At 57.2% G+C, this 57,671-nt stretch carries 50 protein-coding genes and 1 tRNA gene (2 of these 51 running past the window's edge); 26 read left to right on the top strand and 25 right to left on the bottom strand.

The window, feature by feature from the left end:
* A protein-coding gene (locus tag ACR0LY_RS07925) for an Lrp/AsnC family transcriptional regulator (RefSeq protein ID WP_170347805.1) crosses the window boundary here: on the top strand, window positions 1–145 show its final stretch. It extends 317 nt beyond the left edge of the window; 145 of the gene's 462 nt are visible here — the last part of the coding sequence; its start codon lies off the left edge, out of view; its stop codon occupies window positions 143–145.
* 124 nt (window positions 146–269) lie between these two features.
* On the opposite strand, the gene rpsD is transcribed toward ACR0LY_RS07925, so the two are convergent.
* From rpsD to ACR0LY_RS07940, 3 genes are all read right to left on the bottom strand, one after another.
* Window positions 270–890, bottom strand: a complete 621-nt coding sequence (gene rpsD, locus ACR0LY_RS07930) for a 30S ribosomal protein S4 (RefSeq protein ID WP_170347804.1) — start codon at window positions 888–890, stop codon at window positions 270–272.
* Between the two features lie 203 nt (window positions 891–1,093).
* Window positions 1,094–1,456, bottom strand: coding sequence for a hypothetical protein (locus ACR0LY_RS07935; RefSeq protein ID WP_480640720.1), 363 nt, complete (start codon window positions 1,454–1,456; stop codon window positions 1,094–1,096).
* Between the two features lie 330 nt (window positions 1,457–1,786).
* The gene (locus tag ACR0LY_RS07940; protein ID WP_170347802.1) at window positions 1,787–4,069 is read right to left on the bottom strand and encodes an adenosylcobalamin-dependent ribonucleoside-diphosphate reductase; all 2,283 of its coding nucleotides are present in this window, start codon (window positions 4,067–4,069) and stop codon (window positions 1,787–1,789) included.
* Window positions 4,070–4,198: 129 nt separating this feature from the next.
* On the opposite strand from ACR0LY_RS07940, the gene ACR0LY_RS07945 reads away from it, so the two are divergent.
* Entirely contained in the window at window positions 4,199–4,630 is a 432-nt protein-coding gene (locus tag ACR0LY_RS07945; RefSeq protein WP_170347801.1) for a DUF1489 family protein, read from the top strand.
* Here ACR0LY_RS07945 and hisG read toward each other — a convergent pair whose 3' ends face one another.
* From hisG to hisS, 3 genes are read right to left on the bottom strand one after another with little or no spacing between them, the layout of a single operon-like run.
* Window positions 4,631–5,320: an ATP phosphoribosyltransferase gene (gene hisG, locus ACR0LY_RS07950; protein ID WP_170347800.1), complete on the bottom strand. Its 690-nt coding sequence runs from the start codon at window positions 5,318–5,320 to the stop codon at window positions 4,631–4,633.
* Window positions 5,317–6,405, bottom strand: a complete 1,089-nt coding sequence (locus ACR0LY_RS07955) for an ATP phosphoribosyltransferase regulatory subunit (protein WP_170347799.1) — start codon at window positions 6,403–6,405, stop codon at window positions 5,317–5,319. The genes hisG and ACR0LY_RS07955 overlap by 4 nt, the downstream gene beginning before the upstream one ends.
* A gap of 3 nt (window positions 6,406–6,408) precedes the next feature.
* On the bottom strand, window positions 6,409–7,896 hold the full coding sequence (hisS, locus tag ACR0LY_RS07960) for a histidine--tRNA ligase (RefSeq protein WP_170347798.1): 1,488 nt from the start codon (window positions 7,894–7,896) through the stop codon (window positions 6,409–6,411).
* Between the two features lie 126 nt (window positions 7,897–8,022).
* Between hisS and ACR0LY_RS07965 the strand changes: the two genes are divergently transcribed.
* Together ACR0LY_RS07965 and ACR0LY_RS07970 are read left to right on the top strand one after the other, a co-directional pair.
* The gene (locus ACR0LY_RS07965; protein ID WP_170347797.1) at window positions 8,023–8,217 is read left to right on the top strand and encodes a SlyX family protein; all 195 of its coding nucleotides are present in this window, start codon (window positions 8,023–8,025) and stop codon (window positions 8,215–8,217) included.
* A gap of 105 nt (window positions 8,218–8,322) precedes the next feature.
* A complete protein-coding gene (locus ACR0LY_RS07970) occupies window positions 8,323–9,081 on the top strand; it encodes an SDR family NAD(P)-dependent oxidoreductase (RefSeq protein ID WP_170347796.1) in 759 nt (252 codons plus the stop codon).
* 44 nt (window positions 9,082–9,125) lie between these two features.
* Here the strand turns inward: ACR0LY_RS07970 and ACR0LY_RS07975 are convergent, their stop codons facing one another.
* The 3 genes from ACR0LY_RS07975 to dnaE all read right to left on the bottom strand — a co-directional run bounded on the left by ACR0LY_RS07975 (window position 9,126) and on the right by dnaE (window position 13,307).
* Complete coding sequence (locus ACR0LY_RS07975; RefSeq protein ID WP_480640723.1) at window positions 9,126–9,473, bottom strand: hypothetical protein; 348 nt, start codon at window positions 9,471–9,473, stop codon at window positions 9,126–9,128.
* A gap of 26 nt (window positions 9,474–9,499) precedes the next feature.
* Window positions 9,500–9,721 (bottom strand): YMGG-like glycine zipper-containing protein, encoded by a 222-nt coding sequence (locus ACR0LY_RS07980; RefSeq protein ID WP_170347795.1) that lies wholly within the window; start codon window positions 9,719–9,721, stop codon window positions 9,500–9,502.
* An 85-nt stretch (window positions 9,722–9,806) separates the two neighbouring features.
* Window positions 9,807–13,307 (bottom strand): DNA polymerase III subunit alpha, encoded by a 3,501-nt coding sequence (gene dnaE, locus ACR0LY_RS07985; RefSeq protein WP_170347794.1) that lies wholly within the window; start codon window positions 13,305–13,307, stop codon window positions 9,807–9,809.
* Between the two features lie 343 nt (window positions 13,308–13,650).
* Here dnaE and xdhA point away from each other — a divergent pair, with 343 nt between their 5' ends.
* The 9 genes from xdhA to ACR0LY_RS08030 all read left to right on the top strand — a co-directional run bounded on the left by xdhA (window position 13,651) and on the right by ACR0LY_RS08030 (window position 24,828).
* The gene (xdhA, locus tag ACR0LY_RS07990) at window positions 13,651–15,012 is read left to right on the top strand and encodes a xanthine dehydrogenase small subunit (protein WP_170347793.1); all 1,362 of its coding nucleotides are present in this window, start codon (window positions 13,651–13,653) and stop codon (window positions 15,010–15,012) included.
* Window positions 15,009–17,423, top strand: a complete 2,415-nt coding sequence (gene xdhB / locus ACR0LY_RS07995; protein WP_170347792.1) for a xanthine dehydrogenase molybdopterin binding subunit — start codon at window positions 15,009–15,011, stop codon at window positions 17,421–17,423. The genes xdhA and xdhB overlap by 4 nt, the downstream gene beginning before the upstream one ends.
* Entirely contained in the window at window positions 17,423–18,358 is a 936-nt protein-coding gene (xdhC, locus tag ACR0LY_RS08000) for a xanthine dehydrogenase accessory protein XdhC (RefSeq protein WP_170347791.1), read from the top strand. The genes xdhB and xdhC overlap by 1 nt, the downstream gene beginning before the upstream one ends.
* A complete protein-coding gene (locus tag ACR0LY_RS08005) occupies window positions 18,355–19,872 on the top strand; it encodes an ABC transporter ATP-binding protein (protein WP_170347790.1) in 1,518 nt (505 codons plus the stop codon). Before xdhC ends, ACR0LY_RS08005 begins: the two co-directional genes overlap by 4 nt.
* A 36-nt stretch (window positions 19,873–19,908) precedes the next feature.
* Window positions 19,909–20,994, top strand: a complete 1,086-nt coding sequence (locus ACR0LY_RS08010) for an ABC transporter permease (RefSeq protein ID WP_170347789.1) — start codon at window positions 19,909–19,911, stop codon at window positions 20,992–20,994.
* Entirely contained in the window at window positions 20,991–21,302 is a 312-nt protein-coding gene (locus ACR0LY_RS08015; protein WP_170347788.1) for a hypothetical protein, read from the top strand. The genes ACR0LY_RS08010 and ACR0LY_RS08015 overlap by 4 nt, the downstream gene beginning before the upstream one ends.
* Before the next feature lie 3 nt (window positions 21,303–21,305).
* On the top strand, window positions 21,306–22,226 hold the full coding sequence (locus tag ACR0LY_RS08020; RefSeq protein WP_170347787.1) for an ABC transporter permease: 921 nt from the start codon (window positions 21,306–21,308) through the stop codon (window positions 22,224–22,226).
* A 31-nt stretch (window positions 22,227–22,257) separates the two neighbouring features.
* Window positions 22,258–23,331: a BMP family ABC transporter substrate-binding protein gene (locus ACR0LY_RS08025; protein WP_170347786.1), complete on the top strand. Its 1,074-nt coding sequence runs from the start codon at window positions 22,258–22,260 to the stop codon at window positions 23,329–23,331.
* A 63-nt stretch (window positions 23,332–23,394) separates the two neighbouring features.
* Complete coding sequence (locus ACR0LY_RS08030) at window positions 23,395–24,828, top strand: MFS transporter (RefSeq protein WP_170347785.1); 1,434 nt, start codon at window positions 23,395–23,397, stop codon at window positions 24,826–24,828.
* A gap of 19 nt (window positions 24,829–24,847) precedes the next feature.
* Here the strand turns inward: ACR0LY_RS08030 and ACR0LY_RS08035 are convergent, their stop codons facing one another.
* Both ACR0LY_RS08035 and ACR0LY_RS08040 read right to left on the bottom strand, forming a co-directional pair.
* Window positions 24,848–26,080 (bottom strand): HlyD family secretion protein, encoded by a 1,233-nt coding sequence (locus tag ACR0LY_RS08035; protein WP_170347784.1) that lies wholly within the window; start codon window positions 26,078–26,080, stop codon window positions 24,848–24,850.
* Between the two features lie 3 nt (window positions 26,081–26,083).
* Entirely contained in the window at window positions 26,084–26,464 is a 381-nt protein-coding gene (locus tag ACR0LY_RS08040) for a hypothetical protein (RefSeq protein WP_170349334.1), read from the bottom strand.
* A 152-nt stretch (window positions 26,465–26,616) separates the two neighbouring features.
* Between ACR0LY_RS08040 and ACR0LY_RS08045 the strand changes: the two genes are divergently transcribed.
* Complete coding sequence (locus tag ACR0LY_RS08045; protein WP_170347783.1) at window positions 26,617–27,690, top strand: NAD(P)/FAD-dependent oxidoreductase; 1,074 nt, start codon at window positions 26,617–26,619, stop codon at window positions 27,688–27,690.
* Entirely contained in the window at window positions 27,687–28,340 is a 654-nt protein-coding gene (locus tag ACR0LY_RS08050) for a DUF938 domain-containing protein (protein ID WP_170347782.1), read from the top strand. Before ACR0LY_RS08045 ends, ACR0LY_RS08050 begins: the two co-directional genes overlap by 4 nt.
* 42 nt (window positions 28,341–28,382) lie before the next feature.
* Here the strand turns inward: ACR0LY_RS08050 and ACR0LY_RS08055 are convergent, their stop codons facing one another.
* From ACR0LY_RS08055 to ACR0LY_RS08075, 5 genes are all read right to left on the bottom strand, one after another.
* Complete coding sequence (locus ACR0LY_RS08055) at window positions 28,383–30,890, bottom strand: GcvT family protein (RefSeq protein ID WP_170347781.1); 2,508 nt, start codon at window positions 30,888–30,890, stop codon at window positions 28,383–28,385.
* 136 nt (window positions 30,891–31,026) lie between these two features.
* The gene (locus ACR0LY_RS08060; protein WP_170349332.1) at window positions 31,027–32,283 is read right to left on the bottom strand and encodes a hypothetical protein; all 1,257 of its coding nucleotides are present in this window, start codon (window positions 32,281–32,283) and stop codon (window positions 31,027–31,029) included.
* Window positions 32,284–32,367: 84 nt separating this feature from the next.
* Window positions 32,368–33,789 carry an FAD-binding oxidoreductase gene (locus tag ACR0LY_RS08065; RefSeq protein ID WP_170347780.1) on the bottom strand — a complete coding sequence of 474 codons (1,422 nt, stop codon included), beginning with the start codon at window positions 33,787–33,789 and terminating at the stop codon, window positions 32,368–32,370.
* A gap of 12 nt (window positions 33,790–33,801) precedes the next feature.
* Window positions 33,802–35,595 (bottom strand): gamma-glutamyltransferase, encoded by a 1,794-nt coding sequence (gene ggt / locus ACR0LY_RS08070; protein ID WP_170347779.1) that lies wholly within the window; start codon window positions 35,593–35,595, stop codon window positions 33,802–33,804.
* A gap of 39 nt (window positions 35,596–35,634) precedes the next feature.
* Window positions 35,635–36,621: a 2-hydroxyacid dehydrogenase gene (locus ACR0LY_RS08075; RefSeq protein WP_170349330.1), complete on the bottom strand. Its 987-nt coding sequence runs from the start codon at window positions 36,619–36,621 to the stop codon at window positions 35,635–35,637.
* Between the two features lie 170 nt (window positions 36,622–36,791).
* Between ACR0LY_RS08075 and ACR0LY_RS08080 the strand changes: the two genes are divergently transcribed.
* Window positions 36,792–37,280 (top strand): SH3 domain-containing protein, encoded by a 489-nt coding sequence (locus tag ACR0LY_RS08080; RefSeq protein ID WP_425081164.1) that lies wholly within the window; start codon window positions 36,792–36,794, stop codon window positions 37,278–37,280.
* A 27-nt stretch (window positions 37,281–37,307) separates the two neighbouring features.
* Here the strand turns inward: ACR0LY_RS08080 and ACR0LY_RS08085 are convergent, their stop codons facing one another.
* Window positions 37,308–37,814 (bottom strand): ferritin, encoded by a 507-nt coding sequence (locus tag ACR0LY_RS08085; protein WP_170347778.1) that lies wholly within the window; start codon window positions 37,812–37,814, stop codon window positions 37,308–37,310.
* A 430-nt stretch (window positions 37,815–38,244) separates the two neighbouring features.
* Here ACR0LY_RS08085 and ACR0LY_RS08090 point away from each other — a divergent pair.
* A tRNA-Gln gene (locus tag ACR0LY_RS08090) sits at window positions 38,245–38,319 on the top strand.
* Between the two features lie 148 nt (window positions 38,320–38,467).
* Here the strand turns inward: ACR0LY_RS08090 and ACR0LY_RS08095 are convergent.
* A complete protein-coding gene (locus ACR0LY_RS08095) occupies window positions 38,468–40,180 on the bottom strand; it encodes an adenylate/guanylate cyclase domain-containing protein (protein ID WP_170347777.1) in 1,713 nt (570 codons plus the stop codon).
* Window positions 40,181–41,119: 939 nt separating this feature from the next.
* Between ACR0LY_RS08095 and ACR0LY_RS08100 the strand changes: the two genes are divergently transcribed.
* On the top strand, window positions 41,120–43,618 hold the full coding sequence (locus ACR0LY_RS08100; RefSeq protein ID WP_170347776.1) for an arylsulfatase: 2,499 nt from the start codon (window positions 41,120–41,122) through the stop codon (window positions 43,616–43,618).
* Window positions 43,619–43,803: 185 nt separating this feature from the next.
* On the opposite strand, the gene ACR0LY_RS08105 is transcribed toward ACR0LY_RS08100, so the two are convergent.
* From ACR0LY_RS08105 to ACR0LY_RS08125, 5 genes are read right to left on the bottom strand one after another with little or no spacing between them, the layout of a single operon-like run.
* Complete coding sequence (locus ACR0LY_RS08105; protein ID WP_170347775.1) at window positions 43,804–43,977, bottom strand: hypothetical protein; 174 nt, start codon at window positions 43,975–43,977, stop codon at window positions 43,804–43,806.
* On the bottom strand, window positions 43,974–44,867 hold the full coding sequence (locus tag ACR0LY_RS08110; RefSeq protein ID WP_254440160.1) for an integrase: 894 nt from the start codon (window positions 44,865–44,867) through the stop codon (window positions 43,974–43,976). Before ACR0LY_RS08110 ends, ACR0LY_RS08105 begins: the two co-directional genes overlap by 4 nt.
* The gene (locus tag ACR0LY_RS08115) at window positions 44,864–45,277 is read right to left on the bottom strand and encodes a DUF6538 domain-containing protein (RefSeq protein ID WP_254440159.1); all 414 of its coding nucleotides are present in this window, start codon (window positions 45,275–45,277) and stop codon (window positions 44,864–44,866) included. The genes ACR0LY_RS08110 and ACR0LY_RS08115 overlap by 4 nt, the downstream gene beginning before the upstream one ends.
* Before the next feature lie 36 nt (window positions 45,278–45,313).
* On the bottom strand, window positions 45,314–45,505 hold the full coding sequence (locus ACR0LY_RS08120; RefSeq protein ID WP_170347774.1) for a hypothetical protein: 192 nt from the start codon (window positions 45,503–45,505) through the stop codon (window positions 45,314–45,316).
* Window positions 45,498–45,671: a hypothetical protein gene (locus ACR0LY_RS08125; protein ID WP_170347773.1), complete on the bottom strand. Its 174-nt coding sequence runs from the start codon at window positions 45,669–45,671 to the stop codon at window positions 45,498–45,500. Before ACR0LY_RS08125 ends, ACR0LY_RS08120 begins: the two co-directional genes overlap by 8 nt.
* A 257-nt stretch (window positions 45,672–45,928) precedes the next feature.
* Between ACR0LY_RS08125 and ACR0LY_RS08130 the strand changes: the two genes are divergently transcribed.
* The 4 genes from ACR0LY_RS08130 (at window position 45,929) to ACR0LY_RS08145 (ending at window position 51,428) form a co-directional block, all read left to right on the top strand.
* On the top strand, window positions 45,929–47,311 hold the full coding sequence (locus ACR0LY_RS08130) for an amidase family protein (RefSeq protein ID WP_170347772.1): 1,383 nt from the start codon (window positions 45,929–45,931) through the stop codon (window positions 47,309–47,311).
* A 249-nt stretch (window positions 47,312–47,560) separates the two neighbouring features.
* Window positions 47,561–49,471 (top strand): DUF3604 domain-containing protein, encoded by a 1,911-nt coding sequence (locus ACR0LY_RS08135; protein ID WP_480640731.1) that lies wholly within the window; start codon window positions 47,561–47,563, stop codon window positions 49,469–49,471.
* A gap of 677 nt (window positions 49,472–50,148) precedes the next feature.
* Entirely contained in the window at window positions 50,149–50,796 is a 648-nt protein-coding gene (locus ACR0LY_RS08140) for a hypothetical protein (RefSeq protein ID WP_170347770.1), read from the top strand.
* A gap of 47 nt (window positions 50,797–50,843) precedes the next feature.
* A complete protein-coding gene (locus ACR0LY_RS08145; RefSeq protein ID WP_170347769.1) occupies window positions 50,844–51,428 on the top strand; it encodes a site-specific integrase in 585 nt (194 codons plus the stop codon).
* Window positions 51,429–51,594: 166 nt separating this feature from the next.
* Here the strand turns inward: ACR0LY_RS08145 and ACR0LY_RS08150 are convergent, their stop codons facing one another.
* Both ACR0LY_RS08150 and ACR0LY_RS08155 read right to left on the bottom strand, forming a co-directional pair.
* Window positions 51,595–51,969 carry a hypothetical protein gene (locus ACR0LY_RS08150; protein WP_170347768.1) on the bottom strand — a complete coding sequence of 125 codons (375 nt, stop codon included), beginning with the start codon at window positions 51,967–51,969 and terminating at the stop codon, window positions 51,595–51,597.
* 544 nt (window positions 51,970–52,513) lie between these two features.
* A complete protein-coding gene (locus tag ACR0LY_RS08155) occupies window positions 52,514–53,116 on the bottom strand; it encodes a helix-turn-helix domain-containing protein (RefSeq protein WP_170347767.1) in 603 nt (200 codons plus the stop codon).
* 146 nt (window positions 53,117–53,262) lie between these two features.
* Here ACR0LY_RS08155 and glyA point away from each other — a divergent pair, with 146 nt between their 5' ends.
* The 4 genes in view from glyA to ACR0LY_RS08175 are tightly spaced (at most 25 nt apart) and all read left to right on the top strand, a layout consistent with a single transcriptional unit that may run on beyond the window.
* The gene (gene glyA, locus ACR0LY_RS08160; RefSeq protein WP_170347766.1) at window positions 53,263–54,516 is read left to right on the top strand and encodes a serine hydroxymethyltransferase; all 1,254 of its coding nucleotides are present in this window, start codon (window positions 53,263–53,265) and stop codon (window positions 54,514–54,516) included.
* A gap of 11 nt (window positions 54,517–54,527) precedes the next feature.
* A complete protein-coding gene (gene lpdA, locus ACR0LY_RS08165; RefSeq protein WP_170347765.1) occupies window positions 54,528–55,907 on the top strand; it encodes a dihydrolipoyl dehydrogenase in 1,380 nt (459 codons plus the stop codon).
* A gap of 14 nt (window positions 55,908–55,921) precedes the next feature.
* The gene (gene lipA, locus ACR0LY_RS08170; protein ID WP_170347764.1) at window positions 55,922–56,866 is read left to right on the top strand and encodes a lipoyl synthase; all 945 of its coding nucleotides are present in this window, start codon (window positions 55,922–55,924) and stop codon (window positions 56,864–56,866) included.
* A 25-nt stretch (window positions 56,867–56,891) separates the two neighbouring features.
* Window positions 56,892–57,671, top strand: the 5' portion of a protein-coding gene (locus ACR0LY_RS08175; RefSeq protein WP_170347763.1) for an alanine/glycine:cation symporter family protein. The gene runs 591 nt beyond the window's last position; only the first 780 of its 1,371 coding nucleotides appear in the window; the start codon lies at window positions 56,892–56,894; its stop codon lies off the right edge, out of view.

A 57,671-nucleotide genomic window follows, 5' to 3' on the forward strand; every position in this document is an offset into this window, starting at 1 on the left:
TGACTATCAATTGAAGGTCGTGACCGAGGACATGGCGTCATATGACAAGGTCTATCAACGCCTGATCGAAAAGGTCGAACTGGACAGCGTGACCTCGTATTTCGCGATGGAAGCAATCGCCGAAGGTCGCCCCTTGCCGATCTGATCCGCTTTTTCATCTGGCCAAAAATATCTCGGGGGAGTCGCGCATCGACTGGGGGCAGAGCCCCTACAAACAAAAAAGACCGCGCTGAAAGCGCGGCCCTTTAAATTTTGCGTCTCGGCGAAGATTAGTTCTTCGCGTAGAATTCGACGACCAGGTTCGGCTCCATCATGACCGGGTACGGCACATCGCCCAGACCCGGTGCGCGCACGAAAGTCGCGGTCATTTTCGAGTGGTCCGCGTCGATGTAGTCAGGCACATCACGCTCGGCCAAAGCAACGGCTTCCAGAACAACAGCCAGCTGCTTGGACTTGTCACGTACTTCGATTACGTCGCCTTCTTTGACGCGGTAGCTGGGGATGTTGACCCGCTTGCCGTTCACTTTGACGTGTCCGTGGTTCACGAACTGACGTGCGGCAAACACGGTCGGCACGAACTTGGCGCGGTAAACAACAGCGTCCAGACGGCGCTCCAGCAGACCGATCAGGTTTTCACCAGTATCACCGTTCACACGGACGGCTTCTGCGTAGATGCGGCGGAACTGTTTCTCGGTCAGGTCGCCATAGTAACCTTTCAGCTTCTGCTTGGCACGCAGCTGCAGACCGAAGTCCGACAGTTTACCCTTGCGGCGCTGACCGTGCTGGCCGGGGCCGTATTCGCGGCGGTTGACCGGGGATTTCGGACGACCCCAGATGTTTTCGCCCATCCGGCGGTCGATTTTGTGCTTGGCAGACGTGCGTTTGGTCACGGCTGATCTCCTTCTTAAGGTCGAGGTCCAGACGGACCACTATGAAGGGCGTTGTCCTCTTGAGGTTTCCCCCATGACAGGCATCCCCTCGCGGGGGCCACCAACACCAATGAAGCCGCGCTTATATCCGCGAAACTGGCAGAGTCAACACACCATGCCATGCAACATTGGAATTTCCATTGAAATCGAGGTTTACCTGCGGGTCAGTCAGCTCTGCGTCCGACAGAAACCGCCCTCTGCTGATCTTGATCATCCAGGACCGGAGTGGATCGGGATGGGAACGCTATGACAGTCTCATCCATCCCGGTTGCTTCGTTCCCCTGGCCCGCAGATTCGGCGACTTCACTAATCCAGAAATCCTGATCCCGCTCCGGGCAATCCCCTTCGAAGACCAGCATCGGGGCTGATTCGCCAGCAACTGGGAACAACGCCGCTGTGAAAGTTTGCGCACCGTTGGTCAACACAAGCAGGCCACTCGCTTCCTCTGAAAGGTTTTGAACATGCGCGCAATGGCTCAGCGTCGCTAAGTCGGAACCAATGTCTTCGGCTCCTTCCAGCATCTGCACAGAGGAATTCTTCAAAAATCGTGCCTGTCCGCGCCACGACCAGGCAGCTCCGACGCTCAAAAAGGACAAGGGCGCTGCCTCAAGTCCATCGATTTCCGTCTGCCTCCAAAAAATGGCTATACGACCGCTTTGTCCGGTTCTCATATTACCGCCTGTACCCTTAAACCCATCACTGCGTACTGGGCTACCCTTATCAACGTAAATTAAGGCGGAAAAGAGACGTTAATGTATTGTTAACGAAATTGTGGCCTTTGAGATTCAACTATTGACTTCCGGAGGGGTATTTTCCCGCCAGAATCGATCAACTTTTGTTGATTTATGATTTCCAACTCAGCCACACTTGGAATGCCCGCAACTGCGGCAGGTCATGCAACCTTCGATCATCACCATATCGAATTGACCACAGGACGGACAGGCTTTGCCGCGTGGCGCATCCATATTGACCACCTGCGCCTGAGGGTCGGATTTCAGCCCCATGCCTTCCCCTTCAAGAAAGCCGATATTGATCAGGTGCTGCTCGATCACGCCACCAATCGCGGCCAGGATCGACGGGATGTATTTGCCCTGAACCCAGGCTCCGCCGCGCGGGTCAAACACAGCCTTCAACTCTTCGACCACAAAGGACACATCCCCGCCCCGCCGGAACACGGCCGAGATCATCCGGGTTAGCGCCAGCGTCCAAGCGTAGTGTTCCATGTTCTTCGAGTTGATGAACACCTCGAACGGGCGACGCCGGCCGCCGATGACAATGTCATTGATGGTCAGATAGATCGCGTGCTCGCTATCGGGCCACTTCAGTTTATAGGTCGACCCCTCCAACGCCTGCGGACGATCCAAAGGCTCGGACATGTACACGACTTCGCCTCCATCGACCTCATGCGGCGCAGCGGCGCTTTCGCCCGGCGCAGTGTCGGCACTTTCCGAAACGGTCAGCACCGACCCGGTCACGTCATTCGGTCGATAGGTAGTGCAGCCTTTGCACCCCTGATCCCACGCCTGCATGTAAACATCCTTGAATGCGTCAAAGCTGATGTCCTCAGGGCAGTTGATCGTCTTGGAAATCGAACTGTCGATCCATTTCTGCGCCGCGGCCTGCATCTTGACGTGATCGGACGGTGGTAGCGTCTGCGCATTGACGAAATAGTCGGGCAATTCCGCGTCCCCGAACTTGTCACGCCACATCTGCACGGCATAGTCCACCACCTCTTCCTCGGTGCGCGAGCCGTCTTTCTGCAGAACTTTGCGCGTATAGGCATAAGCAAAGACCGGCTCGATTCCCGATGACACGTTCCCAGCGTAAAGGGAAATCGTCCCTGTGGGCGCAATCGAGGTCAGCAATGCATTGCGGATGCCATGTTCACGGATCGCATCGCGCACATCCTCGTCCATTTGCTGCATTGTGCCGCTGGCCAGGAATTTCTCGGCATCGAACAAGGGGAACGCCCCTTTTTCCTTCGCCAAGTCGACCGACGCCAGATACGCGGCGCGGGCGATCGCGTGCAGCCAGCGCTCGGTCTGACGCGCCGCCTCGTCCGAGCCATAACGCAGGCCCTTCATCAACAATGCATCGGCCAGACCTGTCACACCCAGCCCGATACGGCGTTTGGCTTGCGCTTCTGCCGCCTGCTCCGGCAGCGGGAATTTCGACGCGTCGACCACATTGTCCATCATGCGTACGGCGGTGGCGACCAGATCCTGCAATGCGGCCTCATCCAGGTGTGCTGCATCCTCGAAAGGTTCAGCTACCAATCGCGCAAGGTTGATCGAGCCCAGCAGACACGCGCCATATGGCGGCAGGGGCTGTTCACCACATGGGTTGGTGGCGGCGATGGTTTCCACATAGCTCAGGTTGTTGGCCTGGTTGATGCGGTCGATGAAGATCACGCCCGGCTCGGCATAGTCATAGGTGGCCTGCATGATTTTGTTCCACAGATCGCGCGCCTGAACGGTGTGATAGACCTTGTCGCCAAAGACCAGATCCCACGGGCCGTCGGCTTTGACGGCTTCCATGAAGGGGTCGGTCACCAGCACCGACATATTAAACATGCGCAGGCGGGCCGGGTCGGATTTGGCTGTGATGAACTGTTCGATATCCGGGTGATCGCAGCGCATGGTTGCCATCATCGCCCCACGACGCGAGCCTGCGGACATGATGGTGCGGCACATCGCGTCCCACACATCCATGAACGACAACGGCCCCGAGGCATCGGCGGCAACCCCATGCACATCAGCCCCACGTGGGCGGATGGTCGAGAAATCATAGCCGATCCCCCCACCCTGCTGCATGGTCAACGCAGCCTCTTTCAGCATGTCAAATATACCGCCCATGCTGTCGGGAACGGTTCCCATGACAAAACAGTTGAACAGGGTCACCTGCCGTGCAGTACCTGCGCCCGCAGTGATACGACCTGCGGGCAGGTACTTGAAATCTTCCAGCGCTTCAAAGAACTTATCTTCCCAATGTCCCTGATCTTTTTCCACTCGTGCCAAATCGCGGGCAATGCGCCGCCAGCTGTCTTCGACTGTCTGGTCGATCGGTGTGCCATCCGCCTGTTTGAAGCGGTATTTCATGTCCCAGATCTGCTCGGCGATGGGGGCGGCAAAGCGGCTCATTGGTGATTCCCTGTACTGAAAGAGGTATCCAGACTATCCTAAATCACACGTCCACCACAACACCTTGATGACGCCGGTCATCAGGCTACAATATAAAGGTGGGCCTTGGGACGACTCTGTGGGAAAGCTGTGGATAAGTACGTAAACCTGATAAAACTCTCGGTCGGATCGGAAAGTGTAGACACGCTGATCGCGTGGCAGGACAGCCGTAAACCGCTGTACGAGGATGGTTGCCCGCGCCATGTCACCCGCATGTGGCCCAAGCGCGAGGCCGAGATTTTGAACGGCGGGTCAATTTATTGGGTGATCAAGGGTGTAATCCAATGCCGTCAGCGCATCCTGCGGCTGGATGAGGTGCGCGGTGAGGACGGTATCCGCCGTTGCGCCATCGTGCTTGATCCAGAGGTGCACCGTACGCAAACCGCTCTGAAGCGCCCGTTTCAGGGCTGGCGCTACCTGAAACCCGAAGACACCCCAGCCGACCTGCCACAAGGGCGCGAGCAGGACGACGCCCTGCCCGATGATCTGAACCGCGCGCTGGCCGAAATCGGAGTGCTTTGATCAGGTCAGGTGATCCAGTAACTTGGATAGAACCGCTTTGTCATCGGCTGAATAGTTGGGCACCCTGCTGCGCCACAGCGTCGCCTGCGACCGTAAGATCACTCCGTCCGACAGAATCTTCAGGTGATTTGCCCGCAGGGTTTCACCGGTCGAAGTGATATCCGCAATCGCCTCGGCCGTTTCGTTCATCACCGTGCCCTCGGTCGCACCCTGACTGTCGACCAGGGTGTAATCGGCGACGCCCGCATCGGTCAGAAACTCGCGCACCAGCCGGTGGTACTTTGTGGCAATCCTCAAGCGGTGACCGTGGGTCTTGCGAAAGGCCGCCGCAGCGGCGTCCAGATCATCCAGCGTGTCGACATCCACCCAGCAGGCCGGTGTCGCAATGATCAGGTCAGCCTTACCGAAGCCCAGCTGTGACACCTCTTCCACCTGCTGTTCCCAGCGCGGCAGCTTTTCCTGCACCAGATCAATACCGGTCACGCCCAGATGAATGCGCCCAGCCGCCAGTTCGCGCGGAATTTCCCCTGCAGACAGCAGAATCAGCGATACGCCCTCAATCCCTTCGACCTTGCCGGCATATTCCCGGTCCGAACCACTGCGCGACAGGGTAATGCCGCGCTTTTCAAACCACGAGAAGGTTTTCTCCATCAACCGGCCCTTCGAGGGCACGCCCAGTTTCAGGCTCATTGCGCGCCCTCCTCGATTTCCAGGATCAGGTCAGGGCGCAGCACGCCACCCACAGCAGGGATTTCAGCACCATTGCCCAATTGCCGGGTCAGCGCATCATACCGCCCGCCCGTGGCAACCGGAGGCAGGTCCGGGCGTCCCTCAGCATAGAAGCCAAAGACGAACCCGTCGTAATATTCCATGGAAGTACGGCCATAGGCAGCTTCGAAGTCTAGCCTCTCGACATCGACACCACGCGCCTGCAATGCGGCCACGCGTGTCTCAAGACGGTCCAGCGCCGGGGTAATCTGCGGCAGGTCTACCGCCACATCGCGCAGTTGCTCTAACGCAAAAGGCATGGTTTCGCGCACGTTGAGCAAAGTTTCCAACCCGCCTAGTTCGCTGTCGGAAATCGGCGGGATGTCGCGGTCTTCGCGCAAGGCTTCGATCCGCGCCTCAATCTCGCTTGCGCGGCGTTTGCCGATCATCGGCACATCAATGGCCAGCGGGTCCTGGGAATCCAGCAAGGCATCACGGCCTTCTGGCACCGGCTTGCGCCCTGCAAACCGATCCAGCAGATTGCGGAAACGACGCGGATGCCACAGGTGCCGCATCAGGGCGGCCTTGCGGCGATCCGTGGTGCGCAGGCCCTGAACCGCAGCCATCAGGATACCAATATCGCCGGTCGCCGCACGCAACGGCAGCCCGCGCAGCTGAAGGGCGAACAGCGAAAAAACCTCGGCATCTGCGCCCGAGGGATCATCGCGGTCAAAGACCTCGTACCCCACCTGAATGTATTCGTTTGACCGATCCGGGTCGTGCTCCTGACGGCGGAACACCTCACCGGAATAAGTATAGCGCGCGGGTTCAGCCCCATCGCTCATGTGCATCTGCACGACTGGCAGCGTGAAATCTGGGCGCAGCATCTGTTCGCCGCGCAGCGCATCCGAGGTCACATAGGCGCGGGCACGGATATCTTCGCCATAGAGGTCCAGCAGCGTTTCGGCTGGTTGCAACAGGGGCGGGTCGACGACCTGTGCACCAGCGGCCTCGAACCGGACCCGCATCATCGCGGCGCGGGCTTGTATCTGGGAACGGTTGGCCATGGATCAGTCCTGACTGTCCAGAATTTCGCGCACCTTGGCGACCAGATCGCCACGCGGCACTTCGAACTGGCTTGGGCGTTCTTTCCATTCCTCCAGCGTGGCGCTTTCGGCGATCTTCGCACCCAGGATCAGGTCTTTGATCTGTACGATGCCATTGGCCTTTTCATCGCCGCCTTCAATCACCGCGATCGGAGAGTTCCTCTTATCCGCATATTTCAGCTGATTGCCAAAGTTCTTGGGATTGCCCAGATAGACCTCGGCCCGGATGCCAGCATTGCGCAGCTCGGCCACCATGGTCTGATAGTCGGCCATCCGATCCCGGTCCATGACAGTCACAACGACGGGGCCTGTCGCCTGCGCAGCGATCCGACCCTTTTCGCGCAACGCGGCCAGCAAACGGTCGACGCCGATGGAAATACCGGTCGCAGGCACTTCCTGCCCGGTAAATCGCTTGACCAGATCGTCATAGCGACCACCACCAGAGACCGACCCAAACTGCCGCTTGCGGCCTTTCTCGTCGAAAATCTCAAAGGTCAGTTCGGCCTCATACACCGGCCCGGTATAGTAACCGAGGCCACGCACGACTGAAGGGTCAATCTCGATCCGATCCGCACCGTAGCCGCCCGCATCCAGCAACGCGCCGATCTGTTCCAGTTCGGCAATACCATCGGCACCGATCTTGCTGTCACCGACAGCAGCACGCAGGTTGGCCAATGTCCCAGCGGTGTCTGCGGCTTTCGAAGTCAGGAAAGCAATCACTGGTTCGGCCTGATCGTCGCTGAGGCCCACGCCGTCGATAAACGCCCCCGAGGCATCCAGACGGCCTTTGGTCAGCAACTCGCGCACGCCCTGCTCACCCACCTTGTCGAACTTGTCGATGGTGCGCAGGACATTGTCGCGGGCAGCAGCGTCTTCGCCCAGTCCCATCGCCTCAAGCACGCCGTTCAGAACTTTGCGGTTGTTGACCCGTACCAAGTAGTCGCCGCGCGGGATGCCCACGGTTTCCAGCGTGTCCGACAACATGGCGCAAATCTCGGCATCGGCCGCCATCGAGGCCGTACCCACAGTATCCGCGTCACACTGGTAAAACTGACGATAGCGTCCCGGACCCGGCTTTTCGTTGCGCCAGACCGGGCCCATCGCATAGCGGCGATAAGGTGTCGGTAGATCATTGCGGTGCTGCGCATAGACACGGGCTAGTGGCGCGGTCAGGTCATAGCGCAGGGCCATCCAGTCGCCCTTGTCATTCTCGTCCACTTCCTGCCACGCGAACACACCCTCGTTCGGGCGATCTACGTCGGGAAGGAACTTGCCCAGCGCCTCAACGGTCTCAACCGCGCTGCTCTCTAAGGCATCAAAACCATATCGATGATAGACGTCCGCAATAGCCCGCAGCATCTCGGTGCGCTGCGTGACTTCCTGGCCGAAATAGTCGCGGAACCCTTTTGGCGTTACTGCCTTGGGGCGGGGCTGTTTCTTGGGCTTGGCCATGTGGGGCGTCCTTGGGCGTTTAGTGTTCCGCGCGCGGTCTATCCCATGGTCCGCATCGGGGCAAGGCGCGCTTTCGCTGGCCTTGGGCCTCACGTGTCGCTATGACCGGCAAAGAAGGAGTCTCCCATGCAGCATTTGGAAGAGCAGATCGCCCATCTGACCCGCACGGTCGAAGAACTAAACACGGTTGTCACCCGCCAGCAATCCGAGATCGACCGCCTGACCCGCCGGGTCGAGATGCTGATGCGTCGCGAAGGCGAACGGGCGCAGGAAGGATCAGGTGGTGTTGTGTTCGGAGACGAACGTCCGCCGCATTATTGAGCGCTTTTTGTGTACCGCCTTTATCAAGAGGCTGAAATTCTATTTCTTCAGTCTCATTGGTGAAACGGGTTGCATTCACAGCAACCAAATAACCGGAGAAAATTAATGGTCAAAAAACTCGCTCTGGTTACCGGTGCCGCGCGCGGTATTGGGCTGGCCACCTCAAGACTGTTTCTCCAGGACGGGTGGCACGTGGCGATGGTCGATCGTGATGCGGAAGCATTGACCGAGGCGGCGAGCAATCTTGATGGCACGATGCCGATTGTTGCCGATGTTTCAGATCCAGATCAGGTGGACGATACAATACAGGCCGTTATGTCAAATTTTGGACGAATTGACGCCGTGGTGAACAATGCGGGTATCGCCGAATTTGGACCAATCGAGCAACACGACTTTGCGGTGTGGCGCCGCGTCATGGAAACCAATCTTGACGGTGTGTTTCTGGTTTCACAGGCTTCAATTCCAGCCCTTCGCGAAAGCCGGGGCTCTATTGTCAATATCGCCTCGATCTCGGGACTGCGGGCCAGCACCCTACGTGTTGCGTACGGCACTTCAAAAGCTGGCGTCATCCACCTGACCAAACAGCAAGCCGCAGAATTGGGAGAATACGGGATTCGAGCCAATTGCGTCTGTCCCGGCCCGGTTCGTACCAAGCTGGCGATGGCCGTTCACACACCCGAAATCATCAACGCGTATCATGACGCCATTCCGCTGAACCGTTATGGTTCGGAAGAAGAGATCGCTCAGGTGATCTTATTTCTTTGCTCGGACAAGGCCAGCTATGTAACTGGCCAAGTGATTGCGTCCGATGGCGGGTTCGAGAGCACTGGCGTCGGGCTGCCCGCACTTCGGTCACCCGACTGAATTCTCAATCCAGAAATCTGGTCAGAGATACGGAAAACCGTTGATCACAGACCCAGCGTCGTTTTCACCGCATTGTCGACCACCCCGCCCAAGAGGGCATGCTTATCCGCGGCGCAGCCTTCCGACAGTGCGGCTATGAAAGCTTCACGCAGTTGGGCCTTTTCTTCGTCCGTGGTCGCGTGATCTTCGATATTGATCTGGCGGTTGTAGAGCGATAGGGCCGTCATCTTACCAACAACCTCTACAACAAAGGCTTCATCCCCGTCCGCCTCCTCGGCAATCGAGGCGCAGGTATAGTGCATCACAGGCAATGCGTCCTGGACCATCTGTTCAGCAGTCTCATCGGCCGTCGCCAAACACGGGGCCGCTAGGATCGCGGCGCAAACAAGCATTCTGAATCTAACAAACCGCATCACAATCACTTCCAGTTATGTCCGATAATGGCCCCGGCCACGCCACCGATGGCTGCACCCTTGCCGTCGCCGATCAACGCACCCACGCCCGCTCCGATCAAAGCCCCTTCGATCGTTTGCTTTTTCTTCTTGTCATCCTTGTCATCTGCCAGCGACCCGGACGCCACCGCCAGTGACGCAGCGGCTGCCAATGCAAATGTTCTGAACCCAATAGCTGTAATTGCCATAGCTGTGCCCTCCTGTGACACACCCCGAAACGGGGCATAAGTCCAGCCTAGCGGCGCAAAAACACTGTGGCAACAAAAGGGTGGGTCAGATTTCCTCGACCATGGTGACGCCATCCAAAGATTTAATGGCCCCCTTGATCTGCGGATTGATTGGGAAATCCTGTCCCAGATCCATCTCAACATCCCCCGGCAGACCGGGATCCAGTAGACAGATGTGGATCGGCCCTTTGGCCGCGCGCTTGGCTGCACCAGCCGCGTCTTCTAGAACCTTGGCGACCGTCGGAAGCACCTCGGGGACGTCAACAAATATTCGCAACCCCGTTGCGCCTGCTTCGGCAACTACAGAATCAACCGGCCCAACAGAATTCGCAAGCAACTTGAGCTGATCGGATTCCATTTCGGCTTTGACGGTCAGCACCACTTGCGATCCGGTCTCTAGAAACTCGCGCGATTTCTCCAGTGTTTCCGAAAACAGCGTGACCTCAAACGCCCCACTTGGGTCAGACAATTGCGCAAAGGCAAAGCGGTTGCCCTTGGCCGATTTGCGTTCCTGACGCCCAGACACCACACCGGCCATCTTGGCAATGAACGGGCCCGAGCGCGCCTGTTCCGTCACCTCATCCAATGTCATGACCTTCTTGCGTTTCAGCGCGGGCATATAGTCGTCCAGCGGGTGACCGGACAGATAGAAACCGATGGCTTTGAACTCTTCGCTGAGGCGTTCTGCAGGCAGCCAGTCCGGCGTTTGCGACAAGCGGGGTTCGGGCAAGTCATCGCCTGCTTCGCCAAATAGTGAAACCTGGTTCGAGTTCTTTTGGTCGTGGATCGCCGCCGAGTACTGTACCAGCGGATCAAGGCTTTCGAACACACGGCGGCGGTTTTTATCAAGCTGGTCGAATGCTCCGGCCCGCGCCAGCATTTCAAGCGGGCGTTTGCCGACTTTTTTCAGGTCCACACGGCGGGCAAAGTCGAACAGGTTGACGAATGGCTTATCACCGCGGCCATCAACCACGAGGGTCATGGCCTCGGCGCCCACGTTCTTGAGCGCGCCCAGCGCATAGACCAACTGCCCGTCGACCACATCAAAGGTTGACAGGGATCGGTTCACGCAGGGCGGCACGTAGGGCAGCTCTAACCCCTTGCGAACCTCTTCGAAATACACGGCCAGTTTGTCGGTCAGATGGATATCGCAGTTCATGACACCCGCCATGAACTCGACCGGGTGGTTCGCCTTCAGCCAACCGGTTTGATAGCTGACCACTGCATAAGCGGCAGCGTGAGATTTGTTGAAACCATAGTTGGCGAATTTTTCCAACAGGTCGAAAACCTCAGAGGCTTTCTTGGCATCCACGCCATTCTCACCCGCGCCCTTTTCGAATTTGGGGCGTTCGGCATCCATCGCCTCTTTGATCTTCTTACCCATCGCGCGGCGCAACAGGTCCGCGCCACCAAGGCTGTACCCGGCCATCACCTGCGCGATCTGCATCACTTGTTCCTGATAGACGATGATGCCTTGGGTTTCCTCAAGGATGTGGTCGATCAGAGGATGTACGGATTCAATCTTGCGAAGCCCATTCTTGACCTCGCAGTAGGTGGGGATGTTCTCCATTGGCCCCGGGCGATAGAGCGCCACAAGCGCCACGATATCCTCAATACACGTGGGCTTCATGCGTTTCAGCGCATCCATCATCCCCGACGATTCCACCTGGAACACCGCCACCGTCTTGGCGGCTGAATAGAGCTTATACGTCGCTTCGTCATCCAGCGGGATAGCGTTGATCTGGTTTTCGGCCCCCTCGGCGGGCTCATACAGTTCCGTGCTATCGGCGGCGATGTGCAGGGGTCGCCCGGATTTGAAGATCAGATCCATCGCATTCTGGATTACGGTCAGGGTTTTCAGACCCAAGAAGTCGAACTTGACGAGACCGGCCTGTTCCACCCATTTCATATTGAATTGGGTTGCAGGCATATCCGAACGCGGATCTTGATACAGCGGCACCAGCGCGTCCAGCGGACGGTCCCCAATCACTACCCCCGCCGCGTGGGTCGAGGCGTTCCGCAACAGACCCTCGACCTGCTGGCCATAGGTAAGCAGCCGGTCCACGACCTCTTCACTGCGGGCCTCTTCACGCAGGCGGGGTTCGTCTTTCAACGCTTTTTCGATGGAGACGGGTTTGACACCCTCGACCGGGATCATCTTGGACAGACGATCCACCTGGCCATAGGGCATCTGTAACACTCGCCCGATATCGCGCACGGCGGCCTTGGACAGCAAGGCACCAAAAGTGATGATCTGCCCAACCTTATCGCGGCCGTATTTCTGCTGCACGTAGCGGATCACCTCTTCACGGCGATCCATGCAAAAGTCGATATCGAAGTCGGGCATAGAAACCCGCTCGGGGTTCAGGAACCGTTCGAACAACAGTGAATAACGTAGCGGATCAAGGTCCGTGATGGTCAGAGCATAGGCCACCAGCGAGCCCGCACCCGAACCCCGCCCCGGCCCCACCGGAATGTCTTCGTCTTTCGCCCATTGGATAAAGTCAGCAACGATCAGGAAATAGCCGGGAAACCCCATGCCTTCGATGATGTCCAGTTCGAAATCCAACCGCGCCTGATATTCCTCGGGCGTCACCGCATGCGGGATCACCGCCAGACGTTTTTGCAGACCTTCATTGGCGATGCGGCGCAATTCGGCGACCTCGTCATCGGCGAATTTCGGCAGGATCGGGTCGCGGCGATAGGCCATGAAGGCGCATCGTTTGGCGATTTCCAACGTATTCTCGATCGCCTCGGGCAAATCGGCAAACAATGTCACCATTTCCTGCTGCGACTTGAAGTAATGCTGCGCAGTCAGACGGCGGCGTCCGTCCTGCTGATCGACATACGCCCCTTCGGAAATACAGATCAGTGCATCATGGGCCTCGTACATGTCCGAGGTGGGAAAAAAGACATCATTGGTGGCGACCAGCGGCAGGTTCTTGGCATAGGCCATTTCGACATGCCCCCGCTCGGTCAGGTGTTCGGCCTCGGGCTGACCACTCTCGCCCGGATGGCGTTGCAACTCGATGTAAAGACGATCAGGGAACATGTCCGCCAACCGATCCACCAAAGCCTCAGCCGCCGGGCGTTGACCTTGCTGCAGCAACATACCCACCGGCCCGTCCGGCCCACCTGTCAGGCAGATCAGGCCGTCCGAGTGCTGTGCCAGTTCTTCCAAGGTGACCTGCGGAAGCTGTCCGCCCTTGTCCACGTAAAGACAGGAACTCAGCTTCATCAGGTTCTCATAGCCTACCTCGGACTGCGCCAGCAGCACCAGCGGAGCCGGGTTTTTCGGCTTTTCACCCGGCTGTGCCTGCACATAGGTCAGATCAACCTGGCACCCCATAATCGGTTGTACCCCTGCCCCGCTTGCGGTGACCGAAAACTCCAAAGCCGAGAACATGCTGTTGGTGTCGGTCACGGCGACGGCTGGCATCTCCATTTTTTCGCATAATGCGGGCAGTTTTTTCAGCCGTACGGCGCCTTCCAGCAGGGAATATTCGGTGTGAACGCGGAGGTGAATGAATCGTGTGGTGCTGCTCATACCGCCTACGCTATCCCAGCCAGCGGCGCGGCAAAAGCGGGAACCGATGCTTTTGAAAGCTTAAAAAATCAAAACCGATTGTTCGGTTTTTACAGAAGGTGCTTCGGGCAGAAATTCGTTGGATTGACAGAAAACACTTTAATTTCAGATGCCTGAATATTACAGAAACCCGGTGTTTTTTCGCAAAACGGTCCTAATGGTACATCATATAGGCAGTTTTTCTTGCCAGATAACCTGCCCTGTTTCTAACATCTAATGGCAAGCTTTCCGCCCGCCACTCTTTCTACGTCGCATCGAAGGAGGGCCACAGGGGCGCAACCGGGTAAGGCGACGGGTTTCTCGAATGGATATCACGTTTCTTCTGAACGGAGAGACAGTGGAACTGGCGGATGTCAATCCGACAGCAACCCTGCTGGATTGGCTACGCGAGGATCGGGGCCTGACCGGCACCAAGGAAGGCTGCAACGAAGGTGATTGCGGGGCTTGCACCGTCATGGTCACGGATGAAAGCGGCGCCAAGGCGCTGAATTCCTGCATCCTGTTTTTACCGCAACTGCACGGCAAAGCGGTTCGAACCGTCGAAGGTGCAAGCGGCCCAAATGGCGAAGCCCATCCGGTGCAGCAGGCCATGGTTGATCTGCATGGATCGCAATGCGGCTTTTGCACCCCCGGTTTCGTGATGTCGATGGTGGCCAGCCATTCGAGCGGCGCAAAGGATCATGACACGCAGTTGGCAGGGAACCTTTGTCGCTGCACCGGGTACGCCCCGATCATTCGGGCAGCAAAAGCCGCCGAAGAACACCCCGTGCCCGTCTGGGTCAAGGACAAACCTGTTTCTACACCTGCCACGATGCCCATGCTGCCGGGCTCCTCTGACGAATTGGCCGCGGTCTATGCCGAACACCCAGATGCCACTCTGGTCGCGGGCGCAACCGATGTAGGGCTGTGGGTCACCAAGCAATTGCGCGATCTTGATCCGGTGATCTTCCTGAATCGCTGTGACGATCTGAAAGACATTACAATAGCGGACGATGAAATTCGTTTTGGGGCCATGGTCGATATGAACCGCATGGGCGAGGCGCTGACCGATCTGCACCCCTCGTACGCCGAGATGATCCGCCGTTATGCCAGCGTTCAGGTGCGCCACGCGGCCACCGTCGGCGGCAACATCGCCAATGGCTCCCCAATCGGGGACAACCCGCCCGCGCTGATTGCCCTGAACGCCACCCTGCATCTGCGCAAGGGCAACGACCGCCGTTCGATACCGCTGGAGGAGTTCTTCATCGACTACGGCAAGCAGGACCGCAGCCCCAGCGAGTTTGTTGAGGCCGTCAGCTTCCCCCGTCAGGCGGATCGCCTGAAGGCTTATAAGATCAGCAAACGGTTCGATCAGGATATCTCGGCCGTGTGTGGCTGTTTCAACATCACCGTTTCAAATGGTGTCGTCGACCAGGCGCGCATCGCCTTTGGTGGCATGGCCGGCGTCCCAAAACGCGCCACTCAAGTCGAGGCCGCGTTGAACGGCAATCCATGGACACGTGAAACGGTGCATACTGCGATGCTGGCCTTTGACGATGACTTCACACCAATGACGGATATGCGCGCCTCGGCCACCTATCGGCTTGAGACGGCCAAGGCGCTGCTGGAAAGGTATTACCTTGAAGATCAGGGCCACGTGACCAACGTGCTGGAGGTGTCGGCATGAGCGTGACAAAACCCCTCCCCCACGACGCAGCGCCGCTTCATGTGTCCGGCACCGCCCGCTACGTAGATGACATTCCGACGCCCAAGGGAACGCTGTATCTGGCGTTCGGTATGAGCCCGATTGCCAAGGGCAAGATCACCGCGATGGAATTGTCCGCGGTCAAAGCAGCCGAAGGCGTCGAGATGGTCATGACGGCCGAAGACCTGCCTTTTGCCAACGATGTCTCGCCCTCGATCCATGATGAGCCGCTGCTGTCTGACGGCACCGTTCACTATATCGGCCAACCCGTTTTTCTGGTGGTCGCCAACAGCCATCTGGCCGCCCGCAAGGCCGCACGGCTGGGCAAGATCGACTATGACGAAGAAATCCCAATCCTGACGGTCGAAGAGGCGCTTGCTGCCAATAGCCGGTTCGAGGAAGGCCCGCGCATTTATGCCAAGGGCGACGCGGATGCGGCTATCGCGGGCGCGACCCATGTTATCGACGGGGGCTTTGAGCTCGGCGGGCAGGAACATTTCTATCTGGAAGGTCAGGCCGCCCTGGCCGTGCCGAACGAAGGTGCGGATATGCTGGTGCATTCCTCGACCCAGCACCCGACCGAGATTCAGCACAAGGTTGCTGACGCTTTGGGCGTTCCAATGCACGCCGTACGGGTCGAAACCCGCCGCATGGGCGGAGGGTTCGGCGGCAAGGAAAGCCAGGGCAACGCGCTGGCCGTGGCCTGTGCCATTGCCGCGCGTGTAACCGGCAAGGCCTGCAAGATGCGCTATGACCGCGACGATGACATGGTCATCACCGGCAAGCGCCATGCGTTCCGGATTTCGTATCGCGCAGGCTTTGATGAGCATGGCCATATTCAGGGCGTGTCCTTCCTGCAATACGCCATCTGCGGCTGGGCGCAGGACCTGTCCCTGCCGGTCGCTGACCGTGCCATGCTGCATTCGGATAATGCCTATCTGTTGCCCAATGCGCGGATTGAAAGCCACCGGCTGAAAACCAACACCCAATCCGCCACCGCCTACCGCGGATTTGGCGGCCCGCAGGGCATGATCGCGATTGAACGGGTCATGGACCACGCCGCTTATGAATTGGGTCTGGACCCGGTCGAGCTGCGCCGCCGGAACTATTACGACCCTGCCCATCCGCCAACCATGGAACCTGAACATCTGGCGAAGCGTCCGTTGGAACGCGTCGATCCGCATGAGGATCTGACAAGCCTTGGCGCTGTTGAGCAGGTTGAGACCGCTCCGCCCGTGCGCCCGGTGCCGGAAGGCGGCAATACAACGCCCTACGGCATGGAAGTCACCGATTTCGAACTGCACGGCATGACCGAAGCGCTGCTGAAATCCAGCGACTATGCCGCGCGCAAGACGGCGATCGCGGCGTGGAACGCCGAAAACAGCGTGATCAAGAAAGGCATCGCCTTCTCTCCGGTGAAATTCGGGATTTCCTTCACGCTGACCCACCTGAACCAGGCGGGTGCGCTGGTGCATGTGTATCAGGACGGTTCGGTCCACTTGAACCATGGCGGCACAGAAATGGGCCAGGGCCTGTTCCAGAAAGTCGCGCAGGTTGCGGCCTCGCGCTTTGGCATTCCGCTCGAGTTGGTAAAGATCACCGCCACAGACACGGCCAAGGTGCCGAATACCTCTGCCACGGCCGCGTCTTCGGGCAGTGACTTGAACGGCATGGCGGTGAAGGCCGCGTGCGACACGATCCGCGATCGGATGGCCGACTATCTGGCCGAACGGCATCAGGCTGATCCGTCCAGCGTTACCTTCACGGATGGCCACGTCTCGGTCGGCGAAGAACGCTATACCTTCGCTGAAGCCGCTGCATTGGCGTATCAAGGGCGCATCAGTCTGTCGGCAACCGGGTTCTACAAGACGCCTAAGATCGAATGGGACCGGATCAAGGGCCGGGGCCGCCCGTTTTACTACTTTGCTTATGGCGCTTCGATCACCGAGGTTGCCGTCGACACATTGACCGGAGAGAACCGCATTCTGCGCACCGACATCCTGCATGATGCGGGTGCGTCGCTGAACCCGGCACTGGATATCGGGCAGGTAGAAGGTGGCTATGTGCAAGGCGCAGGCTGGCTGACGACCGAAGAACTGGTCTGGGACGACAAGGGCAACCTGCGCACGCATGCACCGTCAACCTACAAAATCCCCGCCTGTTCGGACCGACCCGACATTTTCAACGTCGCACTCTGGGACGGACAGAACCGCGAAGACACGATCTATCGCTCAAAAGCGGTGGGTGAGCCGCCCTTTATGTTAGGAATTTCCGCCTGGCTGGCACTGTCCAACGCGGTGGCGGCCTGTGGAGACAGCTACCCGGCACTGGATGCGCCTGCCACGGCCGAAGAAGTCTGGCGCGGCGTCCAAAGGGTGAAGGGAGGCATCTGATGGGATTCGACCTGGAGGCTTTGAGGGAGGCGGTCAAAACCAACGGGAAAGTAACTCGGGTGGTCATCGCGGCGATCAAAGGGTCGTCCCCACGCGAAGTTGGGGCCGCTATGCTGGTTTGGAAGGATGGGCAAAGCGGTACAATCGGGGGTGGCGTACTTGAATACGAAGCAGCCCAGGCCGCACGAACCCAAATCGTATCCTCGCGACTGACGCATCATGCGCTTGGCCCAGACATGGGGCAGTGCTGCGGCGGCGCGGTCTCGTTGTTTAGCGAAGTCTTTGACGCCAACGCGGTGGACGCTCTGGACGATATGGTCATCGCAAGAACGGCAGCGGGAGGTGACATGCCCCTGTCCGTCAAACGCCTGCTGGCGGCTGCGCGCGGTCAGGGTATCGCGCCCGATCCGCAACTGATCGACGGCTGGATGGTTGAACCGGTACACAAACCGGCCCGCAATCTGTGGATATGGGGTGCAGGTCATGTCGGCCGTGCACTTGTGGATGTGCTCGCACCATTGCCCGATCTGGCAATCACATGGGTCGACACTGCACCTGAGCGTTTTCCGAACACGGTTCCAAACGGAGTAACAGTGGTTCCGGTAGCAAAACCGGCCGAGTTGGTGCGCCACGCGCCGACCAATGCCGAACATCTTGTGCTGACTTATTCACACAATCTGGACCTGGAGCTGTGCAACCGGCTGCTTTCACACGATTTCCGCTTTGCGGGGCTGATCGGCTCGGCTACGAAATGGGCGCGATTCCGGTCTCGGTTGGCAGCGCTGGGGCATATGCCCGAACGGATTAACCGGATCACCTGTCCAATCGGCGACCCCGACTTGGGCAAACACCCGCAGATGATCGCCGTTGGCGTCGCAGCAGACCTGCTGCGTCCCGCCCGGCAGAACGAATTGAAAAAGGACCTGAGCGCGTGACCACTCCACTGCTAAGCTTACAAGGTTTAACCAAGGCCTATCCCGGCGTCGTGGCCAATGATCAGGTGTCCTTTGACATCGGCGAAGGCGAAGTTCATGCCCTGCTGGGCGAAAACGGCGCGGGTAAATCCACGCTGGTGAAAATGATCTATGGGCTGGTGAAGCCCGACAGCGGCACAATGCTGCTGCGCGGTCAGGCTTTTGCGCCACCGGAACCCCGCGCCGCACGAGCCGACGGGATCGCGATGGTGTTCCAGCACTTCTCGCTGTTTGACGCGCTGAACGTGGCCGAAAATATCGCGCTGGGGATGGAGAACCCGCCGCCGATGGGCGATCTGGCCTCGCGTATCCGCGAAGTGTCGGAAACCTATGGCCTGCCGCTGGACCCGTTCCGCACCGTTGGCGATCTTTCCGCCGGCGAGCGTCAGCGGGTCGAGATCATCCGCTGCCTGTTGCAGGACCCCAAGCTGCTGATCATGGACGAGCCGACCTCGGTTCTGACCCCGCAAGAGGTTGAGATCCTGTTCGAAACACTGAACAAATTGCGGTCCGAGGGCACCTCGATCCTGTATATCTCGCACAAGCTGGAAGAAATTCGCACGCTTTGCGACCACGCCACCATTTTGCGTCTGGGCAAGAACGTAGGTGAGTGTGTGCCCTCTGAAACCTCGGCGCGGGACATGGCCGAGATGATGGTCGGCTCGACCTTGCAGACACCGGAACGCTCGGGGCGTGAATTTGGCGAGGTAGCGCTGGATGTAAGCGGGCTGTCGGTTCCGTCGCCCTCGGAATTTGGCACGGCTTTGAAGAACGTTCACATGACAGTCCGTAAGGGCGAGGTTCTGGGGGTCGGCGGTGTGGCTGGCAACGGTCAGGATGAACTGCTGGGCGTCCTGTCCGGTGAAATCCAGACAACAGCAGATGCCATCAAGTTTAACGGCCAGCCGATCGGCAAGCTGGGGCCGACGGCCCGACGCAAGCTGGGCGTGCTGACCGCGCCCGAAGAACGGCTGGGCCATGCAGCGGCCCCGGACATGAGCCTGACCGAAAACGCTTTGCTGACCGGTTCGGTGCGCGAAGGTTTGGAAAGCAACGGCTTTCTGAAGTGGTCAGAAACCAAAAGTTTCGCCGAGAAAATCATCAGCGCCTTCGACGTCCGCACGCCGGGCCCCGAAAATGCGGCGCGGTCATTATCAGGCGGCAACCTGCAGAAATTCGTGATCGGACGCGAGGTGTTGCAGAACCCTGACGTTCTGGTGGTGAACCAGCCCACCTGGGGCGTGGACGCGGCGGCTGCAGCCTCGATCCGGCAGTCCATTCTGGACCTGGCGGCCAAAGGAACCGCAGTCATCTGCATTAGCCAAGATCTAGATGAATTAATGGAAATCTCGGACAGCTTTGCCGCCCTCAACGAAGGGCGTCTGAGCGCGCCGCGCCCAACCACCGGCCTGACCGTGGATGAGATTGGCCTGATGATGGGCGGCGCACATGGCATGGAGGTGGCCCATGTCTAATCCATTACAAAAGAATGAAATCAGGGGGATGAGCGGATGATTGTGTTGGAGAAACGGCCGCAGCCGTCCAAGGCGTGGTCTTATGCCACCCCGCTGGTGGCGGTGTTGGCAACGATGGTGTTTGGCGGCATTCTGTTCGCCATTCTGGGTAAGAACCCGATCGAAGCCATCGGCACTATTTTCTGGGAACCTCTGTTCGGAGAATTCGCCTTTTATTACCGTCCGCAATTGCTGGTGAAAGGGGCACCTCTGGTGCTGATCGCCATTGGCCTATCGCTGGGTTTCCGCGCCGGTATCTGGAATATCGGGGCCGAGGGTCAATACATCATGGGTGCCATCTTTGGGGCCGGTGCGGGCTTGGCCTTCTATCCGCTAGAGGCGTTTTACGTCTTTCCGATCATGGTGATCGCTGGCGCGCTTGGCGGTTGGTTGTGGGCATCCATTCCGGCCTTTCTAAAGGTCCGCTTCGGCACCAATGAAATACTTGTTTCGCTGATGCTGGTGTACGTGGCCGAACAGATGCTGGCCTCGGTCTCGCTGGGCCTGCTGAAAAACCCTGAAGGCTTCGGCTTTCCCGGCTCGCGTAACCTGCAATCCTATGAAAGCGCACATAATGCGGAACTGATCGCGGGGTCCGGGATGCACTGGGGTGTCGTGACCGCGCTGATCGCGGTGATCTTTGCCTATGTCCTGCTGAACCGACACATGTTGGGCTTCCACATCCGGCTGACCGGAGAAGCCCCTCGCGCGGCAAAGTTTGCAGGCGTGAACCCGGCACGTCTGATCCTGTTCTGTCTGGGTCTGTCCGGTGCGCTGGCAGGGCTTGCTGGGATGTTCGAAGTGTCCGGCCCATCGGGTGTGGTCAGCATCGACTTTAACGTCGGCTATGGCTTTACCGCGATCATCGTGGCCTTTCTGGGCCGCCTGCATCCGGTGGGTATCCTGCTGGCCGGTGGCCTGATGGCGCTGACTTATATCGGCGGTGAAATCGCGCAGTCTCAGCTGGGCCTGCCCGCCGCTGCCATTCAGGTGTTCCAGGGAATGCTTCTGTTCTTCCTGCTGGCTTTCGACCTTTTGACCAACTACCGCATCCGTGCGGCCCATAGCGAGGTAGCGTTATGAATGCCTTAGTCAGCGCCATTCAAACAGATCGCCGCGCGATGATTATTCACGTAGGTCTCGGACTACTCTTTCCAATATTCATGGGATGCGTCCTGCTTTTAACCGATATGGCAACGAACAGTTTCGACACGGCTCGGGTAGTCGCCGGATTGCTGATTGTCGTCCTGTTTCACCCCATGAACAAACTCGCAGAGCGCCTAAGCGGTCCTTGGCCCGAACGGTTTGGTTTCTTAACCCGGCTTGCCCCGATGTTTGTGTGTCTTGCGGCAAGCGCTGCGTCTGTTTTCCTCTTTCTGGTCAAGGAGTGACCCATGGACCTTGGCGAAATTAATCCCGTACTTCTGATCGCGTCGCTAATGGTGGCTGCAACCCCGCTGCTGCTGGCTGCAATCGGAGAGCTGGTGGTCGAGAAAGCAGGCGTCCTGAACCTTGGCGTCGAAGGCATGATGATCGTGGGTGCAATCAGCGGCTTTGCGATCTCAGTCGAAACCGGATCGCCCTGGCTGGGGTTCATTGCGGCGGCCATCGGCGGCGCCGTACTGTCGCTGCTGTTTGTGCTGCTGACACAGTTCGCGCTGGCCAATCAAGTGGCCAGTGGTCTGGCGCTGACGCTGTTTGGCCTCGGATTCAGTGCCCTTTTGGGTCAAAGCTATGTTGGCATCAAACCGCCCAGCATGGGTGACATCCACATCCCGGTGATCAGCGATATCCCTGTGATCGGTCCGATCCTGTTCCAGCATGACCCGATCCTGTATGTCGGTATCGCCCTGACGGCCGCCGTGTGGGCCGTTCTGAAATACACCCGTGTCGGTCTGATCCTGCGCGCGGTGGGCGAAAACCACGATGCGGCGCATGCTTTGGGCTACAAGGTCATCAAGATCCGCATCATGGCGATCCTGTTCGGTGGCGCCTGCGCGGGCCTCGGCGGAGCCTATATCAGCCTGATCCGCGTCCCGCAGTGGACAGAGGGCATGACGGCCGGTGTCGGCTGGATCGCCCTGGCGCTGGTGGTCTTCGCCAGCTGGAAGCCATGGCGCGCCTTGCTGGGAGCCTATTTGTTCGGCGGAATCACGGTGTTGCAGCTTAATTTGCAGGCGGCGGGCGTTGCCATTCCAGTCGAGTATCTGGCAATGTCGCCCTATATCATCACGATCCTTGTGCTTGTGATCCTTTCGGCCGACAAGAGCAGCGCACCTGCCTCACTAGGCCGGGTCTTCCATGCCTCACACTAGGGGCCAATTAAACCAACTTGGGGAGTAACACATGAAATTCACATCACTTTTGGCAAGCGCCGCCATGGCGCTGGGTCTGGCGACAAGCGCCATGGCCGAAGACAAAACCAAAGTCGGTTTCGTCTATGTCGGCCCCGTCGGCGACGGCGGCTGGACCTATGAACACGACAAGGGCCGTCTGGCGGTCGAAGAGCATTTCGGTGACAAGGTCGAAACTGTATTCGTGGAATCAGTGCCCGAAGGCCCGGACGCTGAACGTGTGATGACTCAGATGGCGCTGGAAGGGGCTGACCTGATCTTTACCACTTCGTTCGGCTATATGGACCCGACCATTAACGTGGCTAAGAAATTCCCGAACGTGAAGTTCGAGCATGCGACTGGCTACAAGACCGCCGACAACGTCTCGGTCTATTCTGCTCGCTTTTATGAAGGTCGTGCCGTTCAGGGCCACATCGCCGGTAAAATGACCGAGTCGAACATCGTCGGCTATATTGGTTCCTACCCGATCCCCGAAGTGATCCGCGGCATCAACTCGGCCTATATTCACGCCAAGAAGGTGAACCCGGATGTCGAGTTCAAGATTGTCTGGGCTTACACTTGGTTCGATCCCGCAAAAGAAGCGGACGCCGCCACCGTTCTGATCGAACAGGGCGCCGACGTGATCCTGCAGCACACTGACTCGACCGCGCCGCAGGCGGCCGCGCAAGAGGCAGGCAACGTAATCACCTTCGGGCAGGCCTCGGACATGAGCGAATACGCCCCCAAGCCGCGCGTATCCTCGATCATCGACAACTGGGCGCCATACTACATCGCGCGCACTCAGGCTGTTATGGATGGGTCGTGGGAAACCGTGAACACCTGGGACGGCATCAAAGAAGGCATGGTTGAGATTGGCGAAATCTCGGACGCGGTTCCTGCCGAAGTGAAAGAAGAAGCGCTGGCGATGAAGGCCGCCATGGCCGCAGGTGAATACCACCCCTTCACGGGTCCGCTGAAAAAGCAGGACGGCAGCGACTGGCTGGCAGAAGGCGAAACCGCCGATGACGGTACACTGGCAGGGATGAACTTCTACGTCGAAGGGCTGGAAGGCGACATTCCGCAGTAAACCTAACAACACTCACACCGAAGGGCTGGCCATTTGGCTGGCCCTTTTTTGTTGGAGTGCGCCTTGACGAACGGGCCGGCACCAGACCTGATGGGGTCGGTGATCCATCAACGGTGGGACGAAAAACCGATGCAAACCAAGGCACAAGATCGCAGCCGCTGGTGGATACTTGGCGCGATGGGGGCCATTCTTGGCGTCATATTGCTGGATGAAACAGTCGTCAGTGTCGCGTTGCCCACCATCCGGGCCGAACTAAATCTGTCGCGGTTGGATGCGCATTGGGTGGTCAATATTTACCTTTTGGTGTTGGCCTGTTTTGCCGGCGCTGCGGGACGATTGGGCGACATTTTGGGCATCCGGGTTTTGCTGAGCGTGGGCCTTCTAATCTTTGGTCTATCCTCAGCGTTGGGAGGGTTTGCCGAGAGCGGCCTGGCGCTGCTGACGGCCCGCGCGGTTCAGGGCGTTGGTGCTGCGCTGATCTTTCCCTTGTCGATGGTGGTGCTGATCCAATCTTTCGATGAAAAGGAACGCGGTCTTGCCCTTGGTCTGTACGGCGGCATCGGAACAGTCTTTCTGTCACTGGGGCCACTGGTCGGAGGCATACTGACCGAATACTTGTCGTGGCGCTGGATTTTCTGGGTCAACCCGCCAATTGTATTGGCTGTTGCCGCGATTGCCTGGGCCTACTGGCGTGATCCACCACACCAGCCTGAGCTTAGGTTTGACTGGAAGGGTCTGTTGCTGCTGGTGCCGGGTCTGGCTGCGCTGGTGTTCGGGATCATGGAGGGGCCAGATCGGGGCTGGACCCAGCCCGAGGTGATTATGGCGCTTCTTGCAGGCTTCGTAGCGCTGGCCCTATTTGTCCGGGTCGAACAACGCATTCAAACGCCACTGATTGCAATATCACTATTTGCAAAGCCGGGTTTCGCGGCCTCGAACATGATCCTGTTCACTGCGCAGTTCGGCAAGATTGCCCTGTTTGTGTTCGGCGCGTCGTATTTTCAAACCAAACTTGGCTTTTCACCGCTGGCCGCCGGTGCCGCCCTTTTGCCAATCGCGTTTCCGCAGATCTTCGTGGCCCCATTGGCCGGTAAGGTGGCCGACAGGTTTGGCACGCGCGGCCCATCGCTGACGGGCACAGCGTTGGGGACACTGGCCATCGTGCTGGTTGCGTTGGGAATGCATCTGGAAGTCACGGCGCCGATCTTCGCTGGCTATGTTTTGTGGGGGTGTTGTGTACCGTTCCTGTTTGTCCCGCCCCGACGGACCATCATGCTTGCCGTGCCACAGGATCTGCACGGGCAGGCCAGCGGGATATCCATGACGTTTCAACTGTTGGGTGGCACTGTCGGCATGGCCTTGGGCAGTTCCGTCTATGCCCTCAGCAACTCATACACCACGGTATTTGGCTTTGTGGCAGGCTTCGCAGCCTGCGTTCTGGCCTATTCTTATGCCTCACTGACCGAGGCGAAAATACCCGGCCGCGCGACTAAGTGACGGCGCGGCCGGGGTTGGTTTAATGACCGGTCAAAACCAACGTATTCACCGGCATCAGGATCAGACGCAGGCGCAGGCCCGCAGCGTGAACAACGCCAATCGTGTCGATCACATGCAGCGTTGCAGATTTCCAGAAACCCAAATCCTCATGCTCTAGCCGTTCGTGGTTGTCGGTATATACATTGGCCAGACAGTTGCTGCCCGGCGGGATGTCATCGGCCATGCTTTTATAAAGCGGCTCCATATACACCAGGATTGATCCGGGATTGGTATTGGCCTGCACATCCCGCAGCTCATCCGAAGGGCGAATTTGGCCCGAGGGGATAACATCCTGCACCTCAACCACGACCATCGGGATCACGGTGAACGGCTTGGTCATACAACCCAGCTCTCCGATCATTCCTGGCTTGATAACCTGAGCGGACATTTGGTTGAAAGCGGCCTGAAACCGATCATGGCCCGAGTGTGACGGCACCAAGATACCTGCCGGACGCAACAGAGGGCTGACATAGTCGCCGACCTGCAGGCCAAACTGTTCAATCCGGCCAGTGACACCGGCGCTGATCACGGTTTTGTCCAGCTCGGTCAGGGCAGCGTCCAGCTGAGCGTTGGCGCTGGCCAGTTGAGCGGGGATCAACTCCTCGATCTGCTGCACGACTGCTGCGCGCTGTGACTCGGCGGCCCGCAATTGTGCCTCACGCTCGGCCACCAGGTTTTCCAGCCGGTCAATCTCGGCCAGACGCACGGCGCTGGACCCTTCGTCCCGCAGCGTGGTGTTGCGTTCAAGATCCTCAAGCGACTGATCCAACGCAGCGCGTGCCCCGGCGATGCCAGCCTCAGCCTCAGCCAGATCGGTCTGCGCCACCCTGAGCGATGCCTGAACCTGCGCTATATCGGCGTGCGCGGCCTCGACCATGGCTCTCTGTGTGAAATCCTCGATCCGGAAGATCGGCTGCCCCGCTGTCACGGGTTCATTGTTTTTCACATAGACCTCGGATACGCGACCACCCAGTTGTGGCAGGATCGTCACGGTGCGGAAATACGAGGCCGCCGTCTTGCTCGCCGGATGAAAGTAGAACAGCGTGGTGATCACGGTCAGCGCCAGAATCGCACAGGTGGTCAGACCCCAGCGCAGTTCGTACCACATGGTAAACAGGGTAATCTCATGCCCGATCCGCTTACCCTGCACGTAGCGTCGAAACAGGTAGTCGGGCAGCACCGTCACCAGCGCGCACATCAATGTCTCAAGCATATTCTAATGCTCCTGCTGCGCGGTGGGTTCGGTGGGTTGGGCCGGTGCGGGGCCTTCGGGGCGTTGATTGCCCAAAGATCGGATTGCATCCGCAATAGCTCTGAGTGGAGCGGCCACATCGGGGAACTGGAACCCAGCCACCAGAATGGCGGCGACCCAGAACAACCCGTTATGGGTGAACAGCGCCAGCAAGGCCAGTATCCCGACCAACTGGAACTGAGGGTGGTTGGATTCGTGCGCTATCTTTTCGGGGATCGAATGCAGGGTGAAATATCCAACCCCGATCAGAACAATCACCAAAACGGTAAACACAAACATGAACGTTAAAAGAAAATCACTGCCGTCCGCCTGGGTCACGTAGGACGGAATATGCCCCGTGGCCATCGGGTGTAGATCTGCGGTACTCACCCTGCCCTCCTGTTATTGCTTGTTACTTCTTTGGATGGGTTGATGCGCAAATTCAAGCCTGCTTAGAGTTCCAGGCAGGTTAGGACGATCGGTTTCGCCATAATAGGTACGCGGTGAAAAGGGGACATATGATTGATTTTCTTGTCATAGGCGGCGGTATCGCCGGTCTGAGCGCCGGGGCACGCCTGTCATATCACGGTCGGGTAACTGTGCTCGAGGCTGAGGATGCGTTGGGCTATCACGCGTCTGGCCGGTCCGCCGCGTTGTTCGAGGAAAACTATGGTCCGCCCTCCGTCGTTGCGCTGAACAGGGCCAGTGCCGCGTTTATGCGAGCTGAAAACGGCGGGTATCTGACGCCCCGCGATCTGATGTTGGTTGGTCGTAAGGATCAGGCCGAAATCTTTGAACGGGACGTCCAGGATCTGAATATGCAGGTGATCCAAACGGCGCAGGCGCTGGCACGTGTGCCAATCCTGAACCCCGACACTCTTGGGTTCGCAGCGCTCAGCAGTGGGGCATTTGATATCGACACGGACCGGTTGCTGCAGGATTTCGCCCGCACCATTCGCGGCAATGGCGGTGACGTGGTGACCAAGGCCAAGGTCACCGCCATTCGCAAGGATGGGCGCTGGGTCGTCGAGGCTGGGGAAGTCTTTGAAGCCCGCATCCTGATCAATGCTGCCGGCCCTTGGGTTGACGAGATCGCCGTGATGGCGGGGATTGCACCAATCGGAATAATTCCGAAACGCAGGTCGATGGCGCGGCTGCCTGCCCCCGGCGGGCATGACCTGAGCGGCTGGCCGATGATGTTGGGCGCGGGTGAGACATGGTATGCCAAGCCCGATGCAGGCAAACTGTTGGTTTCCCCGTGCGAGGCCGACCCCGTACCACCGCAGGATGCCTACACCGATGACATGGTGTTGGCTGAGGGGCTGGCCCGGTACGAAGAGATGGTGACCGAACCCGTCACCCGGGTTGAGGTAAACTGGGCAGGGCTACGCAGCTTCGCGCCGGATGGAACTTTGGTATTGGGGCCCGATCCGTCTGATCCGTCCTTTGTCTGGTCTGCGGGTCAGGGGGGCTATGGGTTCCAGACCTCTCCGGCGGCTTCGCAACTGGTTGCTGATCTGACAACCGGCGCGACATCTGAACTGGACCCTGAAATCATTGCTGCCCTCAGCCCGAAAAGGTTGCGTCGATGAGCAAAAGAACCCTCCCCTCCAACGCCAGCGTTGCCACCGAAGGTCAGGACGGGCGGCTTGTCGCCCCTGCCGCGACCCGCAATGCCGAAGCTTTGTGTGACCTACTGGCTCAATGGACCCCCAAGGCAGGCCGGGCGCTGGAAATTGCCAGCGGCACCGGCCAGCATGTCAGCGCATTCGCCCAGTGCCTGCCAAACCTCATCTGGCAACCGACCGAAGTCGAGGTCGAGCGGATAACCAGCATCAAAGCCTATGCTGCCGATCTGCCCAACGTTGTGGACGCAGTGGCTTTGGACGCCACAGCGCAAGGTTGGCACACCGAGTTCGTCGGTCAGGACCTGATCGTCCTGATCAATCTGGTGCATCTGATCAGCTGGCCGGAAACACAAATGCTGGTGACCGAAACCGCGCAGGCGTTGGCCCCCAAGGGGCGGTTTATCCTGTACGGACCATTCAAACGTTCGGGGCAATTGACCAGCGATGGCGACCAACGCTTTCACGATGCTCTGGTCCAGCAAGACGCTGAGATCGGGTATAAAAATGATGAAGACATTGCCGCGTTGATGCGCGCCCAGAACCTGACCGTCGTCGGGATGGTCGAGATGCCTGCGAACAATCTGGCCTTTATCGCAGAAAAGCCCGGCCAATAGTAAAACAGGCGGCACCTTCGCGCCGCCTGTTCTCTGTCCGGGTTAACCGTCCTTGCGGATGGTTTCGTTTTTCGGATCGTAGGGGCTGTCGCAGGTCACGACCGCATCCCAAAGCTTGTCCTGAATTTTGACCTTCAGCTTGGTGCCTTCGACTGCCATTTCAGGTTTCACGTAGCCCATACCGATGGATTTTTCGAACGCCACCGAGTAGCCGCCTGAAGTCAGACGGCCCACACGCTCGCCTTCTGGCGTGTACAGCGCCTCGCGGCCCCACGGGTCGGCATCGTCCGGTCCGTCGATCAACAAAGTGCAGCACTTCACACGCACGCCGGTTTCTTCCAGCTTGGCCTTGCCGTGGAAGTCCTTTGACAGGTCGACAAAACGCGGCAGGTCAGCTTCCAGCGGGGTCGCGTCGCGGCCCAGTTCGGTTCCAAAGGCGCGATAGGATTTCTCCTGACGCAACCAGTTCTGGGCGCGCGCGCCAACCAGCTTCATACCGTGCTTCTCACCCGCTTTTTCCAGCAAGTCGAACAGGTAGTTCTGCATCTCGATCGGGTGGTGCAGTTCCCAGCCCAGTTCACCGGTATAGGCCACTCGGATCGCGTTGACCGGGCACATGCCCAGTTCGATCTGACGGGCCGACAGCCACGGGAAACGCTTGTTGGACAGCGCGGTTTCCGGATCGGCGTCCTTGATGACCTCTTTCAGAACGTCACGCGACTTGGGTCCGGCGATGGCAAAAACGCCCCACTGCGTGGTCACGTCCTGGATTTCGATATAGCCGAACTCATCCATCTTGTCCTCAGCCGCCTTACGCAGATAGTCGGCGTCATACTCGGTCCAGGCGCCGGCTGAAACGATGTAATAGTTATTCTCGCCATTGCGGACGATGGTGTATTCGGTTCGGGTGGTGCCATGCGAGGTCAGCGCGTAGGTCAGGTTGATACGACCAACTTTGGGCAGCTTGTTGCAGGTGAACCAGTCCAGAAACTGGGTAGCACCGGGGCCTTTGACGACATGCTTGGTAAACGCGGACGCGTCGACCAGACCCACGCCTTCACGGATCGCTTTGGCCTCTTCGACGGCGTATTGCCACCAGCCACCACGACGGAACGAACGGCTTTCCTTATCAAAGTTATCTGGCGCATCGGTGGGACCGAAGTAGTTCGGACGTTCCCATCCGTTAACCCAACCGAACTGCGCGCCGCGTGCTTTCTGACGGTCGTAGGCCGGAACAGTCCGCAGCGGACGGCAGGCTTCACGCTCTTCATCCGGGTGGTGCAGGATGTAGACGTGCTCATAGCATTCTTCGTTCTTGCGGGCCGCGAACTCGGTGGTCATCCAGTTACTGCTGTAGCGTTTGGGGTCCAGCGAGGCCATGTCGATCTCGGCTTCGCCATCCACCATCATCTGTGCCAGATAGTAGCCGGTGCCGCCTGCAGCCGTGATACCAAAGCTGAAACCCTCAGCCAGCCACATGTTGCGTAGGCCCGGAGCCGGACCAACCAGTGGGTTGCCGTCGGGGGTATAGCAGATCGGGCCGTTGAAATCGTCTTTCAGACCAGACTCGGCGCAGGACGGCACGCGTTCGGCCATCGCCATGTACTGATCAGCAATCCGGTCCAGATCCAGCGGGAACAGGTCCGCGCGAAAACTGTCCGGAACGCCGTGTTCGAACTGCGCAGGCGCGCCGTGTTCGTAAATACCCAGAATCCAGCCGCCACGTTCCTCGCGGGCGTAAGATTCGTTGTCAGCATCACGGACAACAGGGTGTTCGGGGTTGCCAGCTTCGCGCCATTTGACCAGCTCGGGGTCTTTGTCCATGACGATAAAGGTGTGCTCGACCGGGATCGCAGGCATTTTGATGCCCAGCATCTTGGCCGTGCGCTGCGCGTGGTTTCCGGAAGCGGTGACGACATGCTCGGCGGTGATAACAACCTGCTCATCCGAAGGAATGAGGTTGCCGCCCTTCTCGACCATCTTAGTGCAGGTGACTTCCCAGTGGGTACCGTTCCAGTGGAACGCATCGGCTTGCATCTTGCGGACGATATCGACGCCGCGTTGACGGGCGCCTTTGGCCATCGCCTGCGTCACGTCGGCCGGGTTAATGTAACCATCTTCAGTGTGGTAGATCGCACCCTTCAGGTCCGACGTCTCGATCAGCGGCCAGCGTTCCTTGATCTGGTCCGGGGTCAGCCATTCATATGCAACGTCGCAGGTCTCGGCGGTGGACGCATACAGCATGTATTCGTCCATACGTTCTTGCGTTTGGGCCATGCGCAGGTTGCCGACCACAGCAAACCCTGCGTTCAGACCGGTTTCTTCCTCAAGCGTCTTGTAGAAGTCGACCGAGTACTTGTGGATGTGAGTTGTCGCGTAGGACATGTTGAACAACGGCAGCAGGCCAGCGGCGTGCCAGGTCGAGCCGGACGTCAGCTCATCCCGTTCAATCAACATCACATCATCCCAACCCGCTTTGGCCAGATGATAGGCAATCGAGGTCCCAACGGCGCCGCCGCCAACAACCAATGCTTTGACTTGGGTTTTCATAACCGGGCGTCTCCCCTTGAATTCAGTTGACACCATATGGCGCATTTGAAGCACCCGGCGCGACATTCATCCGACCAGTGAGAGAAAAAAAACGACCCGCTACCGTAAACAGACTGCGGAATCATCGTGATTGGCGTTATTGCCCCGAGGCTGAACACCGCTTGATGCTGCCAACCTGCGCGCAGGACGTCCCTAACCCGCCCTTATGCACGCGCACTGGTTGCGAGGTTTTTTTCGGGGCCGGTTTCACTGCCGTATCCTTGTACTTGGGCGCGGCAAAGGCTGGCAGCTTGTTTTTCAGCCTGTTGAAAAACCCCGATCCTTTGGCCTGGTCCTCTTCTGCCAAAGCCGCCTGGCGCTGATCAGAGTCCAACAGCAGTTTTTGCGCCCGACCATATCCGATTTGCAGGATGTCCTGATTTTCGAATACCTCACCCCCGGTAATATCCATGATGCCATCGCTGTTGAAATCCGACGCCGTCATCGAATTGACCATCATCGCCGTGACATCCAGATTCTTGAGCTTTTCATCGGTGATCTTTTCCTGAACCAACTGCATTTCCTTATACAGCTGATCCATCTTTTCGGCGACCTCTGGCTGGCGGTCTTGCTGGACCGAAACACCCTGCCCCACCACAAGCGACGGATAAGTCAGTAAAGTGTTAAGGGCGGCATAATCGACGGCCTCCAAAAGCTCTAGAATCGTGGCGTCATCGGCATTAGTGCCCATCCGGATCACAACCTCTTCGTCAATCCCGATCCGCCCGATGATCCTGCGATAATCCACCGCTTCGGTGGGATTGGTCAGGTCCTGAGTGATTTCCATGAATGCGACACCGTCAATCACCGCAAAACCCTGTTTGATCGCGGTATGCGACATGAAATTTTGCTGCCGCGAAAGGGCCATGCCCGCCAGCGAGTTACGCGCCGATTTAGGTTTGAGGCTGATGTCGAACCAGACGACCTCATCACCTTTGGCATATACCAGCCCGGTTTCGCTCAGCTTGCGCGCGATCCCTTTCTTGCCGCCTTTCACCAGACGCATCAGTTCAGCCGTACCAGATACCGAACTGATCAGGGGGATCGGGGCATAATTCGAAAGCACCGTATCGACGGGCGCGCTGTCCATCTGGGTCAGCTCAAATTGTGCCCATCCGGCGCTGGCTGCTGGCAGATAAGACTTGGCCCCGGCTTTCCAGCGTTTTTTCCGGTTACGTTCGACGGCTTTGGCCTCACGCTCTTCCTGTTGTTGCGCAAAACGGTGCTTGATCGATTCGACATAACCACTGACGGACAAAGTGCCTTCGTGCTTTTTGCCCTGTTGGTAATAATCAAGGCCCGCAATAGTCGATATTACGACCACCATAAAACCAAAAATCCGCAAAATGCCCATCTGAGATTCCAAAATCAATCGCTGCTCATTTTTGCGAAAGATAGAATGGAATTTGGGCAGCCTTGTGGCTTTCAGCCCGAAATTTTAACGATGGTCGAAATCTGCATTCGACAGGATTTTCCCCGGGTTCATGATGTTGTCCGGGTCGAGTGCTTTTTTGATTGCATCCATATAGCTGACCGCCGCGCCCAGTTCCTTGATCAGATAGGGTCGCTTGCCCTGCCCGATTCCATGCTCACCGGTACACGTGCCCTCCATCGAGATGGCCAGATCGTTCAGCCAACCGACAAACCCATCCGCCCGCGCCACCTCATCGGCGTTGTCCATGTCGATCAACAGCAGAGTGTGAAAATTCCCGTCCCCCACATGCCCCACGATCGGTGCCATCAGGTCCAGTTCCTTGGCCTTGTCCCGGGTCGTGGTGACGCATTCCGCCAGGCGCGAGATCGGAACGCAGACATCGGTGGAAATCCCCCGCGCACCGGGGCGCAATTGCAGACTGGCCCAGTACATATCATGCCGGGCCTGCCACAGCTTGTTGCGCTCTTCCGTTGTTGAGGTGGCGGCGAAATCCATAACACCGAACTCGTCGGCGATCTGACCAAAGGTTTCGGCCTGCTCCACCGCGCCGGATTCCGATCCGTGGAATTCCAACAGCAGCAAAGGCGTTTCCGGCAGGTTAAGCCCAGAATAGGCGTTGGCTGCCTTGACTGACAGTTCGTCCAACAGCTCGATCCGGGCCACGGGCACGCCGTATTGGATCGTCATCATCACCGCCTGACAGGCCGCATCAACTGTTGGAAAGGAGCACCGGGCCGAGGTGATCGCCTCGGGGATGCCCTGCAGGCGCAGGGTGAGTTCGGTGATTATGCCCAGCGTGCCCTCGGCCCCAATCAGCAAGCGGGTCAGGTCATACCCGGCCGAGGATTTCCGCGCCCTGTGGCCGGTGCGGATGATCTGACCATCAGGCATGACCGCTTCAAGGCTTAGGATATTGTCCTTCATCGTGCCATAGCGCACCGCGTTGGTGCCCGAGGCCCGCGTTGCCGCCATCCCGCCCAGCGATGCATTGGCACCGGGGTCAATGGGAAAGAACAGGCCCTGATCGCGCAGATGGGTATTCAGGTCTTCTCGCGTCACCCCTGGTTGCACGACGCAATCCAGATCACCTGCATGCACGGCCAACACCTGATCCATCTGGCCCAGGTCGACCGAGATTCCACCCGCCGGGGCGTTCACATGCCCTTCCAGCGATGTGCCGGTGCCAAAGGCGATCACCGGCACCTTGTGCTGGGCACAGGTTTTGACAATCTCGGATACTTCCGCGGTCGAACGGGGGAAAACCACCGCGTCCGGAACCTGATTGTTGATCCAGGTCGTCGTGTGGCCATGCTGTTCTCGGACCGTCTCGCCAGTTTGCAGGCGATCACCAAACCTCTGCTTTAAAATACTGACAGCCGTTTCAATCCCGGCCTCGTTTCGCGGCAACGCTGCTGCCTGCACCATGTAATTTTCCTTTTATTCGCCCAGCGCAATGCCTTCGCGGCGCGGATCGGCACCGCCGGTCAGGACCTCTCCGATTTCGATCGCATGCAGGCCCGACGTCAGATCGCGCGGGTTCACCTCGAACCCCAATTCGATCAGCTGGTCCGAGAACCCTTCGGCCGCGGTGCCCAGCTCTACATCATAGGTGCCAAAGCGATTAACCAGATGCGGCAGTGACAACGCCTGTTGCACATCCATATCCCAATCAGCCCAGGCGATAATCGACTTGGCGACATAGCCAATGATACGGCTTCCACCCGGTGATCCGATGGCCAATACCGGTTTGCCATCTTGCATGACTATCGTCGGGCTCATCGAAGAACGAGGCCGCTTGCCGGGCTCTAACCGGTTAGCAATCGGAACACCATCGCTGTGGGTTTTGAACGAGAAATCGGTCAACTCGTTATTCAGCAGGAACCCGTTGGTCATCAACCGTGAGCCGAACCCGTTTTCAATCGTCGTGGTCATCGACAGCACATTGCCATATTGGTCGACAATCGAGATATGCGAGGTCGAGGGCAACTCGAGCGAAACATCATCCGCCCAGTTCGACGCGTGATCGAACTCTGGATTGCCCGGGGTCGCTTCGATCAACGCGCCCTCGCCGCCCAGCAGTTGCCCGCGTTCAGACAGATAGGAGGGATCGACCAGACCCTGCGTGGGCATCGGTACATAGTCGTGATCGGCCATGTAACGGCCGCGATCCGCAAAGGCCAAACGCGACGCATCGCCGATCAACCGCCAAGCATTCGCATCCTCGGGGCCCATCGCGGTCAGATCATACCCGTCTAGCATGCCAAGGATCTGACCGACCGTCAGCGCCCCGGATGAGGGCGGCCCCATGCCGCAAACCTCATAAACACGATAGGCAGCGCAGACCGGTTCGCGTTCAATCACCTGATACAGCGCCAGATCTACGCCGGACAGAACTCCGGGATTTCCGGGCGCTCCGCGCACCGTGCTGACGATGCCGGCGGCGATTTCACCGCCGTAGAACCCGGCCGACCCTTCACTGGCCAAAACACGCAACGTGTTCGCATAGTCCGGGTTCATCAGGCGCTGACCTTGCTGCAAAGGCGTACCACCGGGCAGGAAGTATTCAGCCGTCACAGGAAAACGCGATAACCTCTCAGCATCTGCCTCGACCAAAGTTGCCAATCGCGGAGATACAAGGAACCCTTCATCCGCCAGCGTGATGCCATCCTGAAACAGGCTAGGCCACGGGCTGCGACCCCAACGCCGGTGCGCCTCTTCCAGCAACGCTGGCGTACCGGGCGTACCGACTGACAGCCCCCCCACCACGGCATCGTAGAATTGCAAGGGCTCACCATTCTCATCGTGGAATAGGCGGTGGTTCGCTTCCAGCGGAGCCGTCTCGCGCCCATCCAGCGTGGTCAACTTGCCAGTTGCCGCGTCGTACCAAACCAGAAACGCGCCGCCGCCAAGGCCCGAGGATTGAGGCTCGACCAACCCCAGCACGACCTGCACCGCGACCATGGCATCCGCCGCAGACCCTCCGGCCCGCAGAACCTTGGCTCCGGCCTCAACGGCCAACGGGTTCGCCGCAGCAACCATCCAGTTCTGCGAAGTCACGGGCTGACCGGCCAACTTCGCCTCAAGCGAGGCAATCACTTCGTCGGTCAGGCCCTGAACCTGCCCGTCCGAGGCACCCTCGGGTGCTACCGCATCCGCTGTTTCCTGCGCAAAGGACGCCCCGCCAATGGTCAACGCCGTCACAAACAATCCTGAAATCAGATTTCGTCGCATCGTATCCTCCTGAAAAATTGTTCCTTCGGCGCGGCTGCGTCACAACATGGATGGCACAACCTGATCCGGCGGGCGATGCCCGTCTTCGAAGGTCTTGATATTAATAATAACTTTTTCACCCATCTCGATCCGCCCTTCCAACGTGGCCGATCCCATATGAGGCAGCAAAACAACATTGGGCAATTGCCGCAAACGCGGGTTTACCTGGGTGCCATGTTCGTAAACATCCAACCCTGCGCCTGCAATATCACCCGATCGGATCAGACGCGTCAGCGCATTCTCGTCAATCACTTCACCCCGAGAGGTGTTGATGACAACCGCCGAGGGCTTCAGCAACTTTAACCGACGCGCGTTCATCAGATGAAAGGTCGACGGGGTCGACGGGCAATGAATTGAAAGAACATCCATCCGAGCGACCATCTGGTCTAGGCTTTCCCAATAGGTGGCTTCCAACTCGTCTTCGACCTCAGGGCGTAGGCGACGACGATTGTGGTAATGCACCTGCATTCCAAAGACACGGGCACGGCGGGCCACGGCCTGGCCGATCCGACCCATGCCCAGAATGCCAAGGCGACGTCCACCGATCCGCCCACCCAACAGTGCGGTCGGCGCCCAGCCGGTCCAATCCCCCCGTTGCATCACACCAACGCCCTCGGGAAAACGCCGCGTGACCGCAAGGATCAATGCCATGGTCATATCGGCCGTATCGTCTGTCAGCACACCGGGGGTGTTGGAAACAAGAATGCCCCTCTGTCGCGCCGTCGACACATCAATATTGTCGACACCGGCCCCGTAATTGGCGATCAAGCGCAGGTTTTCGCCCGCCTGCCCCAGCAAACCGCCATCAATTGTGTCGGTCACCGTTGGAACAAGGACATCTGCACTCTGAACTGCTGCGACCAGCTCTTCGCGCGACATGGGGGTGTCATCCTCGCGCAGCTGGACGTCGAACAACTCGCTCAGTCTGGTTTCCACTGCCTCGGGCAACCGTCGCGTTACAACAACACTCAGACGTTCTCTTGGCACTTTCGCCCTCCCATCGCTTTGCAAACCTTCGCGCGCCATGGCATCGTGGCGCAGGATAAGGCGGGGCACAAGAACCCCAACGCATTGAGACGACCTTTTTTCGGAACCAAATCAACAGGCACAAGAGCAGGCAGTCAGTGAGTGGTTTTCTATCGGTAAAACGCCGCCTTCTGGTGGTTTTGTCCGTATTTCTGTTTGTGCTGGGCACTTTGGCTGCCAGCGCACAGGATGCCCGCGGCCCTGTGACCAACCTGCCATTGCCAAGATATGTTTCGATGAAAGCCGCCGAGGGCAATGTTCGGCGTGGTCCTTCGTTAACACATCGAATCGACTGGGTGTTCAAACGGCGCGGCATGCCGCTGCAAATCACGGCTGAATACGGCAATTGGCGCAAGGTTCAGGACCGTGACGGTGCCGGCGGGTGGGTTCACTATGCCCTACTGTCCGGTGTGCGGACCGTATTGATCGAATCCGAAATGCTGCCTGTCTATGCCAGCCCCGACCCAAATGCGCAGATCAGTGCCCAATTCGAATCCGGGGTGGTGGCGCGCCTAGGCAGTTGCAGCCTGGACTGGTGCCAAATTTCTGCTGGCGGTTACCGCGGCTGGGCCCGGAAATCGAGCCTATGGGGAGTCGACCCCTCTGAAATCCGCGAGTAACGGGGGCGACCGCAGCCGTCCCGTCGCCTATTCCGTAGCCTGGGTGGGTCGCGTGCCCATATCCTTGTCCAACAGCAACAGGTTCCACCGATCGCCATTGGCCGCCTTGGTCTTGTCGAGAATCTTGCCAAACAAGTCTTCTTCTTCGTTCTGTTCGGCCAAAAACCAGTTCAGCATGTTTTGCGTGCTGTATTCCTTGACCCCGTGCGCCAGTTCAAACAGCGCATTGATCTGACCTGTGACCTTTTCTTCATTGGCAAGCGCATATTCCAGTGCCTCGACCGGCGAGTCATAGTCCATCTTGGGTGTGTCGATACCCTCCAGCTCGATTCTCCCACCACGCTGCGCCAAAAAATCGAAGATACGCATGGCATGTGTTTGTTCTTCATCCGAGTGGCCGCGGAACCACTGCGCGAATCCTGGCAGGTCCTGCGATTCAAAATATGCGGCCATGGCAAGGTAGATATAGGATGCCTGAAGCTCACTGTTGATCTGACGGTTCAGTGCTTCTGCGACATTCGGGTTCAGCTTCATCTTCGTCTCCTGTAACGCGGGATACCAGTGCATTTGCATTGCTACGTATTTTCTAGAAATCCTGCAACCTGATTGGTTGTTTTTATAATTTAATTTCAATATTTTAGACGCCATTTTCTGCGAATGAAAGGCGTTTGCAATTCCGGGGTGAATTTCCGGGTCAATGTGTTTCCCAGCTTCAAAATGCTGCTCAGAGCGTGGGTGAAAGACCCGCCGCCCCTCGGACAGAAAGGCCGTGTTCGACGGTTTCTGACCTTTCCCATTGGCTTTGTGACCAATAAATCCTTTTCCAGATAGGCAATCCATGACCGGAATTTTCGCCAATTTGAACCGTCGGGAGCGTGGCAAAAGAATTTTGCTCCAAGTCAGTTTTTTTCACTCGAAAGCCCTTGAACCCTCCAACCAACAATCGTAGACAGCGCCTCACCGTTGGGGTGTAGCCAAGTGGTAAGGCAGCGGTTTTTGGTACCGTGTATCGTAGGTTCGAATCCTACCACCCCAGCCAGTTCATCGGAACATGGAACAGCGGCAGGCACTTGGGGTTAAACCCTCCGAGAAATGCCCCCGTTTGTGCCCCAGTGGTTTCGGGTGCTCTGACGTCCTCTGACCTCGCCAATTAAAGTTCAAGCGTTCATGACAACGCGACTGATTACTTATTGTGGTAAACCTGCTTTTAACCAACCCTCACGCCAATTGTTTGCACAAGATGGAACAGTGAATATTGGTAATTGAGTCTGTGCCGAGGTTACGGTCAGCCCTGGGCGCAACGCCTGAAGATCCGCAACCGCTTCGCGAGCCGCATCATCGTCGGTGAGGTGTCCTAGAGCAGCAATCAGCATGAGATGACTCATTACGAAGTTTGAACGCACAGATAAGGCATCTCGGCAAGCCTTAACCGATTCCTCGTAGCGCCCAAGATGAAAGAGTGCGCTTGCCTGAGCAATGTAAGCAGCATGGCGCAACGGATCGTGCGGGCTCAGGTCGACAGACTGAATCGCGTGACTTAGTGCCTCCTCCGGCCGATCAAGAAGAAAAAGGTTGATGGATGCCAGCATGTGAACTGTTGCTGCGTTTGGGTTTTGCTCGAGAGCTTGTTTGAAAGCAACGCGCGCGCGTGGCAAGTCCCGCGCCAGCATTGAGATTGAATGCGCAGCATACGCCAGCGCGATCCCGTCTGCACGATCACTCAGCAGTACCCGCTCGGCTGCCTTTACGGCCTCTTTCGCCCCTTCGCCAATAGGCTCAAGCCCTTGAACCATTCGTTGAATATGCAACCAAGCCAACAAACCTGATGCGGTCGCATAGTCTGGGTCACGATCCAATGCGAGGGTCGTCAAACGTATGGCCTCTCGGTTGTCTTCATCCGTTAAAAGATGGAAATGCGACTGCGCTCGAAGGTAAAGTTCGTAAGCTTCCAAATTATCAGTAGGTTTTGCGCGCGCACGGTTGGTTTCGGCGTGCCTTAGAGATGGCTCAATCGCCGTTACGACCTCCAGCGTGACTTTGTCTTGAAGGTCGAAAATATCATCAAGCACGCCGTCGAAGCGATCTGCCCAGAGATGGCTGCCGTTTTCCGCATCAATCAACTGCCCCGTAATGCGGACGCGTTGACCAGCTCGTCTGACTGAACCCTCGAGAACATAGCGCACTCCCAGTATGCGACCGACTTCGCGTATATCCGTGTTTTTGCCTTTGAAAGTGAAGGACGAATTTCGGGCCACAACCATCAGCCAGCGGAAACGAGACAATTCTGTGATGATGTCTTCGGTGATGCCGTCCGCAAAGAATTCCTGTTCGGGATCACCAGACATATTGTCGAATGGAAGCACTGCAATCCCAGGTCTGACATCTGTCGTTGGTGACAGATTGGCTGAAGTGCCCTTGGGCCAGCACCAAACACCGATGCGGCGCGTGATGTTTTTGAGTTCTGTCTGCTCGCCGCCGTCGAATTTGGACGCGTCGCCTCGGTCAAGACTGTTGTGAGACGTGTCCGATATCAAAACCTGACCCGGCTCGGCCATAGCTTCGAGACGAGCAGCGACATTTATTCCATCACCAAAAATGTCATCACCTTCGGTGACAACCTCGCCGGTATGGATGCCAATTCGAAGCTTGATATTGTCTGGTTTCTGCGCCGACTGTATTGCTATGGCGCAATCTGCAGCGTCTGATGTGGACTTAAACTCGGCGATCCAACCATCGCCCAAGCTTTTGATCATTGTCCCGCCATGGGCTTTCAGCATCAATTGGAGCGTATCTTCACGGAATGATCTGAGCGCACTAATCGTACCTTCACGGTCATGATCCATCAGTGCTGAGTAGCCGACAATGTCCGCCGCAAGCACTGTGGTAAGACGTCTGTCCATTCGTTCCCCCGTTTTAAGGAACTTAACGCGACACTCAACTTCTGTCAGCCCGACAAGGTCGCCTTTGGGGTCAGCGTTCGAAATCCCGAGGTGCTCCCAAACCCCGTTCCACGCTGATGCTCGCCCCAGATGCGGTCGATCAAGGCGGCGACCTCTAGGTGATCCGACTAACGGTAAACGTCGATCGGTCGCGAGTGCCATGGTTCCTCTATCTCCCCCATAACCTCCTCTTCCCTCTATGTATTATGGATCAGGAACGAGGATACCAGGTTCTCTCTATCCTCCGGTTTCTATTCATTACTTATACCTATTCCCCACCCCCATAGAACTCCTGCTAGAGGTTAGGAAAGATGAGAGGTCAGAGGGTTTCAGAACACCCGAAACCACTGGGGCATAAACGGGGGCATTTCTCGACGAGTTCAGCTCCAAGTGCCTGTCGTCGTTCCATGTTCTGAAGAGCTGGCTGGGGTGGTAGGAATCCTTGCCAACCGATGAAACCTAAGAGCTTTTCCAATCGGTGGGCGAAACTGGGGCGGTTCCGGGGGCATTTCGGGAGGGAACACGGGACATGCCTGACTGCTAGAGAAGTCGTTAACCCGTGCCGACAAGTGCTGACGAGACCGCTAGATAACCGTTCACTGGCGCTGACTGGACCGCTGACGACTGGTTCCGGGTGCTGACGGGTGGTCGCTGGTGCTAGCTGGTTGGGGCTGTTGAGTGGCGGAGCGCTCGTTCAATCCAAGTGCTGCGAACGACTGGTCTGAGCCCATAGCGGTCGCAAAAAAAATTTTCGTGCCAAGGAAATCTAGTGCTACACATAGAACATTCTTGAATATGAATATCACTACGGGATTTGGTCTAGCGCGGCTCTAAAACCCGAAACCGACGGAAATAAGGTTGACCGCAATCCCGTGTGTCAATGTGGAGGGAGGGTTAGAAATGCCTGCAACCAATAGATTGAAGCTAACTGTAGCAGTATTGGTCTCATTCGTTTCCACTACCGAAATGGCGCTATCCCAATCGCAAGTGGGCTCTCCAGACGGAACCACCACAATTGATGGCAGGCAATTGCCTCCGGAACCTCCGGTGTTTGGGGGAAAAATTGAGGAGCAAGCGACCAATTCAACCCCTTGGTGGCCGCCGCGTGTCGTGCCACCTGAGAACGCGCCAAATATCCTCCTCATCATGTTGGATGATGCTGGGTATGGTATTCCTAGTACTTTTGGCGGCGTCATCCCGACTGATACGATGGATGAATTGGCAAAAGAGGGTTTGAGTTTTACGAATATCTATTCGACGGCACTTTGTTCACCGACCAGGGCAGCCTTGATGACAGGCCGCAATCATCACTCGGTCGGGTTCGGAGTGATTTCAGAATCTTCGACCGGGTATCCCGGCTACAACAGTATTATTCCAGACAACAAAGCCACTATCGGGAGGATACTTTCAGACAATGGCTACGCCACTTCATGGTTTGGAAAAAACCATAACACCCCAGCATTTGCAGCGAGCCAGGCTGGTCCATTTGACAAATGGCCGACTGGTTTAGGTTTCGAGTACTTTTTTGGGTTTGTTGGTGGAGACGCGAACCAATGGCAGCCGAACCTATATCGAAACACCACCCCGATTTACCCGTTTGAAGGTGATCCTGAGTGGAACCTGATCACCGGAATGGCCGACGATGCGATTGACCACATTTCGCGGTTGCACCAAATCGAGCCAAGTAAGCCTTTCTTTGTCAAGTATGTGCCCGGTGCAACGCACGCGCCGCACCACCCGACCAAAGAGTGGGTCGAGAAGATCGAGGCGATGAACCTGTTTGATGGCGGGTACGAAGCACTTAGGCAGACAATTTTTGAGAATCAGAAAAAGTTGGGGCTTGTCCCGCAAGATGCAACGCTGTCGCCTTGGCCTGCAGACAAAATCAAGCCGTGGGATAAATTGACGGACGACGAGAAAAAACTCTTCGTTCGACAGGTAGAGGTTTTCGCCGCCTATGCGGCCTATACCGACCATGAGATAGGTCGCGTCATCGACGCAATTGATGACCTCGGAAAACGCGACAACACGCTGATCTTCTACATCAACGGTGACAATGGCACCTCGGCTGAGGGCGGGCCGATGGGGACACCGAACGAGGTGGCTTGGTTCAACGGTATCGCAGAGATGCCTGCAAAAACGCAGTTGCAGTGGTACGATGTTTGGGGAACCGAAGAGACTTACAACCACATGTCGGCAGGATGGTCCTGGGCTTTTGATACTCCGTTCGATTACTTCAAGCAGAATGCAAACAGGCTTGGCGGCATCCGACAGAACATGGTGGTGTCATGGCCTGACGGAATCGCAGACAAAGGTGGTCAGCGAGATCAGTTCATGCATGTAATCGACGTCGTGCCGACGATCCTAGAAGTCACCGGAATTGATGCACCGTTGGAAGTCGACGGGATTGTTCAATCTCCAATTGAAGGCACCAGCTTTGCATATACTTTCGATGAGAAAAACAAGGATGCACCGAGCCGTCACCGAACTCAGTACTTTGAAATGATGGGACAATGGGCTTTGTATCACGAAGGTTGGTTACTGAGCACCAAAGTAAACCGGATGCCATGGGAAACGCCGAAGACGCCCAACCCTGACCCTTTGAACAATCAAGTGCTCGAGCTTTACGATCTAACCACCGATATGAATCAAAGAAATGATCTGGCGGCGCAGCACCCAGAGAAGATCGAAGAACTGAAGGCTATATTTATAGAAGAAGCAAATAAGTATCAGGTCTTCCCGATGGATGCCTCGGTAACGTCCAGAATTTCATTGCCTCGGCCAAGCATTGCGGCGGGACGAAACGAGTTCGTTTATGTCCGGCCAATGACTGGGGTTCCTCAGGGAGATTCCCCAAGTATTCTTAACAGCTCGTACACCATTACAGCAGAGATAGATGTGCCCGAAGGTGGTGCTGAAGGCATGATTTTGACATCAGGCGGCCGCTTTGCCGGTTATGGTTTCTACCTACTTGATGGCAAGCCAGTCTTTCTCTGGAATATGTTGAATCTCGAACGGATCAAATGGGAAGGCAAAGAAGCCTTGGCACCCGGAAAGCACACTCTGGAGTTTGACTTCAAATATGACGGCCTCGGACCAGAAACCCTCGCATATGGAAGCACCAGTGGTTTAGGTCAGGGTGGCACCGGGACGCTGAAAGTCGATGGCGAAGTCGTAGCAACCCAAAAGATGAAGAACACTATTCCCACCACCCTTCAGTGGGACGAGGCGTTTGACATAGGTTCTGATACATTGACTGGCGTTAACGACGACGACTACCAACCACCGTTCCCACTAACCGCGAAACTGGAAAAGCTAACGATAAAAATCGACCGGCCCCAGTTGAGTCAAGCCGACATTCAAAAGCTCGAAGACGCGATGCAAAGAGCAAGCGACTAGTTGGCTCAGAGGGTCGAAAGGTTGCCTACTTGCTTGAGTCGGCAGCGGAAAACCGGATGGTATATTTGTCCGCTTCGTCCGCAGAACGGTCATTCAGCCAACCCTCAACCAACGCCCGCTCCTGAAAAAAGAAAACAAAGTGAGCTTCCCCCGGCAACCCGCTTAGGGCCGCCGAGGGTTAGTTGTCAGGGTGGCCTTCGGTGGACGACATAGTCAGCCAGCCACTGCCAGTAGGCTTCCGCATCCCAGAACCCTTGAGCCCGAGCCGCCAGATTTTCCGCTGCCTTACGGGTGCAGCCGCCATCGTATTCGGCAATTGCTGCTCGCTCCTCGAACGCTTCAATGTCCGGGAAAGTCATGTCGGGAGTTGGATCTGATCGACGATCGACCGACGCTGCTCATCACTGATGCCAGCCGAGTAGATGCCATAGGTGATCCCGTTCTCTGACCGTGCCGATTGGTGGCCAACCAGAGATGCCGTGAAAGGCTCAAGAACACCTGTTCGCTCGCACTGGGTGATGAACCACTTGCGGGTCGAGTGAAACACCAGTCCCGGTCGTTCCAAGTCCAACCTTCGTCTCAGTCTCGCAAACCCCTTGGTGACATGCGCCACGGTCAGGTCAGGAAACAGAGGGCCATGGCTAGGCAACTGCCGGAACGTCTCATCCAGCGCCGGGTGAACCGGAACCAACCGTTCGGCAGCGTCGGTCTTCAGCAGTCGCAGTTCATTGGGTTGAACATGAAAGAAGCAACCGAGGTTGCCCTTGGTCACGAGGTCTTCCCGGAGCAGCCCGACCGCTTCCCCCGCGCGCATTCCTGATAGTAGACAGGTCAGCAGAACCGGATGCAGGTCGCGGTCCTTGGCTCCCAGCAACCGCGACACTTCATCGTCAGTCGGAACTGCATAGGGTTGAGGACGTATCTTCCGGGCGAACAGAACGGTTCGGAAGGGGTTAACTTCCAGATGCCCCTCATAAACAACCCAGTCGAGGAAGTGATTGACCTGCGACCAGATACGCCGCTGGGTTCTGGCCGTTATGGTTACCGACCCACGAGACGAGTACGCGACCAGTTGGTCCAGGGTCAGCCCACAGGTTCGTTCCGACTTGCCGATCATCGGAGACAGTTGGGCTATTGCGGACAGGAAGTCCCGCCCGTCATCCCGTGTCGGGCTGCAAACAGACTGGCCACCAAAGCGACTAGTGAATACCCGACAGAGTATCGGATCGATTTGAACCCGCTGGGTCATAGTTCGTTACTGCGCTTGTTCAGATAGGCCCGGCTCAGGTCACGAACCGGCACTTTCACCGGCGATGATGGCCTGATGAACTTAGACCGCTCGAGATTGCATCCAGAGTCCTCCAGAGTGGCCCGGAGACGGACGAGAGACGACTCCGGTTGATCGATCCAATCAGGAACGTCAGCGGTGTTCTCCGGTGCAGAGAGGACGTCTTCTGCCTGCGACCGAACTTGTTCCACCAGCGTCTCGAACCGCGCATTGACTTCGGCGGCTCGGACACGGGCGGTGTTACGATCTCCGGTCTTGAGGCTCTGCATCAACGCCTGAGTGCCCAGCGCGAGAGCAACGTCAACGGGATAGTTGCGTCTATACAGCCACGTATAGCCCTTCAGATAGGCATAGCGAATATGAGCAGACATAGGTCTCCTCCTTTCAGATTTAGGATTGGGATGGGTTCAGGTGTCTGAGACGATCCGCAGGATCATCTCGAGGGCTGGTTCGCCGTAAGAACCAGCCAGTGGGCCGGTGACAGCAAAGCCGGTCACGCAGTCTTCAAACACCTCATCCACGCGGAACAGATGTTCAGGAACGTCATCGAAGGCCCGGACGACCACGACGTCGCCGGGGTTTAGCTCCAGTTCAGTCATCGTCGCCTCCATGTCTCCACGTCCAGAGAACCGCCAGCAGAACCAGCGCCGAGACAGCGGGATGAGACCGAGCAACCACCCAGAGCATCGTCGTCAGGACAGCCTTGGGCGGTGGGTGCAAAAGAAAACCCCCAACGAGAACGCCGAGGGCAGACAGGTACTTCATGGATCAAACTCCTGCAGTTGCTTCTTTATTTAGATGCAGGAAGTTGCTCGGTTTTTAGGGGAGCGGATATTCAAGCATTCTGGACGAGTTTCCGTCAGGCGAACGAAGTTGCCGTTTGCAGCATTCGCAAAAACCTAGCCCATTCTATGAAGCATCTACGCGTTTGAGTGAATTCCCGTCGAACAGTTTGGTGCTGACCGGAGAATCGACGAATATAAACTTCAGACGCATTCATAACTTTGGTACGTATTCAGCAGATGTCCGGCTCTATTGTTGAAAAAGCAAATCAGGTTCGCAGCGGATCGCTCTCGGCGGTTTCGCTCGTCGAGCAGGCGTTTGATGAGATGGCTTCCAACAGTGAAATCAACGCTTTCATTTCATATGACCGGGACAAGGCCTTGGCAGACGCGAGGCGGGTGGATCTGTTGATTGGCTCTGGCGGCAACACCGGGCGATTGGCGGGTATACCGCTCGCTATCAAGGACAATATCGATGTTGAAGGGTATCGGACCACAGCAGGCACCCCGAGTATCAATTATGTTGCCTCGAAGTCGGCCCCGATTGTCTCCCGCCTGACATCCGAGGGTGCAATTGTTATTGGCAAAGCGAACATGCACGAACTTGCCTTTGGGGTGACGTCTAACAACGCAGCGTTTGGTGCCGTTCGAAACCCCGCCGATCTTACCCGCATCCCGGGCGGGTCATCAGGTGGAACCGCTGCAGCGATTGCGTCCGGGATCGTTTTGGGTGGGCTCGGAACCGATACCGCGGGTTCGATCAGGGTTCCCGCCGCACTGACAGGCGTGGCTGGGTTTCGACCCTCGACGTCGCTGATAGATATGAACGGCATTGTCCCTTCTGTCCCGACGTTTGACGTTGCAGGCCCCATGGCGACAACCGTTGGAGACGTTGCGTATCTGTTTTCAATTATGACTCATCAAACAATGCCTGAACCTCGTGACCTGCGAGGTCTGCGCCTGGGTTTAGTAAAAGACTACATGGTGAACCTTTCGCCCCATGTGTCTCGCGCTGTCAGCGATGCTTTCGCAAAACTCGAACAGGCTGGCGTTACCCTGATCGAAGTCGAAATATCGCCGATAAGCGCGGCATCTTTCGAAGTGGGGTTCTCCGCTGGTTTTTACGAAATGAAAAATGCAATGGCTGCTTGTCTGGCGCAAAAGCAACCAAACACAACATTGCAGGACATGGTCGACAAGATCGCTAGCAAGGACGTCAAGAACACGTATGTCAATTCGGTCTTGGGTGACGACGCGCCATCAGAGACTACTTATCGTGAGGCAATCGCCAGGATTGATGGGATCAGACAGATTTATCTAAGGCTGTTTGAGGAATTTGGACTCGATGCCCTGATCTTTCCGACTGCACCACTTGAAGCCCCCCCAATTGAGGGATCTGATGCGGCCGTTTTCCTGAACGGTGAATATGTGCCTATATTGCCTGTTTTCATGCGAAACGTTGCTGCAACCGGGGTCTATGGTGCTCCGGGAATATCAATCCCCCTGAGTGCATCAGAAAGGGATCATCTACCTGTGGGGTTGGAACTTGACGGGCGCCCGGAGGCTGACCTCGATCTGCTTAGTATTGCGAAAGCGGTTGAAGCTGCTCTGTTGAGTGCCTAAGATTTTGGAGAACAGAAAACGTGTTCGTAACCTTGTACCCACCCACTTAACATCCTTGATGATCTGTTATTCGCTCCTCAGCAAAGACGCAAAAGGGCTCACACCGGTCAACCGACGCTTTCTATCGGGCTTGTGGTCTGTCCCGACATGACCAGCGCCGGCTGTGCGGACTTAGCAAACCTTCAAACTCAGTCGAAATAACTTCCCGAGCAGAGTTATGCTATGGTGCCTTCAATTATGGAGGAAAAATTGTTTCGCTATGTTTTGCCGGCAGCTCTCATTCTGGGGAGCCCAGTCCTAGCTCAGGATGCAATAAATCCGTCAGGCCTTTCAGGCCCTTCCGGTCGACCTTATTCACCTTACGCCGAACGTGCGTATCCAACTCAAGTCTATTTTGGTGACACTCACGTTCACACTGGTCTTTCCGGGGATGCTGGTGGGGGCGGTACGCGCCTCATGCCTCATGATGCCTATCGGTTTGCGCATGGCGAAGAAGTTGTGTCGAACACGGGGCAACCTGTAAAGTTGTCGAGGCCTCTCGATTTCTTCATAATTACAGATCATTCGGATGCTATGGGTGCGATTACCGATATCATCGGAGGTGCTCCCAATATCTTGGCAGATGAGCAAGGCAGATATTTCCATGAAGAATTCAATAAGGGCGGAGAAGCCGCTCTAGCGACTGCGCTTGAGCTTACAGCCGCGTTTGCGCAAGGACAGGTTTCCCCTGCGCTAAACTATCAACCAGGCAACCCTGCGTATGCCCGTGTTTGGGACGAAATTATCGATGCCGCGGAAGAGTACAATGATCCGGGCGTGTTCAGCACCTTTATTGCCTATGAATGGACATCTCTCGTCGCAGGGAACAATTTGCACCGAAATGTGATCTTTCGCGATGGCCCTGAGCTCACAAGACAGATACTGCCTTATACAACAACGCCACCTGTGGGCTCACCTAACCCTCGTGATCTTTGGAAGTGGTTGGAGAACTATGAACAAACGACAGGCGGGCGTGTTCTTGCTATTCCACATAATGGGAACTTGTCTAACGGCTGGATGTTCCCGTTAGTCGATGACTTCGCGGATGGTGTGCCGTTAGACCCCGCATACGCAGAAGCGCGAAACAAATGGGAAAGACTATACGAACCAACGCAGATTAAGGGAGATGGTGAGGCCCACCCGTTCCTATCACCTGACGATGAATTTGCTGACTTCGAAACATGGGATTACGGCAATCTGGATGCTTCGGTTCCGAAAGAGCCAGAAATGTTGCCCGGTGAATACGCTCGATCCGGGTTACTTCGAGGCTTATCTTTGGAAAAGGCTTTGGGAGTAAACCCTTTCAAGTTTGGCCTGGGTGGGGCTAGTGACACACACACAGGTTTAACGGCTCCAGATAACGACAATTTCTTCGGGAAGTTTACCGGTTACGAGCCCAGCGAAGAGCGCAGCCAACATGTCAGTAAGACCTATGCTGACGGGACTGTTGCGCTGCTTTCGTCGCAATACATTACTGGCGGTCTAACCGCAGTATGGGCGCAGGAGAATTCCCGAGAAGCCATTTGGGATGCGATGCATCGGCGAGAAACCTACGCAACTACAGGACCTCGAATGCGCGTCCGTATGTTCGGAGGATACTCTTTTGCCGAAGAAGATGCGTTACGGCGCGACTTGGCGCTTGTGGGATACAGCAAAGGGGTGCCGATGGGTGGTGATCTTGACCCTGGTGAAGGCACACCTTCCTTTCTGGTATATGCGCTTCGTGATCCGATGGGAGCAAACCTGGATCGAATCCAGATCATAAAGGGCTGGTTAGATGCAGATGGAGAGCAACGGGAAAAAGTCTACGACGTGGCCTGGTCTGGTTCCCGCGAACCAGATGCCGTTGGCAAGTTGCCGTCAGTAGGCACCACAGTGGACCTCTCTATCCCCTCGTGGACCAACACAATTGGAGCCTCTGAGCTGGGAACTGTGTGGGAAGACCCGGATTTCGATCCCTCGGAAAGCGCATTTTATTATGCCCGGGTTATTGAAATTCCGACCCCTCGCTGGACGGCGTATGATGCAGTGAAGTTCGGAATAGACATGCCGGATGGCGTCCAATTAACAACACAGGAACGGGCCTACACTTCGCCGATTTGGTACTCGCCACAACAATAGTTCGATTTACGATGTCGGTCGGGTATGGGCTCGTTGCGGACGTTGACAGCAATCCGCTCGAACGATCGCCCCAGCGCCACCAAAGCCCACCCAACCGCCAGCACCAGCGACTACCCGTCAGCACCCGGAACCAGTCGTCAGCGGTCCAGTCAGCGCCAGTGAACGGTCGATCTAGCGGTCTCGTCAGCAATTGTCGGCACGGGTTAACGACCTCTCTAGCGGTCAGGCATGCCCCGTGTTCCCTCCCGAAATGCCCCGGAACCGCCCCAGTTTCGGCCGCCGGTTGGAAAAGCTCTTAGGTTTCATCGGACGGCAAAGATTCCTACCACCCCAGCCACATGCTTCAAAAAATCCAAGAAAATAAGAGCTTTACAGAGTCCCTGAAAAACGATGTGTCACAGCCATCCGAAACTGTGACACATAGTGTAACACATGCCGATGCGCGCTATGCCCGCAAGCGCGCCGACTCGTCCCACCGAAAACCCAAGCTCTGCGCCGGACCCTACCTTATGAGAAGGGGCCGGTATTTCTATTTCCGCAAGCGCCTACGCAGAAGCTTATCAAACCCTCAAACAAACTCATTTCTCTGTTTTTCGTTGCGAACCGATCTCCCGCGCGACGCCGTGATGTGAGCCGCAAGGCTCTTCACGGTCTGCGAGCAAAAGGAGATCGAAATCGTGGACACGCTGAATACAACTGCCCTGCCCCCTGCCGACGCCAAGGCCCTGCTGAATGAAGCCCTCCGGGTGGAGTTGTCCCGGATCCTGGCCGAGCAGAACAGCATGGGTAGTCTGTCCAACGAAGATGTGAACGAACGCATTGAAAAACTCGAAGCTGAAAACAAGAAACTGCGCCGCGCCGCCAGGCGCGGAAATTGGGAGGGAGTTCAAGAGCTGCTTAAAAAAGCCAGTGAAATGAAATCGCTTGCCTTGCCGAATCCGCTCTCGCCGGACCTCGGTCGCCAGGCCATTTCGCTCAAGTGGCGCATTAACGATATCGAGAATGACGTAGCCGATGGCGACGATGTGCGGACTGCCAGCCGTGCACTGCTCAAAGAACATGGTATCAAGAATTCGACGGCTTCGTTCAGGAGCCCGTTCTTCTCTCACACGCTTGGGGCCAGACCCCGGAAAAACCATCCAACCCCGTCAATTCAGGGCAACATCAATGCCCTAGAAAAGCTGACGCTGGAATTCTTCGGCGATATTCCCGTCTCGGCGATCACGAGGAACGGCAAAAAGAGTTCTTTGCTTGGGAAGCCCGACTACCCCGCACCCAAGGTCGTAGTCACGGTAAGAACCGCTTTAACAAAGAAGGAAAGATAATCTCGAAGGCGACCGAGATCTCTGCAGCTGATGCTCATGACCTCCTGGTGACCGAAGAGATCAGGGGGCGAGACGATATCTCGGTTGCAGAAAAGCGGGTGATCCTGGCCGATAACCTGGTTCCACGCCGCACCATAACTACTATCAAGCGAGATCGGGATGGGCGGAATCGTATGTTCAAGAGTGCCAAGAACCTCGGCATCAATCCTCCAGAGGCGTTGTCCCATAAAGAGGTCGAAGGGCACATCGCGGCGCAGGCCCCGAATGATGAGCTCTATGTGCGCGTGACCATGCCCAAGATCCAAATACCCTGGACCGAAGAACGCCTGGCAAAGTTCCTGACGTCGCCGATTTTCACCGGCTGTCTTTCGGCCCATCGCCGGTGGAAACGAGGCAAGCTTATCATCCGGGATGCGACCTACTGGGTTCCGCTTATCGTTCTTACAATCGGCTCTCGGATTGAGGAAATCCTCCTGCTCAAATGCAGCGATATCCGGTATCGCAATGGCGATTATTGCTTTGCCATCGGGACAGGGCCGGAACAACCGGGTAAGCGCGGCCACAGCTGCCAATGCGGCCTGGTGCACCCCTTCACCCGCGCGTTCCAAAAAAACAGAATGAATCGTGTCTAGCCCGCGCCTTGGCGAAACTTACTACATCCTCGGGCGCCTAGTCTGGATTAGGAGCTTCGCCACTGAGCCGCGCCTTTGCCCAAAAGAACACATTGTATTCGTTTAGTTTATCCCTTGCCTCTTTCTGTTGTTTCTTGCCGTCTTCCGTGGTCGGCTGGGGAGGCACTTATGCAATCTCCGACATGCCCTCAGTGTCAGGCTTAGAAAAAATTTGATAGCTGGTGCTTTCGACCATTCGTGCCCACTCTTCGGCATTGCGCCTGACAGCCTCGATATGCTCGACGTTGCCAAATTCCTCATTGAAATAAATCGGCAGGTGATGTTCGTACCCGGCAATCTTTGATTTGAAGGCGTCGCGCAGCTCATCCGAGGCCGAAAACAAAGCTATAGGAGCCATGCTTTGTAGGGTGCGAGTCTTGTGGGTTCTCTCATCAAGATATTTTAGCGCCTCGCGTTCTTTGTCGGTCGTACCTTGCAGTGGATCTATGCCCATCAAGTTTAGTCCACGTCCAAACTCCTGAGCTTGCCGGTTGATGTCCATGTCCCAAATCCTAAAATTCGCGATGACGGGAAGACTGACTTCGGAGACATGCTGAGTCTAAAGTATTATCGAGGCAGCAACGCCAACGGCCGCGACACTTTCGCTCCCTTCCAAAACCTGCCTGATGAGGGCGTCGGGGTTTTCACCGGCATCAATCTTCTTATGAGCCCAATAGGAAAGCACCAAATATGCGCTTTCAATGGGCTGAGGGCCAAGAGAACCACGCGACCATAAGTACGTGTTTCTCCCTCCTCAAAACTCTTGCTCGCCCCACGGAAATTCAAGCTTCAGCGGTATTGGGGTTCCGGAATCGCGGTTTGGTAACGAATGTGTTTGACGCCAACTAAACGAAGTTGACTGCATAGATTGTTCTTAAACCGCGACAGCAAAGGATCACAGCAGGTTTTAGCGGTCTATCCCAAGACGTCTGATCTCAATATTGAAACTTCCACAAACTGGGTTTTTAGTTCTTCTGTGCGCGAAACCCAAGCCACACCGGAAAGGTGATAAACTGCGGTAACGCCAAGTTTCCCAGGTACACGACCTATTCCAACGACACCCAAAGAACCTGCGCGTCTTCTTCACTGGTCGACACACAGCCATGCCCCATGCTGCTGTCATAATACAGCGAATCACCCGCTTTCATCGGCAGAGGGCGGTAGTGTTCCGAGATGAAAATCAACTCGCCGCTCAGCACGTACATGAATTCTTCGCCCGAATGTCGGATCCAGGGGTCAAACTCAGAGATATCGCGGGCCCGTATCGTGGCCACATAGGGCAGCATGCGTTTGCTTGTCAGATCCGAACACAGCAATTCGTGCAAATAGGTGGCGGTTTCCCGGAACTCACCCTGCCCCTTAGCGGTATAGTCCCGCCGACCGTTTATGCCTGACTGACCCGATTGAAGAAAAAGTTGCGGAGGGTTCATATCCAGCGCCTGTGTCAACCGCCGCACGATCTCAAAGCTGGGTTTGGTTTGATTGTTTTCGATCTTCGACAGGGTCGATCGCCCGATACCTGCTGCACGCCCGGCCTCTTCCAGAGTCCAGCCCTTTTCCCGTCGCGCGTCGCGGATGGAACGCCCCAAGGCCGCCCCTTCATCCAGTTCTTCGGGTGTAACCCCTTCGTTTCTTTGGTCTTCGCCCATGAAAATCTCCCCGTTCTTTCCAGCTTACATATTCCCTTAGTCGCACGCAACTTCACGAATAAGAGATTTATGTTGCCTTAAGGGAATCAATTCCACTATAGGAAACATAGTTTCGAACCGGAGATTCGAAATCAGAGGAGATGACCATGTTCAAAACGTCGCTTACACAGGCCGATCCGACCATTGCTGCATCGATTGCACGCGAGGGCGCCCGTCAGGCCGAACAGATCGAACTGATCGCATCTGAAAACATCGTCTCTCAGGCTGTGATTGACGCTCAGGGCTCGGTTCTGACCAACAAATATGCCGAAGGGTATCCCGGCCGCCGCTATTATGGCGGATGTGAATATGTGGATGAGGTCGAGCAGGAAGCCATCGACCGGTTGAAGCAGCTGTTTGGCTGCGAATTTGCGAATGTGCAGCCCCATTCGGGCGCCCAGGCCAATGGCGCGGTCAAGCTAGCGCTGCTCAGCCCCGGTGACACCATTCTGGGCATGTCGTTGGACGCGGGCGGTCACCTGACCCATGGCGCGAAACCGGCGCAATCCGGCAAATGGTTCCGTCCGATCCAATATGGTCTGACCGATGCGGGGCTGATCGACTATGATCAGGTCGAAGCACTGGCCAAGGCCGAAAAGCCCCAGTTGATCATTGCAGGCGCGTCGGCCTATTCACAGAAAATCGACTTTGCCCGCTTCCGCGCGATTGCGGATGAGGTTGGCGCCTGGTTGCTAGCCGACATGGCGCATATCGCCGGTCTGGTTGCAACCGGCCTGCACCCTTCTCCCGTCGGGCACGCTCATATCGTGACATCGACCACGCATAAAACCCTGCGCGGTCCGCGCGGTGGCATCATCCTGACCAATGACGAAGCGCTGGCGAAAAAGATCAACTCAGCCGTATTCCCCGGTTTGCAGGGCGGCCCGCTGATGCATGTGATCGCCGGTAAGGCCGTCGCTTTCGGTGAGGCTCTGAAACCCGAATTCAAAGAGTACATGCAGCGCGTCGTCGACAGTGCCTCGGCTCTGGCCAACGTTATGATGGCACGTGGCTGCGACATCGTCTCGGGCGGCACGGAAAACCACCTGATGCTGGTGGATCTGCGCCCGGTTGGCGTAACCGGTAAAGACGCCGAAGCCGCGCTGGAACGCGCTGGCTTTACCTGCAACAAAAACAGCGTGCCCGGTGACCCCGAGAAACCCACCATCACCAGCGGTATTCGTCTGGGTACTGCGGCCGGTTGCAGCCGGGGCTTTGGCCCCGAGGAATTCAAGCAGATCGGCCATCTGATCGGTGACGTTCTGGACGCGCTGGCGCAGAACCCGGGCGGAGACGAAGCCGTTGAAAAAGCAACCCGTGAAAAAGTGCGCGCCCTGTGCACAAGCCACCCGATCTACTGAAAGTTAGCGTCATGACCTACGATCTGATTGTCATCGGGGGCGGACCTGGCGGCTATGTCGCTGCGATCCGCGCGGCTCAGCTGGGACTGAAAGTGGCCTGCGTCGAAGGGCGCGGGGCACTTGGCGGGACCTGTCTGAATGTGGGGTGCATCCCCTCCAAAGCGTTGCTGACCTCCTCGGCCAAGTATGCCGAACTTGCACATCTCTCCTCCCACGGCATTGCGGTCGAGGGGGCCAGCATCGACGTACCCGCGATGATGGGGCGTAAGGACAAGATCGTAGGCGACCTGACCAAAGGCATCGCGTTTCTGTTCAAGAAAAACGGGGTCGACCATATCGAAGGTTGGGCCAGCATCCCCTCCGCCGGACAGGTCAAGGTCGGCGATGATGTCTATCAAGCAAATAACATTCTGATCGCCACTGGCTCGGAACCGACCTCGCTGCCGGGGATCGAGATTGACGAGCAGGATATCCTCAGTTCAACCGGTGCGATTGCATTGGAGAGCGTACCGGACCATCTGGTCGTGATCGGCGCAGGTGTGATTGGGCTGGAACTGGGGCAGGTTTGGTCCCGTCTGGGCGCAAAGGTTACCGTGGTCGAGTATCTGGACCGCGTTCTACCCGGCATAGATAGTGAGATCGCTAAGCTGGCACAACGCGCACTGTCCAAGCGCGGGTTGAAATTCCAGCTGGGTCGTGCGCTGAAAACGGTCGAAAAGACCGATACCGGTCTGGTGCTGACCGTTGATCGCGTCGGCAAAGACAAAGAAGAAGTGATCGAGGCTGATAAGGTCCTGATCGCTGTGGGCCGCCGCCCTGTCACCCGTGGGCTGGGCCTGGAGGAGCTGGGCGTTACAGTAAATCAGCGCGGCTTCATCGAGGTGGATGGGACGTTCCAGACCTCGGTACCCGGCATCTACGCCATCGGCGACTGCGTGCCCGGCCCGATGCTGGCGCACAAGGCCGAAGAAGACGGCGTCGCCTGCGTGGAAACTCTCGCAGGACAAGCTGGCCATGTCGATTACAACACCGTGCCGGGGGTCGTGTATACCGACCCCGAGGTCGCTTCGGTCGGTCTGACCGAAGAAGCGCTGAAAGAGGCTGGCTCCGAGTATTCGGTTGGCAAGTTCGCCTTCATGGCCAACTCGCGCGCCCGTTCGACCGGCGACACCGACGGCGCAGTCAAGGTTCTGGCGGACCCAAGCGGCAAAATCCTGGGCGCCCACATCTGTGGCGCCCACGGAGGAGACCTGATTGCCGAGTTGGTTCTGGCCATGACCAAAGGCGCAACCGTCGCCGAGGTCGCTGCCACTTGTCATGCACACCCAGCCATGGGCGAGGCGGTCAAAGAAGCCTGCCTTGACGCCATGGGCCGCGCAATCCACGCCTAAGAGGGACCTGCCAGATGACCATCCAGCTTCGCCCCCGCCACCCTGAAAAGGCCAAGAAGGCAGACAGTGTCATCCCGCGTAAGCCCAAGTGGATTCGCAAGAAAAAGGGCGACAGCGCCGAATATTACGAAACCCGCCGTCTGATGCGCGACCACAATCTGGCGACCGTCTGCGAAGAGGCCGCCTGCCCCAATATTGGCGAGTGCTGGTCCAAGCGTCACGCCACGATGATGATCATGGGTGAGGTCTGCACGCGCGGTTGTTCCTTCTGCAATGTTGCCACGGGCCGTCCCGATGCACTGGACGCCTTTGAACCGGGCCGCGTCGCTGCCGCGGTGAAAAAGCTGGGCCTACGCCATGTGGTGATCACATCCGTGGACCGGGACGATCTGGCTGATGGCGGGGCCGAACATATCGCTCAGACCATTCGGGCCGTCCGCCACCAAAACCCAGGCACAACGGTCGAGGTTCTTACCCCCGATTTTCTAGGTAAAGGCGACGCGGCGGATGTCGTGTTCCAGGCTGCCCCAGACGTCTTCAACCACAATTTGGAAACCGTTCCACACCTGTATCCGTCCGTTCGCCCCGGCGCGCGCTACTATACCTCGCTGCGGCTGCTGGACGATGCCAAGCGCGCCAACCCCGAGATCTTCACCAAATCCGGCTTGATGGTCGGGTTGGGAGAATCCCTGAACGATGTTCGCCAGGTGATGGATGACCTGCGCGCGGCTCAGGTCGATTTCCTGACGGTCGGGCAATACCTGCAACCGACCGCGAAACACCACCCGATTGATCGTTTTTGGTCTCCGGACGAATTCGCCCAACTGGAGCAAATCGCGCGCTCCAAGGGCTTTCTGCACGTGTCAGCAACCCCGCTGACCCGTTCGTCGTTCCATGCGGACGAAGACTTTGCCGCCCTCAAGCAAGCCCGCCAACGGGCTATCGCCAACGGGGCATAATCCAAACGCAAATGGGAGGGAAACCATGGAAGCGTTAAATTCAATCGTAGGGGCCATCAATGGCGTCGTGTGGGGGCCGCTCATGCTGGTTCTCATTCTTGGCGTCGGCTTCTTCTTGCAGGTGGGGCTGAAATTCATGCCGATCCTGCGCATCGGCACTGGCTTTAAGCTGTTGTTCGCAGGCCGCGAAGGTCAGGGTGACGGTCAGATCAGCCCGTTCAACGCGCTGATGACGTCGCTGTCGGCGACCATCGGTACGGGTAACATCGCCGGTGTGGCCACTGCTGTCTTCCTGGGCGGTCCGGGTGCTTTGTTCTGGATGTGGATGACCGCCCTGGTGGGCATGGCCACCAAATATGCCGAAGCTGTCTGTGCGGTAAAATATCGTGAGAAAGATGAGCTGGGCAACTTCGTCGGCGGCCCGATGTACTACATCAAAAATGGCCTCGGCGCGAAATGGGCCTGGCTGGGCGTTGCCTTTGCTCTGTTCGGCGCAATCGCGGCCTTCGGCATCGGTAACGGCGTACAGGCCAACGGTGTGGCACAGGTTCTGGAATCGAACTTCGGTGTGAATACTTCGGTCACCGGTATTGTTTTGATGGTCTTGACCGCAGCCGTCATCCTGGGTGGCATCACCCGCATCGGTGCCGTCGCAGGTAAACTGGTTCCGGCCATGGCGATCGCTTACATCGTCGCTGGCCTGTTGGTTCTGATCATCAACATTGGCGAAATCGGTAACGCCCTGTCGCTGGTCTTCACCTACGCCTTCACCCCATCTGCCGCTGAAGGCGGTTTTGCAGGTGCA

It is taken from the genome of Ruegeria sp. BC5 (assembly GCF_056539205.1).

Coding starts and splice junctions, on each gene's coding strand:
- ACR0LY_RS08125 (WP_170347773.1), bottom strand. CDS start 45,671: ATGAAGTACCTGTCTGCCCTCGGCGTTCTCGTTGGGGGTTTTCTTTTG.
- ACR0LY_RS08110 (WP_254440160.1), bottom strand. CDS start 44,867: ATGACCCAGCGGGTTCAAATCGATCCGATACTCTGTCGGGTATTCACT.
- ACR0LY_RS08015 (WP_170347788.1), top strand. CDS start 20,991: ATGAATGCCTTAGTCAGCGCCATTCAAACAGATCGCCGCGCGATGATT.
- ACR0LY_RS08105 (WP_170347775.1), bottom strand. CDS start 43,977: ATGACTTTCCCGGACATTGAAGCGTTCGAGGAGCGAGCAGCAATTGCC.
- hisG (WP_170347800.1), bottom strand. CDS start 5,320: ATGAGCCTGAAACTGGGCGTGCCCTCGAAGGGCCGGTTGATGGAGAAA.
- ACR0LY_RS07940 (WP_170347802.1), bottom strand. CDS start 4,069: ATGAGCCGCTTTGCCGCCCCCATCGCCGAGCAGATCTGGGACATGAAA.
- ACR0LY_RS07980 (WP_170347795.1), bottom strand. CDS start 9,721: ATGGCAATTACAGCTATTGGGTTCAGAACATTTGCATTGGCAGCCGCT.
- ACR0LY_RS08025 (WP_170347786.1), top strand. CDS start 22,258: ATGAAATTCACATCACTTTTGGCAAGCGCCGCCATGGCGCTGGGTCTG.
- lipA (WP_170347764.1), top strand. CDS start 55,922: ATGACCATCCAGCTTCGCCCCCGCCACCCTGAAAAGGCCAAGAAGGCA.
- ACR0LY_RS08045 (WP_170347783.1), top strand. CDS start 26,617: ATGATTGATTTTCTTGTCATAGGCGGCGGTATCGCCGGTCTGAGCGCC.
- ACR0LY_RS07975 (WP_480640723.1), bottom strand. CDS start 9,473: ATGCTTGTTTGCGCCGCGATCCTAGCGGCCCCGTGTTTGGCGACGGCC.
- ACR0LY_RS08020 (WP_170347787.1), top strand. CDS start 21,306: ATGGACCTTGGCGAAATTAATCCCGTACTTCTGATCGCGTCGCTAATG.
- ACR0LY_RS08085 (WP_170347778.1), bottom strand. CDS start 37,814: ATGAAGCTGAACCCGAATGTCGCAGAAGCACTGAACCGTCAGATCAAC.
- ACR0LY_RS08050 (WP_170347782.1), top strand. CDS start 27,687: ATGAGCAAAAGAACCCTCCCCTCCAACGCCAGCGTTGCCACCGAAGGT.
- dnaE (WP_170347794.1), bottom strand. CDS start 13,307: ATGAGCAGCACCACACGATTCATTCACCTCCGCGTTCACACCGAATAT.
- ACR0LY_RS08120 (WP_170347774.1), bottom strand. CDS start 45,505: ATGACTGAACTGGAGCTAAACCCCGGCGACGTCGTGGTCGTCCGGGCC.
- lpdA (WP_170347765.1), top strand. CDS start 54,528: ATGACCTACGATCTGATTGTCATCGGGGGCGGACCTGGCGGCTATGTC.
- ACR0LY_RS07970 (WP_170347796.1), top strand. CDS start 8,323: ATGGTCAAAAAACTCGCTCTGGTTACCGGTGCCGCGCGCGGTATTGGG.
- hisS (WP_170347798.1), bottom strand. CDS start 7,896: ATGGCCAAGCCCAAGAAACAGCCCCGCCCCAAGGCAGTAACGCCAAAA.
- glyA (WP_170347766.1), top strand. CDS start 53,263: ATGTTCAAAACGTCGCTTACACAGGCCGATCCGACCATTGCTGCATCG.
- ACR0LY_RS08150 (WP_170347768.1), bottom strand. CDS start 51,969: ATGGACATCAACCGGCAAGCTCAGGAGTTTGGACGTGGACTAAACTTG.
- ACR0LY_RS07965 (WP_170347797.1), top strand. CDS start 8,023: ATGCAGCATTTGGAAGAGCAGATCGCCCATCTGACCCGCACGGTCGAA.
- ACR0LY_RS08095 (WP_170347777.1), bottom strand. CDS start 40,180: ATGGACAGACGTCTTACCACAGTGCTTGCGGCGGACATTGTCGGCTAC.
- ACR0LY_RS08130 (WP_170347772.1), top strand. CDS start 45,929: ATGTCCGGCTCTATTGTTGAAAAAGCAAATCAGGTTCGCAGCGGATCG.
- ACR0LY_RS07955 (WP_170347799.1), bottom strand. CDS start 6,405: ATGGCCAACCGTTCCCAGATACAAGCCCGCGCCGCGATGATGCGGGTC.
- ggt (WP_170347779.1), bottom strand. CDS start 35,595: ATGCGACGAAATCTGATTTCAGGATTGTTTGTGACGGCGTTGACCATT.
- xdhB (WP_170347792.1), top strand. CDS start 15,009: ATGAGCGTGACAAAACCCCTCCCCCACGACGCAGCGCCGCTTCATGTG.
- ACR0LY_RS08115 (WP_254440159.1), bottom strand. CDS start 45,277: ATGTCTGCTCATATTCGCTATGCCTATCTGAAGGGCTATACGTGGCTG.
- ACR0LY_RS08040 (WP_170349334.1), bottom strand. CDS start 26,464: ATGGCCACGGGGCATATTCCGTCCTACGTGACCCAGGCGGACGGCAGT.
- ACR0LY_RS08065 (WP_170347780.1), bottom strand. CDS start 33,789: ATGGTGCAGGCAGCAGCGTTGCCGCGAAACGAGGCCGGGATTGAAACG.
- xdhA (WP_170347793.1), top strand. CDS start 13,651: ATGGATATCACGTTTCTTCTGAACGGAGAGACAGTGGAACTGGCGGAT.
- ACR0LY_RS08155 (WP_170347767.1), bottom strand. CDS start 53,116: ATGGGCGAAGACCAAAGAAACGAAGGGGTTACACCCGAAGAACTGGAT.
- ACR0LY_RS08100 (WP_170347776.1), top strand. CDS start 41,120: ATGCCTGCAACCAATAGATTGAAGCTAACTGTAGCAGTATTGGTCTCA.
- ACR0LY_RS08010 (WP_170347789.1), top strand. CDS start 19,909: ATGATTGTGTTGGAGAAACGGCCGCAGCCGTCCAAGGCGTGGTCTTAT.
- ACR0LY_RS08060 (WP_170349332.1), bottom strand. CDS start 32,283: ATGGGCATTTTGCGGATTTTTGGTTTTATGGTGGTCGTAATATCGACT.
- ACR0LY_RS08035 (WP_170347784.1), bottom strand. CDS start 26,080: ATGCTTGAGACATTGATGTGCGCGCTGGTGACGGTGCTGCCCGACTAC.
- xdhC (WP_170347791.1), top strand. CDS start 17,423: ATGGGATTCGACCTGGAGGCTTTGAGGGAGGCGGTCAAAACCAACGGG.
- ACR0LY_RS08055 (WP_170347781.1), bottom strand. CDS start 30,890: ATGAAAACCCAAGTCAAAGCATTGGTTGTTGGCGGCGGCGCCGTTGGG.